The following is a 57,671-nucleotide window of genomic DNA, read 5'->3' on the forward strand; positions in this document are numbered from 1 at the left end:
CCGTTCACACTGGCGCAGCCGCTGGACATCTCCGGCGGGGGGCTGACGATCGACATCTCCAGTGGTTTCGGCACACAACCAATTCGCCCCACAGGCATTGCCGATCCATTTCGCTGGCTACAGTACAACGACTATGCGATTAACCCCGCTGCAATTAGCTACGAGGACATCTTTGCAAATCTAGCAATCTGGACAGCACCCAACATGGCACCCGCCACCTTCCAGCGGGACGAAGCGGACGAGATGTTTGTGTTGCCGGGAAATGAAGACACCCTCGGACTGGCCAGTCGCGACGCCGCATTTTCGGTGGAGGAGATGGCCGGGTTGCATAAGAGCGACAACGACCCAGATGCCAATTTGGTGAATTCACGATTAAAAGAATTGCTGCCGATTACACTAGGGGCAACGGTCAACGCCGACTTGCGTAAGCAATTTACCACGTCGAGCTGGGACATGCGCCGCTTCGGCCGGACGATCGGCGACCCAACGGCAGCACCGGCAGTGGCTCGGCCTTGGGAATTTAACGACGTCGACATGGTGAGCGCTTCGGATACGTTCCGTAAGTTCCCCCCAGCGTTCGGTCCGGCATTGACTCCGATTCTGCCGTCGCGGCATGAAGAGGGAACGGCCAGTGCATTGGATCCTTTCCGACCGGAAGTGCGGCGACTGCTGACGATCGAGATCCCTGATTCTGGAAACTTGAATGTCAGCTCCCGCGACGATTGGCGGCAAGGCCGGTTGAGCCTGAACCAAATCTTGGTTGGTTTTGACTTAGATGGCGCCCCCATTTATCGGGATTTGACGCCGCATCCAACCAACCCCACCGCGGGTGGCTCGCAGATTCAACCGATGGTGCACCAGAACTTAGCACCGATGACACAAAGTAATATCTCCAGCGGCGACTACAATCCAGCGCTGCCCTATCCGTATGGGACCTTCCCGGCAGACGGAGTGGCTCAGGAATGGTGGGCGCGTTACGACCGGCAGCGTCTTGCTCGGGATATTTATGTTTTGCTGTACACGTTGGGCGGCGGAACCGATTTCGATGTCACTGCTGGTCCCCCTCAGTATTCTGCCGAGCAGTTAGAAGAGATGGCGCAGTTTGCTGTGAATTACGTAGATGCCATGGATGCGGATAACGTGATCACGAGATTTGAATACGACGGCGATCTTTCCGATGGTTGGAGCCCAGGGGCCGGTCTGCAGGTCTATGGCGTCGAAGCCCAACAATTGACGTTTAGCGAAGTCTTGGGTATCCGGCAGCCACAGATTCTGTCCAACCATAACGCCACGCTGCATGACGAATTGAATAAGGATCACTACTCCCTGCATATCGAATTGCGAAATGCCAGCCAGTATCCGGTCGACTTGAACGACGGGACTTGGCGGATTCGCCGCAATGACGAAGGCAGTCTCGACAATGGCATCATCGATGTGGGAGCAACGAATGAAAACGCCTTGATTTTTGGGTCCGGTGCGGGAACCGTTTCGGCGGGTGGGCAGTATACGATCGCCATCAATGACGGCGATAACCCATTCCCCATTCCCAACCAACTCGATCAACACCCGGCCGATTTTCGCGTCGATTTCGATCAAGATGGTGATTACGATTTGATCTGCCCCAACGTTGCGGATCCTGGAATTGCCAATGCCACTTCCGTTGCCGACCCCACGATGTTTCCTGGACCGCTCTCCAATCTCGACACGTCACATAGCACACACGATGACGGCCGGTTTAGCTTGGCATGGGAGGCTCCCAACCCGGCGACACCGGATCCGAATTTCCGCGGCGATTTTCTCAACCCGCAGCAGACGGGTCTGGACACACTAAACATCAGCCAGTTTGAGTTGGTCTTGGAACGTCGCCAAAATTTGGATCCTCCCACCGGTTTGGCGGATACGGGACCGAATCCTAATCCGGACGATTCCCGAAACAAGTGGGTCGAAGTGGACCGCATCGTTGTTGAGTTCAAGCTATTTGGACTCGAACAAGGCGACACCGCACCACAGATCCCCGGTCGGTTGGAAACATTGAAGAGCAGCGAACGGGTCGAGCCTTTCGCTCAAGATAATCCGCTCCCCACCAACACAACCGTAGCGCCGTCGGCGAACAACCGCTACAACTCGGTTGGACTTGCCATGAATTCGGTCTCGCCCGCGAACTTCGAAATGTGGCAGCCGCATTTTGATCGCTATTATTCATCGGCCATGGAATTGCTGTCGGTGCCGTTGTACGGTCCGGACCAAGTGATTAAAAAACTCGCGCAGCCGATGACACTGCCATTGCGTCTGGGATTCAACCCCACCGGATTGGGCGACCCGGTCAATGCACGGCGACGTATTGCCCAAGAAAAATTCCTGTTCCCGGAATTGGACAACAATCCCAGCAACGCGCCGGTTGTCGGCGACAATCGTTGGTACCGGTTGTTTGAGTTTGTGGAAGTCCCCACGCGGATGCACGAGGTGCTCGGCGATCCGGGGCGCGTGCCTGGAAAAATCAACCTGAACACGATTCGGCACATGGGGCCACTGGGCGCCATGATCGACGGCCCGCGCGTGCATGGTCTTGATTTACTCTCATTAGATCCGACAGATAGCACGAGCACGGTTATTCCCGGACAACGCGATTGGTGGCGGGAGTTTCTCGCCGCTCGTGATGCCGTGCTGTTGCCCGATGGTACGCCTGTTGGTGCCGATGGACGCGACCCGGTTACGGGTAAGTACCTGCCGGGGCTGGCCGGATCGCGGCCGTTCCGTGATTTTGCACACTTAGGGGCTGGGGATGGCCTGGCAATCAATGACACATTATTGCGGTCGCTGCCTGGTGACGATTTTGGCGTCGATCAGACCGGCCGGCGTTTGTTCGAGGTGGGCTCAAAAGCTCAGCACGATGGCAGTGCCAGCCCGTCTACGGACTATTACATGCGACACCGTTTGCTGTCCAAGGTGGCCAACCATGCCACGACCCGCAGCCACGTGTATATCGTGTTTGTGGAGGTCGGTTTCTTCGAGGTCGTGGAACCGGTTGCTGGACAGCCTCAAATTAGCGGAACGACGACTTCTACCGGTCATCGCGGATTTTTTATTGTTGACGTTTCCGATCCGCTGGGAAATGACGCGTATTCACCGGGGACTTCAGGATCGCGTGGTCGGTTCGATTTCCGGAAATTCGTGAAATACCGCCGGACGATTGAGTAGCAGAATTGCAATTTTTTGGGAATTCCGTGTCTGGTATGACAATTGCATTGTGAATAACTGAAAAATTACGCGTTTTTAGACTATGACAGGCTACTGCATCATGGCAATAATGGAAGGGGCGTGCCTATTGTCGAGTTTCAACTGAGAATAGCAGCTCATCGCGGGGAAATTCCTCGACTACCGGCAGCTATTGTGTACCAATGTGCGGGACGATCCATTGCCGATTCCTAACCCCGCATGAATGTCCAAGTCCTTGACCTTTAAGGATGTTACGACAAACGCGACCAGGAAATCGCAATCGGTTCAAGACGTTAAACATCGAGTGATTCGAAACGGAAACGGCTTCGCTAGCGTATTTAGGCGGGCCAAACGGGATTCAGCTTCACACACCACCAGTTCATTCAAACGGAGAAGTTCACATGAAACGAAGTAGCCAACGTAATGTAGCAAAATGCCGCAAAGGTTTTACATTGATCGAATTACTTGTGGTAATTGCGATCATTGCCATGCTGGTCGCCTTGATCAGCCCGGCCGTTCAAAACGCTCGTGAAGCGGCCCGCCGCACACAATGCATCAACCGCCTGAAAAACTTGGGCTTGGCAATGCACAACTTTGCCAATGGCCGGAACGGAGCCTTCCCGGATCTGCACAGCACCTTGTCGTACAACGATGGTGGGGCTTCGGATGTGACCCGGGATGTCGCCTGGACGTATGCCCTGTTGGGTTATGTTGATCAACGCCCGATCGCGGACAACTTCCAAGGTTTCTATGACGGATCCAGTGGTGTGTTGACGGACCATCCGGGTAGGGCACAGTTGACCATTTTCACCTGCCCGGATGACTTGAACAATTCCAGCGCGCCGGGTGGTTTGTCCTATGTCGTGAACGGCGGAATTGGCTCGTTTCCTCTGGATGGAGTCAACCCTGGCTATCTAGAAGCCGGTGCGACGTACCCGAGTTCCGGTTCAGCGACCGGACTTGCCGATCCAAACATTCCTCTTGCTGGCCCAACGTACGGACATGATCCGGCTTCCTCGAATAACGTCGACTGGAACGGCGACGCCTCCTTCGACTCGCTTGATCAAACGATTGCCTTCAGAACAGGTGTCTTCTTTCGTCCGAACAATTTGGTCAAGATGACGGTCGACCGGATTTCGCGTGGTGACGGTCTGCAAAACACGATACTGATTACGGAAAACGTGAACGCCGGTGCTGATGGCGATTGGTCCAGCCCCCGCTTTGCCAACATGGCCTTCTCAGTCAACGCTAACGTGGATGGTAGCGGCGTTCCGCAGAACTTTGGTAACGCTGTTCCTCCTCGCGGACCGCTAGACATGTCGGATACTATCGCGGTGCCCTGGGATGGTTCGCAACTGAACGATGCGAATGAAGGAATCTTGCCGGGAGCCAGTTTCGCCCCGAGTTCAGGACACCCCGGTATCGTCGTGGTGTGTTGGGCGGATGGTCGTGTCAAAGCTCTGAACGATACCATCGACCAGCGCGTTTACGTTCGTCTTGTCACGCCGGACGGAACCCGTGGCGGTCAGTTGGTCCAAGACGACAGCGCCACGGAATAAGTAATAACTGTTCCCGTTTGAATGCGGGTGCTGTGAAAATCCGATCCCATGGTTTCCTTTGCCGGAAACCATGGGATTTTTTTGTTGGCTGACTCTGGATCTGACCTACGGCACCGAACGACCCGTTGGCCGATGGCCATATTTAACGCGCAATGCTTAAACCAGCGGGTGATGTTGGCCGCCAGCCAACCATGGAATTCGCGGTTTCCGATTCCAGGGGCGTTGCCCCTGGTTCAGGTGCCAACAGGCCTTCGGCCATGTATGTACACTACGCGCTCGGTCAGATGTCTACCGTGCTACGTGTGTCCCGCCGGTCGCTGCTGGAAGGTAAGTCCTCTGCCAGGCGCAATGCCGACTCGGCGATTAACAGCGGCGGTGACGTCCCCAACGATGGTGCGACCAAGTCCAGCGCCGGTGGCAGTGGTGATGGGGTTTTGGCGGCGGGTTCTCCGCTAGCCCGTCGATCACTTGATGGGTTTGACTCACCAGCGCTGCATGGTCCGCTTCGCTGATCTGTCCCCGTGCCTCGGCCCAATCCAAATGCCGAATGTATTTGGTCAGCAAGAACGTCACGGCTTTCGTATGGCCGCTGCCGTGCTCGGATAACCTCAAAGCCATATTCAGCGTGCAAGAGAGCCGGAACTGCAACCGGCGAGACAGGTTGAGTTGAGCTGTAGAATCCTTCAGATCCTGGATCGTTGGCGCGTCAGTATCCACATCAACCGTACGATCGAAGTCGGCAAAATGATCTCCGTTGGCAAGATGATTACCGGCGAGATCGGTCACACCACCGGCACCGGCTCCATCACCGTCGATGACCAAGCGGAAATTGTCGTTGTACAGCTGATCCAATGCATTCACAACGATTTGGTCCGTCTCGGCATTGTATTGTACGGAGGCGATGGCGACTTGGGTCTCATCCCCATCGTTGAATGGATCGCCGTCGCCGTTGGCATCGCCATTGGCCTGCAGGATTGTGTAATTGGCGACATTTTCGGCAGCGATCGCGTCGAGATCGTCGTCATTCATTTGTATGACAAACGAACGACCATCATCGCTGAGATCGACTGATTCAACCACCGGCGGATCGGTATCAATCTCGACCGGCACTTGTGAGTAGCTCAATTCCAGCGTCGTGCTTGTCGGGCCATCATTATTCACCAATGCAGATGGGGTCAAGGTAAAGCTAATCGTGCCATCGGTCGCCAATGTTTCCAAAAACGATTGGGGAAGAATGAGTGTTACGGTCGATTCAGCCTGATCGACACCTCCGACCAAAAACAATTGGTCGACATATTGACCGTCGGCGCGGAGGACAAGGTTTTCTAAAAAGAAGTTCAGGTCACCAGTAGCGCGAATCGTCAGGGTCGCATCGCTGTTGGGAGCCGGCAGGTCACTGAAATCAAACGTCAAAACATTGGGGAAAAAGAGGTTGTTTGTCTGAGTCTGACTGGCTGTGAACAGTTCCCCTTCACTGGCGTCCAGCGACCGCACCTCGACGTCGTCGACGAACCAATCATCGGTATCAATCGCCGTGCTTCCGCCGGTCATCATGAAGCGGAATTGGAAATTGGCATGTAATGCGTCGGTCGGCAACGCGACTGTCATGTGCCCGAATTCCTGCATATGGCTGCCGCTGCCGAGCTTGCGATCCATTTCGACCCAATCTCCGGCTGCATTGCGATATTGCAGCACGAGATCGTTACCCGCTTCAACAACGTTTCCTCCCCCACCGCGCTGAAAGCGATAGGTCAGCGTCACGTTTGATTCATTGGAGAGATCAAGGGCGACCGATTCCAGCACATCGCCCGTGCCGGCGGCGCCGTTGATGCGTGCGGCGTACGGGGCCGAGGGTTCGTCGCGACCGACATCGTCAATGGTCGCATTTTGAACCGCCGACCAGTTCGCCGCATCAAACTCGGTCGAATCAAACGTGTCGCTGAAGAGCGTCGCGGACATCACGACTCGTTCTTCGAGCGGTTCCAGCCCGAGCGAGTTCTTCGGCCGTTTGAGCTGCCTGGAAGGGGAGGGGGGACGGTTGGGAAATTGAAAACCATCAAGCAGTTTCGACCAAGGCGACATGACAAGCCCCGACGTGCGCAAGGCACGGTTGCCGCGCTACATGGTCCCTCGAACAGGTTTTCCAGCCGCTGATTGAAACCGAACCGAGGGTGCAACGCGTTGGATCAAATGACCATCCCTGACAATCCTCCACGAGCTCCATAGCGAGGGGCCTGACTGTTGACTTCAATTGTCAATTCAACCGTAGCTCACGGTATTCGGCGAAGCAAATCGTACTGCCGTTTATTTATTGTCGCAGTCCCAAATTCTTGTTGGGGGAGCGGTTCTTAGTCGTCCATATGTGAGACGCACGGAAGACGCGTGCGAAGGAGGTTACCCAAAGGCGTTGAACATCATAGCCCAGGGTCGCGAACGAAGAGAGCGCACCCTGGGTCGGCGATGGAACATTAATATGCAACCCTGAAGGGGTTGTTCACGCGTTGCTCACCGGCATCGTTGGGCCAACTATTGAAAAACCCTTTCAGGGGTTGTTTGACGTCGGCTTTCATTCCCAGGGTGGCGCGGCTTTGCCAATCGTTGTCGGTATGCCACCGGAAAGGCTTTGCCTTTCTGCTTTGCGTTATGGTACGATCTGGGGCTGAATGGTTGCACTTGCCACCCGGCGACGATGGTCCAAATGGCCGGCCGCTGCTGTTTCGATATTTCGTAGACAATGTCATTCTATTGATTGCCAAACGCTCATGACTCATTCTCGCCGAAGCTGTCTGCTGTTTTTGATGTTGGCGGCCCTGGGCTACGCGGGGTGCGGCTCTGCCAAGTATGAAGAACGCCTCGCGGCGACGTCGACGATGTTTCGGCACAAAGAAAAGCTGAATAAAAATCTACAGGGCATTTTCCACGACGAAGCGACAGGGATTCAGATCCGGCCGCTCGCCGGATTTGACCGCATCCCTGCCCCCGAAGCGACCGAGGGACCGGATGGAGAAATGATCGTCCCCGAGTTAGACGATCGCCAGCCGCCCTTTTTTCTTGAAGAACTCCCCGGCATGATTGCCGCTTGGAAGTCCCCAGTGACCGCAGTCGTGGGAGGCGATACCCAAAGCTCCACGGCCTATATGTACGTACTCAGTAGTCTGGGCCCCATGAATCCCGACGCCGATGATTCGGGTTTCCGCACTCTCGTACTGGATATACTGAATCGCGAACTGGACACCGACCTCAGTAGCGGGTCACTCCATGAATCGACTTATCCGCAAGACAGTCAGGAGGGGTTTGTTCCCAAAGTGGCCTACCTCGAACGGTCCGTGGTCCCCGAACGTTTGGTCGATGATTTGTCGATGGAGTTTTCCGTCTACTTCCATGAATCCGGTGCAGATATCGTCTGCGTGATGTTCATCTTTCCCAAGAACGTCTCCGGGCTGAACGATTATCTGAACAAGATCGAACTCAGCCTCCAGACGTTGGCGATCAAATCCCGCAAATCAAATTCGGAGAATTCGAGCGGAGACGGATCCAAACCGGCCCGCTCAGGCGGCATGTAAGACGGCGACGGCAATTGAGAAAAACAAGGCGTCTGCCGGTCAAGTCTTGTCGTTGCCCGCGTTTCCTTCGGCCAAGCGCTCGGCCAGTGCGGCGTTGTTTTCCTCGACGAACTGCGCGTAGATGCTCGTCACCATCGGATGCGCATGGCCCATTTGCCGTTGCAGAAACAATAGGTTTCCATCGGTTTTTAAGTAGCCCAGATAGCCGTACGTATGTCGCAGCACCTGCACGCTCGCTTTGGCCCCGAGTCCGGCCGCCGTCAGAATGCGTACCACACGGCGGTACAAGCCGGTCCGCTCATAAGGCCGTCCGCGTTCGTTAATGATCAGCGGTTGTGAGGCATCGTTGGAGGCGACTTCTCCTTTCAACAACGCCGGTCGGATTTCAGCGATGTATTCTTGAATCCGGCGACTGAGGAATTGCGGGATAAAGACCGTGCGGTCTTGCCGGGGCGTGCCAACGACCTCCAACACAGCTTCACCCGGTCCCAGTCGCGCGTCCCGGACGGTCAAGCGACAGAACTCGCTGTTGCGCAAACCGGAATAAAGCAGGCCCGTAATGATCACTCGATCCAGGACTGCCGTATTCAGCGCTTTGCCGGTCGCGTCGACGATTTGATCGTCGAGATAGCGATTCAACTGTTCAATCTCCGGCAGCGAAAAAAAATTCTCGCGTGTCAGTTCCCATGCCGCCCGTTTCATCCAGTCCCTCCTCTGCCCGGTTCGGGATGCCCCATCATGTCCGAGAAGAGCTTATCGCAACAATTCCGATACGTAAAGTCGCCCAGTTATAGTAAGCGGGGAATGGGTCGCCATTCCGCAACTCGGTGTATTTCCACAGTTTTAAGGCTGACAGGCAGGCCCAAACGTGATAATACCTGCTAAGACAACAAGTTATCCCAAAAACCGCCGGACCGGAATTCATGCTCTGCACCGTATCCGCCGAAAATATTCGATCATGCAAGGAGGCGTGAATGGGTGTTCCCATTTCACAGATGTGGACCGTGGCGTCCTACGTACTGGGTAAAAAACTACGTGGCGTGCAGCGATATCCCATTGTATTGATGCTGGAACCGCTCTTCCGCTGCAATCTCGCGTGCGCCGGCTGCGGGAAGATTCAATACCCCTCTGACATCCTCAAACAGAACATGCCGGTCGACAAAGCGCTGGCAGCTGTCGATGAATGCGGCGCGCCGATTGTCTCAATCCCCGGCGGCGAACCGTTGTTGCATCCGCAGATTCATGAAATCGTCGAAGGCATCGTCGCGCGCAAGAAATACGTCTACCTTTGCACGAATGCGATTTTGCTGGAAAAGCATCTGCACCGCTTCAAGCCGTCGAAATATCTCAGCTTCTCGGTGCATGTCGACGGTCTGCGCGAGGAGCATGACGAGGCGGTCTGTCGCGATGGAGTGTATGACGTGGCGATCGCTGGCGTCAAAGCGGCGATTGAACAAGGCTTTCGCGTCACGACCAACACCACGCTGTTTGATAATGCCGACCCGGTCCGCTACCGCGCGTTCTTCGATGCGATGACCGACTTGGGCGTCGAGGGGATGATGATTTCCCCCGGTTACAGTTATGAAAAAGCGCCGGACCAGGATCACTTTCTCAAACGGGAAACGACCAAGAATATCTTTCGCCGTTTGCTAGACAATCCCGATCGCCGCTGGCGGTTCAACCAATCGCCGTTGTTCTTGGAATTCCTCAAAGGGGATTGGGACCTCACCTGCACACCGTGGGGCAATCCGACGTATAACGTTTTCGGCTGGCAGAAACCGTGTTACCTGTTGCAGGAAGGTTATACCGAGACGTTTCAGGAATTGCTGGAGACCACGGAGTGGGATAACTACGGCATTCAAAGTGGCAATTCGAACTGCCAAGACTGCATGGTGCATTGCGGGCACGAACCGACAGCCGTCGATCAAACGTTCGGCAGCCTGCGGGGATTTGTGCGGACCGCGCAGCTGACCCTGTTCGGGGCTCCGCGGCGTAACGACCGCACACCCCCGCCGCCACCGGAGAAGACGATTCCGGCGCCGCATCGACAACCGCAAGAGTTGGTGCAACTAGAAGCCTCGTCTCGCTGATTGCCCTGGGGGTCGGACTGCGCCCGACCCCAGCCACCAGGGATTGGTCTTTTCCGACAACCCTTTACCGGCCGCGACCGGTGATGGGATAAGCGGAATCCTGAAATCCCTTGCCGGTATGGCAACCAGGGGGAACGATGCTGTCGATGAATGCTTCGTCCTCGTCGGTGATTTCCACCTCTAAGGATGCGAAATTGTCGGTGTACTGATCCATCGTTCGCGGGCCGATGATGATCGAAGTGAGAATCGGATTGGCCAAACACCAGCTGAGTGCGAATTGGCTGGGAGCGACGCCTTTACGTTCGCAATGGCCGGTGATTTCCTGCGCAGCGACGAAACTTTCCTCGCGTAGCTCCGCTTGTTGCATCCGTTTGTCGTTGCGCGAAGCCCGACTTCCCTCGGGAAACGGTTCACCGGGACGGTACTTGCCGGTCAGAATTCCGCGTGCCAACGGACTGTAACTGACAACGCCGATGCCGTGTGCTTCGCAGAGCGGAAATAGCTCGACTTCGATATCGCGATTCACGATGTTGTAGAGCGGTTGCACACAAACGAAACTGCTGAGGTTCAAAATATCGCTGGCCCAAAGCGCTTCACTCAGTTTCCAGGCACGGAAATTGGAACAGGCGATATGACGAACGCGACCGGAACGGACCATGTCGTCCAACGCGCGTAAGGTTTCTTCGATCGGTGTGTCATAATCGGGAACGTGCACATAATAAATATCGACGTGATCGACCGCCAAACGTTTTAAACTGGCATCCAGCGCGTTCATCAGGTGGTAGCGACTCGCCCCGCGATCATTGGGGCCGGTTCCCATCGGCTGGCCTCCCTTGGTCGCCAACACGACCTCATCGCGACGTCCGGCGATCGCTTTGCCGACGACCTCTTCGGACTTGCCGGCGCTGTACATGTCGGCGGTATCAAAAAAGTTGATGCCGTCGTCCAGCGCGCGGTGCATTATCTGGATCGACTCCGACTCATCGGTCGGCCCGCCGAACATCATGGTGCCCAAACAGAGCGGAGAGACTTTGACGCCACACGCGCCGAGATTACGATAATCCATGGTGTGATTGCTTTATAAAAATTGAAAACGGTTTGACAGATCCAACAATCCCGGATGGGCAGCACAGCAACAAAACCGGGGTCGGTTGACATTATTGGCGGATCGCCCGGAAAATGAAACCGGCTCGCACCATTGTCACGCAAAAACGATTCACATCGCCCTTTGATAAGGAACCTGATGAACCTGCGATATCTTAGGGCCGCGATTGCCGCATGTGCGGTCTTCTCGCTGGGAGCTTCGCTGAGCGCCGAGGAATTTCAGCTCGACGTACAGCAAATCACCCATGGCCCACAGCATCATTTTTTTGGCTATATCGGCCAAAGCCTGACGATTCCTTGGAATCAAAGCGGGCGGTACATCCTGGCGCTGCGGACTGATTTCCACTACCGTATGCCACAGCCCGACGATGCGGCTGAGATTGTGTTGATCGACACCCAGAACGATAACCGCGTGTTGCCCATTGAAACGACGCGGGCCTGGAACTTTCAGCAAGGGACGATGTTTTATTGGCATCCCCGGCACGCGGAGACGCAATTCTTTTTCAACGATCGCGATCCGCAAACCGGACGGGTTTTTACGGTTTTGCACGACATCGAAAAACGGGCCCGCATCCGCGAGTATCGGTTTGAGGGGACACCGGTTGCCAATGGCGCTGTGTCACCGAAGGGGGATTTCTTTTTGGCGATCAACTACGGACGCATGGCGCGGTTGCGGCCGGTGACCGGCTATCCCGACGCCGCTGATCCCACCGCTGCAGAATTGGCGCCGGCCAACGACGGGATTTTTCGCGTTGATATCGAAAGTGGTCAACGCAAATTGCTCGTATCATTCCAGCAACTGCGCGATCACCTGCGGGACGAAACGCCTCACTGCGACGAAGCGGCTTTTTATATCAACCATTCGTTGTCGAACCGAGAAGGCGAATTCGTCTATTTTTATGCCCGTGGCCGTGTGGGCCGGGAGTCGATGGCGGTCAATGTTCCCTGTTCGATTCGCACCGATGGGACACAACTGACTCGGCAACAGTTTATTGGCGGGCATCCGGAATGGGATACCGGCACGGTGGTGATCGGCGCCCTCGCCCCACGGCAAGTTCGCTATGACGTCACCCAACAGGCTATCATCGGGCAGATTGGGACCGATACTACCTTTCCCAAACCGGGAGGTGACGTTGCTTTGTCTCCCCATGCCGATTGGTTTGCCAACGGTTATGCGACCAGTGGCGGGAAGCAGAATCGTTATGTGTTGCTCCGCCGGTCGGATGGACTGACCTTGCGGTCGCCGGCGTTCTCGCGCGGGCCGTACACACGCAGCGCACTGCGGATCGACTCCGCTCCCCGTTGGAATCGCAGCGGCAACGCACTGCTGGTTCCGGGCATTACCGCTGATGGAACGCGGCAACTGCATGTTATTCGTATTCAAACGAAGTAAGTTGCCTGCTATACAACTTTTGACCCGACAGCCAAAACGAAATCGCTCCTCCATGGCTAAATCTGAAATCGCCATTCTTGTCATTCTGCGCATCATTGGCATCGGCGCGCTGTTCGCCTTGCCAGCCGTGTTTTTTCCATACGATTGGATGAACGCCATTCACGGCCAATTGGGGCTGGGGACGCTGCCCGACGCGCCGATTGTCAGTTATCTCACGCGTTCCCTGTCGGCACTCTATTTCACATTGGGCATCGTGACGCTATACGTTTCCCGCGACATCCGTCAGAACCGCGGGATGGTTTCGATGTGGGCCAAAATGGCTTGCGTTGTCGGCGTGCTGCTGACCGGGATTGCCATTGCTGCGGGAATGCCGAAGGGTTGGATTTTCAGCGAAGGTCCGCCAGCTGTCTTAATGGGAATTATTATTTTGTGGTTGCAACGCATCTCTTCGGAAGCGCCGCTGGAATAACCACCGCTCACGGCACCAGACGCAGGTTATCCAGAAAGAGCACGCGTGGCGTTTGTAAATCCACGGTATAAAATTGCATCCGTTTGATGCGACGCAAATCCAACGTCCGACCGTGCGGGGCGATGGCGACGTCCGACAACCGAATCCGCGGTGAATTCAGGCCCGGTTGAAGTAAGATCGCGCGGTGGAATCGATCGTTGGTTTCGCCGTTGTGGTCGACATCCACAATTTTGACGATCAACGGCAGTGGCTCCGCTCCGGTGAGCAAAATATCAAACGTTAGCGCCTGGTAAGGCGACCAATCCTCGATCGGCCAGTACAGGCTGAACGAGGGATACTTGGCCGGTTTAAATCGGATGGCCATGCTCATTTCGCCGTCGCTGGCCCAACGCTTGGCCTGTCCCAACTCACAATTCTCGCCCGACCATTGCCAGCGCGAGAATTCCAATCGACGTTCAAACGATCCCAGCATCGGTAAATTGCGATGTTGGGCAAGCGTGTCGGCCAATTCGATGGCCGGCGTACGCCAAGCAGCGACCAGGCAGGCCACCCCGATTGCGAACGCCGCGATCCGCAGCACGCGGTATTTCCAATTCCAGGAGATGGCCCAAATCAAAAACGCCGCCGATCCCAATAGATTGGCGGCCACATCTTGCCAACTGGGAAATCGTCCGAGAAACCCCTGCACATATTCCGCGGCGATGCCCAAAATGGCCACGGTGCCCCAAACCAGAATCGCCGCAAAGAGGTCGTTCCGCGGCAGCTTTTTTCGCCCCCACCAAAACAGCATGACCGACAACACGCCGAATAACGGCGCGTGTCCCAAGTCATACAAGGCATGCATCGCGCGGCTCGCGCGGGGCAACGGCAAGAGCAATACAACGGCCACCCCCACCAGCAATGCGGCGATGCGGCGATGGGCGGGCGTCATAGCGGTCCGCACTGTTTGAAACAAAACTCACCTCGTTGTCTGTTCATCACGAAGTTCGCCTTGGCCCAACGGCGTCTCCAACCAATTTTTTATCGTGCCGATTCAAATTCTTGAATCGCCGTGAATAATCCCGGCCACGAGTAATCACGCGCCTCGGCATGGATCGTCAATCCGGCCTCCTGCGCAGCCGCTGTTGTGACCGGGCTGATACTCGCCAATCGAATCGTCTTTCCAATATGGCCTAGAGCCTCGGGGCTGAGCAGTTGGCGGAGCTGACGAGCGATGGAGGGGCTACTTAAAGCGATCCAATCCACCTCGCCGCGATCAAGGACCTCGACAACCTGCGGATCGAAGTTATCCACATCCACATTTTGATAAGTCACGACCTCGTCCACCGTTGCCCCCGCACCCTGGAGCGTTTGCGGCAGTACATCACGGCCGCGACTTGCCCGCGCCCACAACAGCCGTTGCCCTTGGACGTGCGGTGCGAGCGTTGCGGCTAGTGACTCCGCGCGAAACTCCGGTGGCACCAGATCCGCTGTCAGGTGAAACGTTTCCAGCGCCGCTGCCGTAGCCGGTCCGATGGTTGCCAGCTTGAGTCCGCCCAAATCGCGCATGTCGCCGCCGGTTTCGCGCAGGCGACTTAAGAAATACTCGACGCCGTTCGCGCTGGTGAATATCAACCAGTCGTAGTCCGCCAATCGCGAAATAGCCTCATCGACCGCAGTCCAATCCTCAGGCGGCAGAATGTCGATCGTCGGCATCAGCAGGCAGTCGGCCCCCAGATCATTCGCCTGTTCAACCACCGGCAGCGCCTGTGCCAGGGGACGCGGAATCCCGATGCGGCGGCCCAATAGCGGGCGCTGTTCGAACCAGCGAATGGTTTCCCGCTGACGAACGCAGTCTCCCACGACGATCAATGAAGGCGCCCGCAGTTGCGCTTGGCGAACCGCTGCCGGCAAATCGCTGAGCGGCGCTGTTACACTCTGTTGGCGAGACGTCGTTCCCTGGCTGATGACGATCGCAGGTGTTGCGGGGGACTTGCCGAATTCGATCAGCCGGCGAGTGATCTCCTCCAGTCGGTGCAGGCCCATATAGAACACCAACGTTCCGGGAAAGGCGGCCAAGGCGGCGTAATCGAGTAGGGAATCGGTCTTGGCCGGATCTTCATGTCCGGTCACAAAGGCGACGGCGGAGGCCCATTTGCGGTGTGTCAGCGAGACCCCGGCATAGGCACTGGCGCCGGTAGCAGCGGTGACGCCCGGCACGATTTCGTAGTCAATTCCCGCTGTCCGGAGAGCTTCCGCCTCTTCCCCGCCACGGCCAAATATGAAGGGATCTCCTCCTTTGAGGCGGACGACGGTTTTTCCCGACCGCGCTTCATCAATCAGTCGTTGATTGATTTCCGTCTGGTTGAGCATGCGGCCGTGCGCGGTGTGCGAACGGCACGTGCGCTCGGTGTCAGCCGAGGTGTTGAGCAATAACAGGGGATTGACCAACCCATCGTACAGCACAAAATCAGCCTGAGACAGGCATTTTAACGCTTTGAGCGTGATTAGGCCGGGATCACCGGGGCCGGCGCCCACCAAAAATACTTTGCCGCTGTTGGCCATGAAAATTGCTCAATTCGGGCGTCCGCGCATTGTTATTCACCCCGCATTAGGCGGCGAATATTCGCACATTCTTAATCCACACTTTTCCTAGTGTATCACTCCTCGAATCGGGAGTGTTATTGAAACGCTGACCAGCTATAGTAGAATAGAGTAAGGGTTTTGCCTACCCACCTCATTTGTCACGTCGCACTGTTGTGAAGTCAATTTTCTTCGGGCGAAAACGATCGGGCGCTCGGATTCGACAGATCGGCCTTCGCGGGTGATTGTCCTGGCGGATCAATCTGTATTTAGTGAACAAACGCCGGTTGGGCAACACCTTGAATAAGAGTCTTATTGTTTCCTAATTGAGCAGATTCAGACACGACGCTGTTTGCCAAATTCGCCGCGCGATGCGAGGCTGGATTTGGCGATGGTGATTCCCGGCGGCACGTTGCGGATTTCATATTTTCGATAATCCGTGTATCGACGCAGCGGTCCGTTCGAAACTGATTCCGACGACAAATCGACACGTCTTATATTTTTTTATGCAGGTCATACCGGCCCGTCGAGAATCCTCTACGGAGCCCACTGCTCGATTTGTAGTTCGAATCATGCATCCCAACGATGAGGCTAAAAAATGGCAATGGACAAAAACAAGATTGCGGGTGACTGCTGGAAACGCGGTAGCGAGGCGCTTGGGAAAGCAAATTGGGACTATGCCATCGAGATGTTTCGCCAAGCGGTTCGGCTGGTGCCTGACAACAAACTGTATCGCGAAACTTTGCGGGGCGCCGCTGAAAAAAAATACAAAAACAACGGCACGGGCGCCCGGATGGCCAACGCAAAGTTGATGGGACTGCGGGGGAAGCTCAAAAAAGCCCGCATGATGAAAGACTGGGACTCCGTCGACAAGTTGGCCGAAGATGGCTTTGCGATCAATCCTTGGGACGGCCAATTGAACCAGGATCTGGGCGATGCCTGTGCGGCCCGCGCTGAAGCAGCTACCGATGCGGGCAACGAGAGTTTGGCTTCAGGTTTTCAGTCGATTGCCATTATCGCGTACCAGCGGGCGCTTGAGGCGACTCCAGGGAACAGAGCGCTACTGCGTTCATTGGCCCTACAATACGAGGCTCGGCAGAACTATCGCCAAGCGATCGAATGCTGGGAGAAAATCCGTCGGATAGACCCGCACGATGCGGAATCGCGTTCTAAGTGCAGTCAACTTGCCGCCCAATCAACGATTAATGAAGCCCATTTTGACGACGCACAAAGCACCAAAGACGTCATGGCGGATCACGAAGTCGCCGCCCGGATCAATAGTGGTCAGCAACAGGCTGATGGGCCGGGCATGTCTCTCGAAGCCGATTTGAAACGGGCGATCCGCAAAGAACCCGAAAACAAAGACAACTACCTCAAAATTGCGGACTACTACGAACGCGCCGGCAAACTGGCCGAAGCCGTAGAAATGCTCAATACCGCGTTGAAGTTATCGAACAACGATGCCAACATCCGCGAGAAACTCGAAGACATCGAGCTCTCACAAGCCAACAAAACCGTGGTCCAAGCCAAGGAACTTGCCAACAAGGAAGCTACGGAAGAGAACACCAAGCGCGCCAGAGAACTCGAAACCAATTTTGTGAAGCGCGAAGTCCAAATTCTCACCCAACGTGAGCAACGCTACCCGTCGGATATGCGGGTTAAATTGGAACTGGCGATCCGCTTGATGCGATTTGCCAAATGGCAAAAAGCGATCCCCTTGTTGCAAAAGGCGGCCACCGACACGCGGGTCCGCGGGGAAGCACTGGTTCGGCTGGGAATGTGCTTTAACAAAGACAACAAACCGCAACTGGCCCAACACCAACTGGAACAGGCGATCACCGAAGTCGACCACGAATCCAACCCCAAAATGTACAAGGAGATGCTGTACCTACTGGGGACCATTTGTGAGAAAAGTGACGAAGTTGACTCTGCGATCAAATCTTACAGCATGTTGCTGGCCGTTGATTATGGTTACCGGGATGCGGTCAAACGCCTGGAAGCCCTGCAATCTCGGCCCAAACGCTAGGTTCCTCAAAGACCGCAGTCACGGTCGAGAAGGACCGTTCTCGGCTGCTGAGGGTCGATTTGGCCCCGAAACAGCCCCGTAACGGCTCACCACACACCAAATTGCTGATTTTTCCATGTTGAGAGACCGGTCGTACGCTGGTGAAGCGTGTGAATTTTCGCTAAACTGTCCCACTTGAATTCAAAGTCGCCCTCTGGGAGCGACTGTTATATCAATGACTGCTGATGTATTGTTTCGAGGGAAACACGTAAGCTTATGCCCAATCTGAAGAGCCAAAAGAAACGACTGCGACAAGACGACAAGCGCCGTTCACGCAACCGCATAGCCCGGTCATCGCTCCGTTCGGTGATTAAGGGATTTCGCACCGCTGCTGTGGGTGACAATGCCGAGGAGAAGCAAGAGAAGTTTCGCCTGGCTGTCAAAAAGTTGGATCAAGCCGCTGCCAAAAACCTGATCCACAAAAACGCCGCCGCGCGGATGAAATCGCGATTGAGCAAACTGCTCTAACCCAGCAAAGCTCTATAGCAGCAAGACAGACAACGGCATCAAGCCGCCTCACAATTTGGGCGGCTTTTTGCATGCGCTGACATAGACGCCGTTCCACAACAGATTGGATTGCGTTCTCACCAAGCGCGGAATCTGAGAAGCATTCTCAATCCAGGAAATCTTCGTCGATGATATCGGGGAGACCTTGCTGTGGGTCATCCATGGGGTCATCGCTGAGGTCGTCGCCTCTGCGGTCATCGTCCTCGAGGTCGCTTTCACTGCGTCCATGGTCTTTGCGGCTACTTTCTGTGGGGCCATTCTCCGTGGTCGCTGCGTCTTCGATGTCGCCGAATATGTCCAGCCAATAATCCACTTCTTGATCGCTCAGATCGGGATTCTGTTTGGGAGAAGGGGAGGGGGGCGTCTCCTCTGGCGGCTGGCGGTGTTCCCAGCGGGTGTACCACGCTTCGCTGTCAATGAAACGTGATTTGCGCCGCGAGGCGGCTTGTTGCAAGCGGCGGTCGCCCGAGATGACAGTGACCTGTTTGGGGGCGGAATGTGCCGCGATCAATTGTTCGATCGCGGCGTCAGCTTCACCCGGCGCATCAGCGAATTGTACGGTCATGCCAGCGACGCTGTAGACCGAGAGTCGACCGGGCGGCGGTTCCCAGGCGTCGAAGACGATTGTGGTTCGACGGCGGGCCTCGGCCGAGAGCGCGGACTTGAGAAATCGCAACAGCCGGTTGCGGCACCGCTCTAAATCGCCCGGGCCATAGTTCGGGCGGGCCATGCCGGCCGCGTGCATCAAGTTATAGCCGTCGATGATCAGGAACTCTCGCGCCATGAGATGATTCCCTCCCCCGCGGCAATGACTAAAAGGATGCCCACGCGTGGCACCGCAACTGTAAGCAGTCACGTTACCTTACACGAATCCCGCAAGAAATCCTACAGGATTCGTGTCGACCACGCATCTCATCGAGCGAGGCAGCCTGCTATGGGGCGTTGGCGCGGGAGACTGTTTCGCGGCGTTTGGTGCCGGTGAATTGCTCCTGCGACGGAGTCGACAGCCAATCGCGATAGGTGTTGAGCGTCGCCACGTAGTTCAGGAATCGCGCATCGGCTTCGGGCAATGCGGCCACCAGCGACGTGCTGAGTAAGTCGGGGTGGCTGGTCTCGTGCAGACTTTGGAGGTAGTCCAACAACACTTGTTTGCCGTCGGGAGTGCTGTGCAACATGAAGTGCACCCAAGCCCACGATTCGCGGTAGTCGGCGCGATGCATTTGTTCAACTTTTTCCAGCCGTTCCAGCCGGCGGATATCGGGGCGCCAACCACTCTGAACGGCTCGCGCCAAACGGACGGCGTACTCGTTGTTCACGGTGCCCGGTTCGACTCCGGGAACTTCAAAGTATTCAGCAAGCCCTTCGTCTAACCACAGCGGCACGGTCTGCAGCGAAGCATGCAACAATCCATGTGTGAATTCATGCCGTAAATCCTCGCGGATTTTGTCGCCCCAAAACGTATAGACGGCCAGTTTGTCCGGTGTCCCAATGAAATAGGCGCGACGGAACGGCAGTCCGGGATAGGTCTCTTCGATGTACTTGCGGTATTCCATTTCGTTGGAAAACAAGTAGACGGTGACCTTTTCGCCCGTTTCGTCCTCGGGGAGTTGCAGTTTTTCGTGAACCTGCTCGCGGAGTACTTTCAATTCTTCCACAAGCGGATGCTTGGCCCCCAATTTGAGATCGCTCATCACGACCAATTGTTCAGCGGCGACGGAATGACGTTGCGGCAGTCCGCCATCGCTCTCCCGCTTTCCCATCAATTTAGAGATCCCGTTGCCGCTGCCAGCCGAGTGGCAACCGGCGAGCAAAATCAACGTCAAACCACACAACCAGACCATTGGCAATTGCCGCAGGCCGTGTTGGAAGCGGCAGGTCGTTGTTGTGGGCCGCATTGGGGATACGGGCCGGTGATCTTGCGGTGAACTCAAGTGAGCATCCTTGCCAGGTGTAGAAACAACGCATCGTCGGCATCCGCGCCGAATCAACTTAACGGTCTTCCGTTTGTACGGTTCTTATCAATTTTTCGTCCAGTTCGAGCCTCAATCTTTTGCCAAGTCGATTTCCATTCAAGGAAATACCGCGAACCAAGATAATTACGTAGGAATCTCAATCGGTCACTCAATTGAATTTCCGACAAAAACGTCGACGAAACATTCAGCCGTGTCAGGTTTTGCAGCATTCGGTCCCGTGGAACGCGGGGCCAACGGCGGATTGCCTCAAGATCGAGCAGCCAAGTGCGATCATCGTTGTCGTTTTGAGAGACAAGAATGTTTTTGGATTTGAGATCACGATGTTCAAAGCCGCATGTGTGTAGCCATCGCAATTGGCCAGCCAATGCGACAGTCAGGCGGCGAACGATCTCTCGTCGTTGCCGCTGTGGAAGCCGCACTAAGTGATCGTGATGCCAGTCGAACAGCGTGGCGGAGTCGGGAATCGATTCGGTGAGCAGGTATTGCCGCACATCGAAACCCTGCGCCGACTCCACAAACAACAGTGGCTTGGGGGTCGCAATATCGCGCCGCAACAACGCGTGTCCGTTTTCCCATGCGCGGCGCACACTCGATCGTCCGAGCCATTGCGACAACAGCGGCAGGATCCCGCGGAGCTTCAGGCTTTTCCAGAATAGTCGTGGGTATTGAGGAATCGTAGGAACGGCAACAGCGGCAACGCGGCGCTTCGTTGATTGTTTGTACCAAGCAGTGGCTGCGGCAAAAATGTGCTCCGGTTGTGCGCAGATATCGCGCACGACGTCGCGTCCCAAGACCGTCAGACCGCGCCCCCGCTGGGAACCGACGCGGAGTTTGACCAGATGCCTTGTCCCTTGCCGCCATTTGCGATCCTTGCGTCGCCAATGCCGCTGCGCACGGCGCGAACAACAGGCTTGCACGTCACGTGCCATTGAATTCACCGAACCGGAAAGTCCCCGCTGTGCGCAATAAGCACGAAAGAACCGATATCGATCCGCGCGCGTGGAGCGGGTGGCGAAGAATTGGTGCAGCATCGCCAGGTTTTGTTGCGCGGCTTCCAGTCCCAACGATTTTTGAATGTGCGCGCAATGCAGGTCGATGAGCCACAGTTGCACCGGCGCTGCTGGTTGATCGCGAATCAGAATATTTCCCGCGTGAAAATCTCGGTGGACAATACCCGCGTCATGGAGTTTTCCAGTGAATCGTCCCAGCTCGACAGCCAGTCTACGGCGAAACAAGGACGCATCAGCTGTTGGCATTGCGGCAAATTGCGTGCGTAGGAACCCATCGAGCGGCTGCGTGCCGGGGATTTCTCGCGTGACGAGGTAATTGTCCCACACAAAACCGCCGCTGCGCGTTTCCGCCCAAGCGACCGTCTCGAACGTTGGAATGCCAAGCGCACGGACCCGCGCCGCCATGCGTTGTTCCAACACCGCCTTGGCAGGGCGGATCACGTTTTGCAAAAACGGTTTGATGCCGGCGACTTTGTAATGTTTGATGTAAAACCGTCCCGCCGCGGTGTCGAGGCGAATCACTTCGCGATGGGCGCCGGTCTTGATCACTTCCACCCGCTGCTGTTGTTCCCATTCGCGCCGCCGCAACCCGTGGGCATCCAACAACTCCTGCTGCAGATCGCTACGAATCTGCCAATGCGTGTCACCGCATCGCACAGTCGCGAATGTCGTTTCGCGCGGCGCTGCGGACATGCGGAGCCGGGGCGAAGATCTGAGGGAGGTTTTTAGGGAGGTCACGAAGAGACGGTTTTTCTTGCGCGGATGGGGAGAGGACGGATGAGGTTGGGAAATCGGTTTTTTAGTGAGTATGCAACTGGACGATTATTCTGGTTTGGAATTCCACCAACGCTGAGTCGCTTCGGATGCGTCTTGTTGAAATGGGGAAATGATGTCGTTGATCAGTCCACTGGCGATCGATCCACCCACCAAATCCCCATGACCGGCGGCGATCATATTCTCAGCCAAAGTCGTATGTTCGTTCCACTGGGAAGCCGGCCAATCGCGGATGTCGACATAGGCGTCGGTCAATCCCGCCTGCTTTTTGGGAACCAAATGATACGTCTCATCGGTGCGGACGAGATGATATTCAAAAGCGGCAAAGACCAAGCCTCCGCCGAGCATGGCTCCAAATACTACGGCGATTAATCGGCGCATAGTTTATGTCCGTTTGATGCAATGAGCGAATCGTTGAAAACAGTGATGTTCCGACGGGTCTAAGCGTTCTAGACGCCGATCCCGGTCCGGCAAACGGGGCGGATTCTCTCAAAATCGGGCAACTGCGGCAAGACGGGATTCGGGACCGCGCGTTATCTCAAAACCGGGCATTTTTCGATAGCCGTATCACAGCAAACAGGTCATTCGAGGGAAATATCTTGAATGACCTCGGTCTCACCGTTGGGGTTCTTGTAGACGACTGTGATCACATCGGGGTGGGAACCGTCGGTGTAGACAATGAGCTCTTTTTTCGCCGGATAGCGGTCATCAGGCAGTCGCAATTCTCCCGTGACCTCGACGACCTTATTCTTATACGTGGCGTCAAAATCCAAGACCTGCAATGAGTCGCCGGATAACCATTCGACCGTGACCGGAATCCGAATGATATTCCTGTCGACGGTTCCATCATGAAATTTCACGATGGCCGTTTCCTGCACGTCAGTCCACGTGAGGTGTTGTTGGCCGAAGTGAACACACCCGGTCAGCAATACAATCAATGACGCCAGCACGATGAGGTTTTTGACATTCATCCTGAACACCCTTGGCAACGAGCCCAACCGATCAAAAAGCGGCTGTTCGTTTAGGGGAATTCGGAGATTTTGTCAATCCGAAGGGCGGTGCGCAGCGGGATACGTTCTTCTGATCGGGCGTCTAGCCGGGGGCGGAAACGCCCTCTTCGCCGGGATGATCAGGCTGCTTCGGATTCACGTGCGCTCTCGTCGGTTGTCACCGGTTCTTCGAGCAGTGTCGTGGTCGCTTCAGCTTCGGCCTCGTCGCTTTCAGCGTCATTCTCAGCGACAATTTCGTCAGCGGTAGTCTCATCGACCGTGTCGGCCCCCGTATCACGTAGGCGGATGAGGCCTTGACGGCCCAGCGAGGTCAACTGGTAAAACACGCCTTCGTGGCGATCTGCGAGCTCGAAATCCAGAAATCCGAATGCGATCAGTTTTCCATGAATTCGCGGCAAATGCTCTTCGGCAATCCCCTCGATGTCGTGGACGCGGGTCAAGCGGCCCTGTTCGTCCGGTGTCGATTCGGAGTAGGCGCGTAGCACGTCGAGCCACTCGGGATTATCTTGCAACTGACTAAGCTCATAATTGATCATGCGCAAAATATCGGACAGCCGGACAGTGGATATCACACGAATGGACACACCCCATATAACCGGCACGATCGAACCCGGCTGCCAGTTTTGAGATAGCACGGCCGCGAGTCCCCGAGTGGCGTCACATATTGGTGAGCGCGTCGCCGGCATCGCCGAGTACGGTATTCAGAGCGGCCTCGACAGCGGCGTGGTGCCGACGATCATTGGCGTAGATACGGCACACCGCTGAACTGAGCGGGACTTCGGCAAATAATTGCGAGTCGGCCAATGCACGCGATTCGCCCGTTGCGGGATTGAAGAGATAATTTTGTCCACCGGTGGGCAAGCGAGTGCTCGGCCGATGGTAGTGACGAGCGACGTCGATTTTCAGGTTGGCGTCGCGCGACTCGGGCGGCATTTTTTCACGCACACGGCGCAACAACACCTCCGGTTCGGAAAAAATCGTCATCCGTTCCGACAGCCCCGCGTGAAAATAACGAATTCGTTCCGCTGCAACCTTCCAAGCCACATCTCGCCGGAAGAGCAGCCGCCAACTTTCCCCCAACCGCCGCAGGTCCACATCCGCGGCGTCTCCCCAACGTTCGACATCGACCATCAGTGAAAACTCCGTAAACCGCCGGTAGCGGTCCAGATCATCCAGCGGATTGGCCGGGAAGAGTTGCTGCATACTTTCCGTAAAGATCTCTTCCAGCGCGACGTCGAGTCCGCGGACTGCACGATGAAAATAGATCGTGCGAAACAGATTCGCGCGGACTTCGATAAAATTGATCAACGTCGGCAATCCCCGCGGATGGATGGTCAGGCCGGCGGGAGTGAAAAAGCTGTAGTGAATCAATCGCGAGATATCAAAGGCCCGCGTGTTGTAGCCGGACATGTAACTGTCGCGGAGCACAAAATCCATGTTGTCGACCGTGTAAATGCCGCTGAACAGACTTCGTAAATGTCGCAACCACAAAGGGCGGTCGGTGTCTTGCGGGTGATCGGGGCGGGGGCGGCGAATGAGCCAGGCAACGTGCGCCGGATCGAGTTGTTCATCATCGCCCAATGCACCGAACGGGCTGCGGCGGATCTTTTTGAGCAATTCGGCGAATTCCTGTTCAATCACCGCCACACCCAAATCTTCGTGGGTCAGCGAAAACTGTGACAGAAAATGGTCGTCGAAGAAATGCCCGAACGGCCCATGTCCCACATCGTGCAACAGAGCCGCCATACGGACCAAACTGTGAACATATCCGGCCGAAGGCGTTTCCGGGCAAGATTCGAGTAACGAAACATACCAGCGCTCCATTGTTTGCGATGCGAGGTGCATGGCTCCCAAGGAGTGCGGGAATCGGGTGTGTTCGGCGGAGGGAAACACCCAACGCGCGGTCTGCAATTGATGAATCTGTCGCAACCGCTGCACCCACGGGTGGTCGATGATCTCTTGCTCGGCGACTTCGCCGGTCGGCAAACCGGATTTGGCGATGAAGGGAATGTACCCGTGCAGAGGGTCGTGGGAGAGGCTTTCGCTGGTAAAATCGCGTATCACTGGTGTACAAACTCCGTTAAACTGGGCGGGCCGTATCATAGTCGCGCCTTGCCGCGCGGACTAGGCTTTGACAAAAAAGGGGGTTGGTGTTGGCCTCCTCTTCCAACCGCGCCTACTTGATTTCCCAACCAGGAATGCCCCCTACGAAATGTCTACGGAAATCCCTCCTCCAAACATCCCCCTGGCCGTCGCTCGTCAACGCATCCGTCGCTCCTCACGCGTGCTGGCTGCCGAACGCGTGATGCAGGTTGTGGGGGTTGTCTCCATCGTATTGCACCGCAGTTCACGCCAGTGGGAATCGATGACCGATCTTCCGCTGGGAATTGCGACGTTGGTGATCATGTCGGTTTTTGCAGTCGGTTTGGGTTTGCGGTACTACTGGGCCGTGAGCCATAAGTCCTTCGTTGCAGAAAACCGCGTGTCACTCGGCGTCGTTGGATTGTGGTTGTTGGGTGTTCTCATCACATTGGTTTTCGGTGGTGGCAGTGAGGGACGCTTTGGCACGATCAACAATATCAGCGAAGCGGCAATTTTTCTGAGGACGGGCGTCGGTTTTGTGATCCTGGTCCGTTGGATCTCTTCAGGCGGACGTAACCCCGCATTTATTTTGGTCGCCTCGTTTCTCGTGCTCGTGGCAGTGGGGACGATCCTATTGATGCTACCCCGCGCTCGCGCTGAGGTCGGACAGGGGGGCGCGCCGTTTCATGTGGCGTTGTTCACAGCGACCAGCGCCAGTTGCGTGACCGGTTTAATTCTTGTCGACACCGGCACCTATTGGAGCGCGACCGGTCAAACCATCATTCTCTGTTTGTTCCAAATCGGCGGGCTGGGGATCATGACTTGCGGGTCGCTGTTCGCGCTGGTTTCGGCGCGGCGCATGCAAGTCCGTGAAACCGCTTTTTTGGCTGATATGCTGGAAACGGAAAACACCGGCGCGCTGCGCAAGTTGATGACTTCCATTGTGCTGTTTACCGCGACAGCGGAATTGATTGGAGCGGCCTCCTTGTGGGGACTTTGGCCCGAACTGCCTTGGTATGAACGGGCGTTCCACTCGCTGTTTCATTCCGTCAGCGCCTTTTGTAATGCTGGCTTTGCCTTGATGCCGGATAGTTTTTCCAGCATGCAAACCCGTTGGCAGATCTGGGCCGCGGTTCCGGCATTGATCATCGTGGGGGGCCTGGGTTTTGCAGCGATGGCCGATTTGGGACGCGTCTTTCGTTGGCGAATAACGAACCGGACCCGCGCCGGCAGCGTGAATGTGCCGCACGGGCGGATGCGATTGGGGAATACTTCTTGGTTAGTGGGCGTAACAACCTTGGGGTTATTGGCCTGGGGAACGTGCGGGTTTTATCTGTTAGAATCCGGCGCTTTGATGCAGGATTTGACCGTGGGCGAACAGGCTTCCGCTTCCTGGTTTCAATCTGTCACCTTCCGCACGGCTGGATTCAATACGGTCGACCTGGCTGATCTGCAACCGGGAACCAAATTCTTTGGGATCATGATGATGTTCGTGGGAGCATCCCCCGGTTCCACTGGTGGCGGAATCAAAACGGTTTCGTTCGCGCTCAGTATCTTAGCGGTGATTGCGCTGCTGCGTGGTCGCGAACAAATTGAATTGCGGGGACGTACCATTCCGCAGTCGATCGTGAAACGCTCATTGATGATCGTGGCGATGGGAATTTTTTGCGTGCTGACAACCACGCTGTTGATTGTGGTGATCGAAAACCAGCCGGAGTATTTTTTGGATCATCTCTTCGAAGCGACCAGCGCCTTTGCCACGGTCGGGGTCTCGACCATCGACACCTCGTCGCTACGAATCCCCTCGCAATTCGTGATCATTTTAACGATGTTCGTGGGGCGAGTCGGGCCGTTGACGTTGATCGTGGGACTGGCCGGTAGTGGAGACAATGGCCGATACTCCTATCCCGAAGAGCGGGTCTTGCTCGGTTGATGTACGCCATCGGCAAGATCGTCAGCGCTGAATCCGCAAGCGCGGCAGCGCCGCCTGCAGTGCTTTTTCTGCCGTCGGGGTGATAGCGGTCTGCGACAAATTCAAATTTTCCAATCGTCGACAAGCATGCAGGTGTCGCACGCCTGCGTCGCTGATTTGAGTGTCGGCCAATTCCAATTCGTCCAACACAGGAAATCCGTGCAACGCAACCAATCCGGCATCGGTGACAGCGGTCCCGGACAATTCCAGTTCCTCTAGATTTTTCAAATCGCGGATTTCGGTGATCCCCGCATCCCCCACCAGCGTGCCATTGAGATCCAGATCCTTGAGCTGTGGGAGTTGGGTCAAATGCTGTAGACCGCGATCGGTGATCGCCGTGTCGTTCAATTCCAAATCAATCAGCTTGCTCATCAACTTGAGGTGCACCAAACTAGAATCAGTAATCGCCGTCCGCGATAGATCCAGGTCGCGCAAATGGATCAGCCCAGCCAATTCCGAAACGCCCGTATCGGTGATGCGTGTGCCAATCAAATACAGACTTTTGAGTTGAGTCATCCGCCCCAGGTCGGCGGCGCCGGCATCTGTGATTGCAGTGTCGTCGAGACGCAAAATATACAACCGCCGACAGGGGGTGAGGTGCCGCAGTGCGACGTCGGTGATCTGCGTTTCATTGAGTTCTAATTCTTCCAAGTCCGCAATGTCGGCGATCCGTTGCACCAGTCGATCATCAGCAGCAGTACGATTGAGCTGCACCTGTACGGCCGGTCCCAGATGCCAAGGCCACATTCGGCCCCGCGCCACGACGTCGATCACCCCACCACTATCGCGGATCTCGGCAAACAACGCTGCGTGTTGGCGAGATATCCACCACATCTTGCCCGCCGAATAGGCAACCTGAGCGCACAGCAAACAGGCCAGACAGGCGATCCATTTATGATGACGTTTCAATTTCATTCGCAATGGCTGGTTGATTGGGGAAATACCTCGGCAAACGACCGGGATGCTAGCGGATTTTTGCAATTGCAGCGAGAGCGACTCAATTTGTTTCTGAGGCCATTTTGCTATAGTGCAATGTAGCTATCTGTTGAATTTGGGTGCAGTTGCACTATTCACCAGGCAGCTCGTTGGTAGGCAGGACAGGACCTTCTTGGCTTGAGAGACGTTTTTTATGGAATTTCGCGAAACAGCACTATCCGGTATGTATTTGATTCTCCCCCGGGTCTTTGAAGATCCACGCGGGTTTTTCATGGAAACCTACCATCAAGCAAAATTTGCCGCCGCGGGGATTCCAGCAGATTTTGTGCAGGACAATCATTCCCGCTCGGGCCGGGGTACTTTGCGTGGTCTGCATTATCAAATTCAACATGCCCAGGGAAAATTGGTCCGCTGCGTTCGCGGCGAAATCTATGACGTCGGCGTCGACCTCCGCCGCGATTCGCCAACGTTTGGACAATCGGTGGGCGAAATCCTCAGCGAAGAGAATAAACGACAACTGTACGTCCCTCCCGGATTTGCCCACGGATTTTGTGTCGTCAGCGAGATCGCCGAAGTCACCTACAAATGCACCGATCTGTATCATCCAGAATACGAACGCAGCCTGCTGTGGAACGACCCACAACTTGGCCTCGAATGGCCAATCAAGGACCCCACCCTCTCCCCCAAAGACGAAGCCGGCATTCTCTTAGCCGATGCGGAATGTTACGAGTCGAGCAGTGATCTGTGATCCCTCTTATTCTGGCCACCGACCACTAGCCACCGGCCACTCTCTCTAGCCACCGGCCACTCCCTATTGGGCACGAGAAACCATGAAATACGGCGCCCACGTCTTCCTCTGGCAAGACCGATACGATGACAGCGCGTTATTGCGCATGCTCGATGATGCGGAAGCGTGGGGACTCTCTTTTCTCGAGGTCGCCATCGGTGATGACATTCACTTTAACGCCAGCAAGCTTGGTGACGAAGCGGATATGCGAGGGTTGGAATTGGTGTTCAGCCCGGGTGGGGCGTGGCCGATGGAGTGCGACATCTCCTTGGCAAATGCCAGTGATCCGCACCCGGCTGTGCAATGGCATCGACGCGCCATCGAGCAAGCGGGGCGTGCCGGAGCAGTTGCTTATACTGGCGCCATCTATGGTCATCCTGGTGCCGTCCGAAAGCAGCGTCCTGATGAGGATGAACCCAAACGGATAGCCGAGTCCCTCAACATACTCGCTGAAGATGCCGCTGATGCCGGCGTGCAGCTTGTCTTAGAGCCGATGAGCCACTTCCGCACTCACGTGGCCAATACGCCGCAACAGGTCAATCTTTTGATCTCACTGGCGGACCATGAAAACCTCTTCAGCCTGTTCGACACGTACCATCTGGTCACCGAAGTGACCGACTTTGCCGCCGCATTCGAGGAAATGCGTCCGCACCTGTGGGGACTGCATGCTTGCGAAAACAATCGCGGCGCCCCGGGAACCGGTTTGCTTCCTTGGCAATCGTTATTTTCCGCGATGAATGCCGCCAACTGGCAAGGCTACATCGGGTTTGAAAGCTACAACTCGACTTGGCGCGACGGCGACTTCGCTTTGGAGCGGGGGATGTTTCACAACGTCTGCCCTGATGCGGAATCGTTCATTCGGCACTCGAAGTCGTTTGTCGAAGCGGGATTGTCTGGCGTAGATTAGCAGTGCAGGGGAGGCATGCTGGTTGCGGAACTCCAGCCTCGCAGCGTGCTGATTTCCAGCAGTCCGGGAGGGCGAAGCTCCTGCTGAGCCGCATCGGTAGACTGGGCGTGATCTGCGAAACTGTTGTTCGAATTACACGAATTGGTGGTGCGCGGCTCGGCGAGAGCCTCGCCCTCCCGTTGCGTCCTGTGAGGTGGATTCGCTAAACGTTCAGCATACGCTTAGCGCAATTCAAACATGGATTGCGTTTTAACGACGCCGTAATTGTCGGGGAAGGTGTGAAAAGCGTGGACGATCAAATGGTCGGCGGTTGCTTCGGTTTCCATGAAACTCAGCGGCGTCGGCGCTAAGCGGCCGGCCGCGTCGAAACGGTGGGCCAAATCGGCCTTTGAGCAATCCGCTAGCAGTTCCTCGTGAAAATGCAGGAAGACGTCCGGCTCCAATTTCTCCAACTGGAAACTGACGTGATAGTTCACGCCATCGGCGAGCTGCAGGCTTTCGCAGCGATGCCCTTGCACTCCATGCGACAGAATCCGTCGCCGTTTGGGCAGCGGGTGCTCCCGACCGGTCATCACCTCACAGAGCATCTGTCCGTTGCGGCAAAATGTGATCACGTGGCCAGCGTCGCAGATCTGCAATTTCGCTTCGTAGTCGTTGCTTTTGATCGCTGCCGAGGCATAGACATTGATCAACTCGGGATGGAGTTCGCGGCTGAATAGCCGAAACACCAACCGTGCCACATCGGGCCGAGCAAAATCAACGTCCATCGCTCCACGCTTTCACTGAAAATCACAACCGCTATGGGGTGTGGTTGCATGCGAGGCTGCACAACCGGTTATCAAGACTTGATTATAAATCGAATAGGCGGGAACCAACAGAGGATTTTTGTGGGAAAATTGGCCAAAGCAAATGAATCAATCGATTCGCAAAAAAGGGGCTTGACAGCGAGGCGATCGACAGTTGTTGACGGGCTCCGCCATGAAACAGAGAGCCGCTGACAGCAACGCTCAAGGGCTCGTTTTTTCGGCGTATTCAATCTTGCAACCGCGTTGTAATGTCTCACCAGACGCAGGACGCTTTCCCGACAGCAGTGCGCGGATGGCATCGCGGAGTGACTGTTTCGTCACCTTGTCGGGATCGTCGTGATTGTCCAACGCCCCCATATAGGCGACTTGGCGTTTGCGGTCGAGGACGAAGAATTGCGGCGTTCGCACGGCTCCGTAGTTGCGTCCGACTTGTTGGGTCGGGTCGCTGAGATAATCAAACGGCCATTTGTGTTTCGCCGCATGCGTGCGCATCGACTCCAACGAATCGTCAGAGACATTGATGGCGACCAGCGCGACTGGATCGTCTGCGAATTCCTTGAGCAGTGCCGTCAGTCGCGGGGCGTAGAGCCGTGAGGCGGGGCAATGATTGTCTGTAAAAAAGAGCACGAGGATATCGTGCTCTTTGTAATCGGCCAGTTTGTGCGTCTTGCCATCGGTCCCCCGCAGGTCCGAAAAATCGGGTGCGGGGGCATCGACGTCGAGAACCTTATTAAATTTACCTGCCAACGCAGCCTCCACACTGATCGTGACCACGACCAGTGCCATCCAGGTCAGGATGCAAGCGCGGCGGTTTCTCGAAGGTTTAGGCACGGCAGGTTCCGTCTACGGTTTTTGCAGCTTCGCGACAACTTCCATCACCGTCTTGCTGTCTTTGGGTGCTTTGACGGAGGTGTCTTTGTGCACGATTTTTCCATCCTGATCGATCACGAACGTCCAGCGACTGGCAGTCACGCCGCGCGTCAGGACTTGCTCTTTGCCTTCAAATTCAAACTTGAAGTCGCCCCCTTTTCTGAGCGGGACACCGAAGGCCTTTGCCACCTCGCCTTTTTCATCGGCCAGAAGCGTGAAATTTAACATGTGCACTTTTTTGAAGAGTTGGTGGTTCTCCGCAGAGTCGCCACTCACGCCGACGACTTCAACGTCTTTGCTATTCAACTTCTCCATGTCATCGCGGAATCCACAGGCCTGTTTCGTGCAACCGCCGGTGAGATCGGCTGGGTAAAAATAGACGACCAGAATTTTTTTGCCAACATGATCGGTCGATTTCCACTCTTTGCCTTTGTCATCCACACTGGTGAATTCGGGCGCTTTGTCACCGACTTTCAATTTCACAGGCTTTTCTTTGTCTTTAGCGGCATGTGCCGCTCCCGCCACCACACAGCAGGCCGCTACCGCGCATGCAATCACCGAAAGCCGTTTGCAGAAGTTCGACATGTTTCCGTCCTCACTTGGGGGAATGGTTGGTGTGTTCATCTTCGGTCGCATTTGAACACCCGGCAATTCCGCGCCGGAAGTACGCGCCAGCAGATGATTTCAGGGGTGGGGGAATTCGCGGAGCAGTTGAGCTCTGTTTGTTCCTCACACGAAAAAAACGAGGGGACTCGCTCCCCAGTCCGTCGAGCATCGAGCCGACTCTCAGTCTGTATTGTCCTAGGCAAGTTGTCAACTCGGCAGGCCGCCCGGTGGGTGACTCTTCTCCGCAGTCCTCAAGGCCCTAAAAAGGGCCGATTTGCAACCGCGCGACCTGGCCTGCCAATCCAGAACGCCAAAATGCTCCCTGGTCGTCAGACATCCACCCGGCACAATCGGAATACGCTGTGCATTATCGGGTTGTGTACTATGCCCTACAGGGCGGTGGGGGAATTCCCCGCTTGACACAGGCTGTTTGAGTGGGACAATTGTATGTATTGTCCCTATCCTGAGTTGCGCCTTCTGCACCGAGTTCACCATGCAGGCTAAGTTGATCCCTAAACCGAGCGGGGATCCCATTATCATCGCCGACGACTTAACGCTTGTGGGGCGGCACCGCGAGTATTGCGATGTCGTGATCGACAGCGGCAGCATCTCAAAACTCCATTGCGTGATCGTCAAAACCGACGGATTGTTGTTTGTTCGCGATCTGGGAAGCACCAACGGCACCAAGGTGAACGGTCAACGCATTACCCGTGGCGCTCTGCTACCGGGGGACGAACTGGCCTTCGCCAAGGAAAAATTCGAGGTCTTTTTAGGCCCCGATGTCGAGGAAGCGAGCAATCCCGACGAGACGGAAGTGGTGACGGAATTCAGCATTCCCGCCGTCATGCGTCCCAAACGGGGCGACGACGAGATCGAATTCCTCCCCGACGATTCTGCTCAGTAAGCTTGGCAGATGCGCGTTATCCCGCGTGTGGCCAGCTTACATCTTGCAGCGTCAACACAGTTCCAGACGCCTCCATTCTCAATTCGCTCCCATCTTCCAGCGCTCATTCCACCTGCCGTACGTGCAGCCAGTGGCACACAAACTCCGGGTTCTGTCACGCCCCATGCTCACGGACTGCTTGCGGTTGTTGAATTGGAAAGCTAGTAAACCCGAACGATTGAAGTGATTCTGCCGGAAATGCCGATAACGGAGTTAGGGAGTTTCCACATCCGTTTCTGAGCAGGTATCTCACAACATGCGTTGTTTGCTGGCATTGACCGTCTGCCTGCTGTTTTCCGGTTGCATTGTGCTGCAACCGCGCGCCGAAAACCCCTTTCCCAACATGAACACCATTGCCGTGGTGCCGTTTTTCAATCAATCGGCAATGCCGGGGGAAATCAACGATTTGGGCCGGACGTTCGGTCTGGCGTATGCGTCGGAACTGCAAAAAATCCATGGCTACGACGTGCTGCCGTTGGGAACGGTGGAAACGGCGATCCTGGAAAACCGTCTTCAATTCCGCAACGAAAATGATGTCTTGGAACTGGCGAAGCTGCTGGAAGTCGATGCGGTCGTCATTGGCACAATCACCGCCTTCGATCCTTGGTACCCGCCCAAAATCGGTTTGAAGGTCAATTGGTACTCGACCAAAAACTGGACGATGTTCCCTGACGGAGAACCGTGCGGACCGTGTGAGGATGACGAACTGGACGAGAACGGAGATTGCCCCTGCCATTACAATTTCCCGAAACTTCGCACTAAAGACAACAACAGCATTATCCGCGGCCAAAACGCAGCGCCTTTGCTTGCCGACAGCAACCAAGCCGTGCCGTTGTTTGGATACGAAACCAATTACCCCGCAACGAGAGCGTTGGGAACATCGCGCGCCAATCGCCCGCTGACTGCATCGCCGACACCGGTCCCATCCGGCCAGTTTCCACCGGTGGCGAGACGTCGTTTTCCTGCTCCCAACTTAGAATTGCTCTCAACTGCGCCGCCGGTTTCATCGTCGCCGATTCAATTGCTCCACCCGGTTGCGCAAATCCCGTTGGGTGAAGACCCGGCACAGTACGGACCGATTGTGCGGCAGACTCCGCAAGTCGTCGCACTCGCCAATCAGGCGCCGTTGGCAGCCACGCCGGTCCTGCAGGCGAAAGGCGATTTTGCGGTCACACCGCCTCCGCAACTGCCCACACCGATGCTGGAAAAACAGCAACTACCGCGACTGACTGCTCCTCCGCCGGCGACAGAAGAAATTATCTTAGAGCCGGTCCCGCTGCCGCCGGAATTATTACCGACGCCCGGGATGTTCGTTGAAGTTGAGCAAGACCACACGAAACCGGTGATGTCCTATACCAGAATGTTCGATGGTAAGGATGAGGCTGTTGTGGCGCTCTTACGGGATTACGTAGAGATCACCGGCGACAAACGTAGTGGCGGTTGGGAAGGCTATATGCAACGTACCGATGATTACATCACCTTTTGTTGCCACATCATGATTATCGATACGTTGACACTGCACGGCGGCGGCTTGCCGACGAAAGTTTGGCTGAAGATCCGAAAAGACCGATAAGCCCGCATTGAGATACCGATAAAGAGAGTGGCCGGTGTTCAGTGGCCAGTGGCCGGATTGAAGGCTGGTTAGATGGGGGACGGTTATTTCCGTCGCGACGACCCCCTCAGCCTGAATTGGCCAACTCGACAGTCTACAGCCTAAGGACGACAGCCTAGAAACAAGGTGCAATGATGCAACGTGGCGTGAATGTCTTGGCGTTGGTGAAGGATTCCGAACGGTACGTCTTTCTGTACGACGAAGAAAGTGCCGCGACGTTATTGCGGACGTTGGGCAAATATGCCAGCGACCGCGAGTTGAGCTTCTCCTGGTACGACGCCGCCGTCCTCAGCCAAAAAATCCGCCGCCTGGCCCGCGAAAACCAGGAACAAGCCGGAGCACTGGGCGAAATGGATCGCTGATTTTAGGCGTTAGGCTTTAGTCCTTAGGCTTTAGGGTTTGTGGGATTAAAGCTTGAGTGTTTGGATGAATCTCGCGCTCCCCGGTAACGACGGCATACAACCGCCAATTCTACAGTCTAAGGACTACAGCCTACGGCCTCCCACCCCATGCACACCGCCATCGCTGACTTCCTGCGTTATCTTCGTATCGAGCGTAATGCTTCGGAGCTGACGATCAAATCTTATAAGGAAGATCTCGATAGTCTGCTTGAGGCGCTTGATGAACGACTGGGTGGGGTTCCTGAGGCGGTCGATCAAATCAATATCAGTACGCTGCGGGCTTACATCGCTTATCTGCATGATTGCGAATATGCCCGCACGACGATTGCCCGGCGGTTGGCTTGTTTGCGAAGTTTTTTCCGCTACTGCCATCGCGAAAAACTGGTCGAGTCCAACCCTGCCAAAGCGCTACGCACACCGCGAGCAGGAAAACGGCTGCCGCACTTCCTGTCGACCGAGCAATTGGCGACGCTGCTGGAAACCCCGTTGGCCAACACGTGGGACGGACTTCGCGATCGGGCGATTCTAGAAACGCTCTACTCTGCCGGCTTGCGGGTCGCCGAATTGGTGGCGGTCGACATTGAGGATTGGGATCGCGACGCGGATGTGCTGCGTGTGATCGGCAAAGGTCGCAAGGAACGCTATGCCCCGATTGGGTCGTATGCCGCTGAGGCTTTGATCCGTTGGTTGGAGTGCCGGGCGACGCGTCCGAATATCAAACCAGAAGCCCGTTTTGCTGTGTTTCTCAACAAAAACGGCGGGCGGCTCACGACGCGGAGCATCGGCCGCATGCTCGACAAACATCTCAAGACCGCCGGCTTGGACCGCATCACCAGTCCGCACACCCTGCGGCACAGCTTTGCCACACATCTATTGGATGGCGGGGCCGATTTGCGGAGCGTCCAAGAACTGTTGGGCCATAAGAGCTTGACCACCACCCAGATCTATACGCACGTCAGCACCAAACGGCTGCGTGAAGCGTATCAACTGGCGCATCCTCATGCGGCTAAGAAGGCTTGAGGCTTGAGGGGACAGGCTTGAGGGTGAGGGCTGTCAAATCGCTTGAGCGACTCTTTGTATCGCAGCCCGCCTGAAAAAGGTTGCCAGTGGCACCCCAGATTGGGACGGTTTGAGCGACTTCTTGTATCAAAGATAACGACGGGGTCGGCCGCGCCGGGTGGGGGATGGGGGGGGCAGATTGCCCGGGAAGCGGCCAACGCTCCGTCGCGATGAAAGGCTCAATTTTCGATGGTCCGTTGCTTGCTGATGGTGACGACATTGCCCGGGGATTGATATTCCACCGAATCTAGAAAGGCCTTCATCATGTAGATGCCGCGACCGTCAAGCCGTGTGAGGTTTTCCGGCAGCGTGGGATCGGGGACGTTCTCGACATCGAAACCGGCGCCTTCGTCCTCAATCTGAAACCAGCATTTGTTATCGCAGATCGTGGCTGTCACGTACACTTTTTTCGTCGGGCACATCGAGTTGCCATGTTCAAACGCATTGAACACGGTTTCCTGCAGTCCCATTTGTACGGCATATTGATCGCGTGGATAATAGTTCAGTTTTTCCATCGCCGAAGCAACGACATCCTGAACACCGGCTAGTTGATTCGGGTCGCTGAGTTCCCACGATAGCCGCACTGCCTGATTCAACACCGGTCGTGCGTATTGCTGGGCGTCGTTGTTTGCGAGTGTGTTTGTAGAAACCATGAAAAGGTTCCCCCGTAATAGACAAAAAAAGACAGAGAATCGAAACGGAAAAAGATGAATCGGTGGGGCTGCAGCAGCATTCATCGAGCGGTTTAGCTGCTCAACCAAGTTTGATGAATCGCGCGAATGTGGGCGATCGCGAAAGCGAATCCATAAAAATCATGAACGACGACCCCGGCCGAACCGGTGGTCGCCCCAGAATCGGAGGGGACCGGTTTCTCGTTGCCATCGGCTACGTTGAGGAGAGGCTCGCCAATGAACAACCGATCCTGCTCCGAGAGGGGCTGTCGGCACCTGGGACAATGTGCGTGCGTTTCGGATGTGGAAAGGACTAAATTGCATTGACATTGATGAACCGCCATGATTGCCCTCCCTGTTCGAATGGGGGACGATGAATCGTCCCCGGTTGCACGGTATAAATGAGTGAAAATCGATACACCCATAACGCGGTTAAATCGCATCAAACCGGCAAATTCGGGACAGGGATCAGGCAAGAATCCACGGATTGCTTCGCTTTTACAGCGGATTTGTGCGTACGTTGCGTGTAGAATAACCGGCGATGGTTGTCCGGTCGTTTACCGGAGGAACGATGTCGATTTTAAAGATGTCGATTGGGGTATTGCTGCTATGAATTCGCGATCAGACCAGACAACAGAGCTCCTGCAAATGGCGGCCGCCGGCGATGAAAACGCGGCGGACCAACTGATGCCGCTGGTCTACGACGACTTCCGGCGTCTGGCCAACAGCTATTTGCAACAAGAGTCGCCGGGGCATACCTTGCGGCCAACGGCACTGGTGAATGAGGCCTATTTGAAATTGGTCAACCAGACCAAAGTCGATTGGAAAAGCCGCACGCATTTCTTTGCCGTTGGCGCTCAAGCCATGCGACGCATTCTGGTGGATCATGCACGGAGCAAGAAACGCGTCAAACGGGGGGGCGGTGCACGACGCATCTCTTTGGATGAGGAACTGACGGTTTCGCCGCAGCGCAATGAAGATGTGTTGGACTTGGATGAGGCTCTGAAGAAAATGGCGGAGGAGCATCCGCGGGCAGCTGAGATCGTTGAGTTGCGGTTCTTCGGCGGCCTGAGCGTGGGTGAAGCGGCCGAAGTCGTCGGCGTCTCCGAACGGACGGCGAGAAACGATTGGACGTTTGCCCGCGCCTGGTTGCGACGCGAACTGGCCTTGTAGAATCTCACTTTCTCATTGCAGAACATGACCCCCACTTCACATTTCCGAGATATCGGTCACCGCACCCAATCGTTTTAAAGTGGGCAGACCGCGATTCGTCAAAACCCCTCTCCCTGCCAAAGGCGTTGATTTGTGATTCCGGACCGTAACAGCCGCATTCGAGACATTTTCGTGCAGGCGATCGATTTGGACAAAAAATCGCGCGCGAAGTTTCTCGATCAGGAATGCGGCGACGAACCGGAGATTCGCGCAGAGGTCGAATCGCTGCTATCGCATCATGCTCCCGATACGATTCTTCCGGAGGGACTGCCGGACAATCCCATCGCAGCGGCGGCAAGCGGTGTGAATCAACGACCATTCCGTCGCATCTTCGCCACGACGATTCGTGAAATCATCGAGCGAGGCTTTCGTCATCGTTTTTGGCGCAACATGATCCTCTTTGTGCTGGGAATCCTGCTGAGCGGCGTCGGGATTTGGATGTATTGGGGCATGGAAGAATCGTTGCGAAAGATTCTGGCCACCAAGTTGGAATCGTTGCTGGATGCTGACATCGCTGCGTTGGAAATCTGGATGGAAGATAAGAAATCGTCAGCAGAGGTCTGGGCGCAGCAACGCAACGTTCTCGCTGCCACGAAAGAACTGGTGGCGCTGGCGCAGTTGGAATCCACGACCCGCGAGGACTTGCTGAACTCCCCCGCACTGGCGCGCATACGGGAGGAGTTGCACGTGTTTCATCACCGCGAGGGCAACTCCGGTTTTGCCGTAATTGACCGCACCGGGCGCGTTTTAGCGTCTGAGCGGGACGACGACATTGGAGTCCGCTTAGAAGCAGGGGGAATGGCCGAATTGGCCAAGGTGCTCGCAAACAAAACAACGATCACCAAACCATTTCCACAAGGCGCCTTTGCACCGGATCAAACCATTCGCCGCGATGTACCGGTCGTGTGGGCCAATGCTCCGGTACATAACGCCCAGAACGAAATCATCGCGGTGCTGGGATTCGGCTGGTTGGCCGATCATCAATTCACCCGCGTTCTCTCGGTCGGGCGCATGGGACGTTCGGGAGAAACTTATGCGTTTGATTCGCAGGGACTTTTGTTATCGGAAAGCCGTTTCGACCCGGAACTTCGCCGCATTGGCTTAATTCCGGATACGCCCGACTCCCGTTCGATTTTCACCGTGCATGTTCGCGATCCGGGGGGAAATCTTCTGACCGGTTATCGACCGAAGACTGCGCTACGCAACCGCCCCCTGACAAAAATCGCCGCTGAAGCAGTCGCCAGCAGAACATTGCATGACCCCAAGCTTCGCCGCGGCGTGATCCTTGACCCTTATCGGGACTATCGCGGTGTGCAGGTGATCGGTGCGTGGCAGTGGTTATCGCAATACAACATGGGAGTTGTGTGTGAAGTCGATAGCGAGGAAGCGTATGAGTTGTTGCGGTATCCGATTGTAGCATTTTGGATTCGTACCGGATGTTTGGCGCTGGCCATCGGCGGATTGCTCATTGCTGCCGCGCGGATTGCGATTCTCAAAAAAAAAGTAGGAACATTTCAGCGGCTCGGTCAATACTCGCTGCTACGCAAAATCGGTGAGGGGGGAATGGGCGAGGTCTATCTCGCCCGCCATGCGCTGCTGCGTCGCCCCACAGCGGTCAAGCTTCTAAAAGGAAACCGGCAGCGGCGCGATGATGTCCGCCGGTTCGAACGCGAAGTGCAGTTGGCCAGTCAGTTGGAACATCCCAATACGATTGAAATCTATGACTACGGCCGCACGTCCGATCAGGTATTTTTTTACGCGATGGAGTATTTGCCGGGGATCTCGTTAGCCGAACTGGTCGCGCTGAGCGGTCCGCTCCCCGCAGCGCGAGTCATCTTCCTGTTGCGACAAATCTGTGGGTCACTTCGCGAGGCACACAGCATTGGGTTGATCCATCGCGATGTAAAACCGCAGAACATTATGCTGTGCGACCTGGGGGGCGAAGCCGATTTTGTGAAGGTTTTGGATTTTGGCTTGGTCAAAAGCGTCAGCGACACTGGTGGAACGAAAATCACATCGCCGGCAATGATCGTGGGGACGCCGATGTATATGTCGCCGGAGCGGTTGCAAACACCGGACGACGTCGATGACCGTTCTGACATTTATTCCGTCGGGGCCGTGGCCTATTTTCTGCTGACAGGTCAGCAACTATTCGACGGCATGAGTCAGATGGAGATCGTCTACCACGCTGTGAACGAGATGCCCGTCCCGCCGTCGGAAATCGCAAAAACGGCGGTGCCACCGGCGCTGGATCGGTTGGTGATGGACTGTTTGGCCAAGTCACCCGCATCGCGTCCGCGCAATATTCCGGCAGTATTGGCGATTCTGGAACAACTGGCCGAACACGAGGTTTGGACGACGCACGATGCACGCAAATGGTGGGATGCCAACGTGGCCAAACTGCGAACCACAACCGCCATCGCTACGTTGTTGGAGACTCTACCGGGAGCGGCGGAGACAGTCGCCCAGACGTTTGCCGCCAGTTCACCGACGAAACAGTGATCGGCCGGGCCACCGCAAATCGAAGTGAATTCGAAAAACGGGCGTCGTGTGGTATAACTCGGCCAAACACTATCGCGCCGCACGCGCTGTCGCGGCGCAATCGATAAATTCGATTCATCATTGATAAAGGAAAAACTGGTGGGAAAACTGGGACTGGCATTTAAGTCGTTTTTTCGAGTGTTCGGAAATGAAGAGTTCGCCAAATCGGTGGAGCAACTGTTGAGTGGCAAACAACTGACCGCAGAGACCCCCGCGACGCCACCTCCGCCCCCCAAACCACCGGCGCCCAAAAAACCGGCACGCAGCGATGCGGTGAGCCTGTTGTCCGCCCTGCAGCGCGAAGCGCGACTGTTGGATTTCCTGCAAGAGTCGATCGCTGAATATGAAGACGCGCAAATCGGCGCCGCGGTCCGCGATATCCACCGGGATAGCGCCGCCGTGATTCAACGGATGTTTGCCCCGGCCGCTGTGGTTACCGACGATGAAGGTGCGTCGCTGGAAATCCCCGCCGGCTATGATCCAGCTGAGTTCCGGCTCACTGGAAACGTAGCGGGCGATCCGCCGCATCAAGGGACGCTACAACATCACGGCTGGAAAGCAACACGGTGCGACCTGCCGCAATGGACTGGCGGCGATGCAGCCGCAAACGTCATCGCCCCGGCGGAAGTCGATGTGACGTAAGGCGTGAGACGTGAGACGTGACGGGACAGGCTTGAGGAAGGGTGTGCCGTTTTGTCTTTCCTCACGCCTGTGACCTCAAGCCTCAAGCCTCCCCCCTCCAATCCTTTTAGAATCTTTTTAAGATCGTTTGGACTCCTCCCCAGTTGTGACCTATGTTTGATTTGTCAGGCAAACGTTGTCAGGCCGCTGCGACCTGTTTGTACGAAACGGGAGCGGGGCGGACCTTCAGTTTGCCGGGTATACACGCCGTAAGTAACATCTCCTTCAAGAGATGCTGATCTTTGAGGCGTGGCAAGGAGAGCTGGGAGCTTCGAGGGGACCTTGCCACGCCTTTTTTCTATGCGCTGTTACCCCTTGCCACCCCTCTCCGCACCAGGTGGCAAGATATTCCGGTTGGTCGAATCAGGGCGAATAACTGAATTTTGCCGATTCTGGCCGAAGCCGTTTCCCCTGTGTCGCCGATATCTAGACCGTAGCACCTCTGAGGTTTCCTTCAGCAACCTCATCTTAAATTTACGGTCCAGCAATTCAAATATCGGGCGGTCATTGCCGTGCGGAAGATTCCCTCTCATTCATTGGAGCGTGTCGACGCATTCTTTGCTGCGCAACAACCGGGCAAACGCATCTCGCGAGTGTTGTTGTGGAGCGGATTGATTGTCGGTGGCTTGCTGTGGCTCCCCACGGTTTTGCCTGACCAACCGACGGTCGACGACACGCCGTTGACGGTCGTCGATCCCTTTGTCAACGTGCCGTCGATTGGCGAATCCACGAACACCGTTCATTTTGAACAGCGCAACTAATGCCGAATCAGGTTGGCAGGATGAGTACCTCTCCATTGTCACGCATACAACCCTCACTCTTTGTAGCTCTCATGATCGCCGGCATGCTGGTGAATATTACGGGCTGCGCTGGCCCGGGCATGCGCCTGTCCATGGCACCACGCTCGGCCGAAAGGCTGGGAGTGGAGAATGCAGCCGCCCTGGAACAGATCAATCAACGCTATCAAGCGGGCGATTTGCATGGTGCGTATGATGCCGTCAAGAAACACCGTCGCAAGCACCCCTACTCCTGGGAAGCGCGCATCACCGAAGCCTGTATCGCTGCCGATTTGGGACGCACCGCGGAGAGTATCCAAGCCTGGCAAGCGGTCGTAACCGCGAAGCCCCAGTCGGCCAAAGTACTCCATGAAGCGGGCATGCATTTGGTGCAATTGGGAGCGATCCCGGCTGGTTTGCCTGCCCTTCAATCAGCGGTTGAACGTGATCCCAGTAATGTGAATTACCGTTTGGATCTTTCGGCAGCGTATTTAGCGTCGGGGAATTCGCATACTGCGCAAGAGGTCTTGATGCAGGCTCATCGCCAACTCCCCCAAGAAACAGCTGTGCCGGTCGCGATTGCACGCCTCTTTGAAAGCCAAAACGTTCATAACCGCGCCGCCCACTATTATGGTGTGGCGTTAAAACAATCGCCGGACGATCCCACACTGCTCCGCCAACGGGGACGGATGTGGTATCAACTGGGGAATTATGAGTTGGCGAAAATTGATCTGGCCGCTTGCGAGACCGCCATGATTGCCGGTGAACATTGGCCGGCCCTGTTAGAGTATGGCAAAGTCTGCCTGAAAATGGGCGACGCTCAATCTGCCCGGCGCGTCGCAACGACATTGGGCGAAAAACCGTCCGCTCTGACGTCGGAATTTCAGCTGTTCAGCGTCGCCGTTGCAGCTATGCCGGTGCCCAAGCCGGCGCTCGTGCCGCAACCCGAACCCTTCACTCCCTTCGAGACACCTCCGGTTTTGCTAGCTGCGACTCCGGTGCCGACCTTCGTTGCTCAACGGCCACAGAGAATCCAACAAGCGTCTGGAGTGATCGTCGTCAATCATCCGCCGCCAGCGAAATTAACGTCGGATACAAAATCAACAACGGACACACAATCGACCAGGGACATTCAGCCACTCGTAGAATTACAACCGGAAGAAGTCCCTGCAGCCATCACTCCTGTGGACGTTTCGATTCCGCTCCTGCTGCCGCCCCCCGCCGTTGTGATCCCGGTCGCCTTGTCACCGATTACGGACCCTTTGTTTTCAGCGTTTGCGACGGAAGCGACACTGACGAAAACGACAGCAATCAAAAAGACACCGGTTCCAACTACGCCAATCAAAGCTGCACCAAAAGCAGCGACGCCGATTGTCACGGGACCGATTCTCCTACCACCAGATGCAACACCGACAGCCTCAACACCGCCAGTCGCCGAACCCTTAGCTGCTGCTGCGACGCCCGCCGAAACTGGTTGGCGGACCACACAGAAAAAGAGCAAGCCCTCCAAGCCAGCTCAAAAAACGTCTCCTAAAACACGCAAATCGGCGGCGACGAAAACCAACACATGGAAGCCGCATGTGAGTGAAAAACGTGTGCAGAGTTATCGCAAAACCGGGGATGCGCGAACGCTTGTTAAGAAGAAATTGGCCACGGATTAACACGGATGTGACACGGACATCGTGTCCTTTATTTAATCTCTGGCTATACGTGATTAGTAAAATCGGGGCAATCAGAGATGGTGAAAGGAACTGCTCGTGGGACCGACTACGACCATTTTTTTGCCGAAACCCGTCTCTGAGCAATTGCTGGTAACCCTCGACTCCGAATTGCGGAGTGCCGCTGCTAGAATCGAAGCTTCGCGCAAAGGGTGTAATTGGGATATCTGGATGACGTCTGAGTCGACTGGTTTCACGCATCCATTTCAAGTTCACGTTTGGGAAACATCCAAGCGATTAGAGGATTGCGGTGTAGACCTTAAAGAATTGGCTTTGGACTCTTCTGTCTTCCAGGCGTTTGTCACCGTTTCAGCGGGCTGCAACGAATCCGAGGATTGGAATTTGACCAAATTCCTTGCAAAAAAGATCGCTGATCGTTTTGACGGCATTGCTACAAAACTGGGAAAGTAGCAAAAGGTTTGCATTGTTTCTGTCGTTGCAGGGTGCATTGCGACGCACCATTCATTGTGGGACAACGGAAGAACAATTGCAAAACGATCCGGCAGGAACTCCCCCTCACTGCGTGTTATGGGGCACCAAACTTTGGCTTTTCTATTGCTGGATGGGATGCCGCTCGCAAAAGCCGAAAACCCTCACCCCGGCCCTCTCCCAGAGGGAGAGGGGGAAATGTAGATGCACTTGGGTTCTCTCGACGATTACTCTTGTGTTGCTGCGGGGCGTGGTTTTAGGTGGCTGACTGTTTGTAGGGTCATTCGCTGGCGAAAGAGTACCTCGTTGGTTTTGGCGTCGGTGACGGTGTCCTCAAACTGCAGTACACCAAACGGGACGCGGTCGGATAACCAGAGGGTGCGGCGATAGACCGTCATGCGGTCGGTGTCGCCAGGGGTGTATTTGACTTGCGAGACCGCTTCACGGCATTCGATCGCATCGGTTTCCAGCGGCGTGAATAGGTAGCGGATGTTGCGGTAGAAATATTCCCGCGTGCGGGGCATGCCTTGCAGAAAGATTTCCGCGATCCGTTTTTCTCGCGCTGATGTCGCACCGGGCCTGAGCAGGCATTCATCGGGCGCTGCGCCGGCGGCAATCGCTTGTTCGTTGAGGTACAAGTTGATTTGCTCGCCATCACTTGCCGATGTTCCGTAACCGGTTCCACGCTCGACACGCACGTGCCGCGCCGCTTGGCCGTCGATTTCAAGTTCCCCTTGGCTGGTCAGCCGCAGACGCGTCGTTTGGCCCAGATGGTTGATGCCTTGGAATTCGGCGAAGGGCAATGGGGAGTCGGTCTGTAGGGGGAGCGATGGAATCCAACATTGTAGCGGCGTCTCTGGCTCCGGTGTTTTTGTGGAGTAGTCGGCCAGTCCCCAATAGCGCATGACATTCATCACCCAAGGATTGGACCAGGGGTTCGAACGCGAAAAGGAAGCTGAGAAGGCCGATACCGACAGCAGCAGGCAAGCGACGATGCGAAAGGACCGCTTGTGGCCCCATTCATCCAGCACCGGCAGCATGGTGAGCAGCCAAAACGGAATCAGCCAGAAAACCCAACGCAGCCCGCTGGTGTTCCCGCCATAGTTGTCGGTCTTGTACATGACGAACAGCAGCATCCACAACGTCAGCCCCAATCCCAGGCGGTTGAATAACCGCAACGGAAACTCGCGCCAGCGGCGGCCATAAATCCAGCCGATGACCGTCAGTAAAAATATCGGTGACAGCGAAAGAATGCCGTGATGCCCGATCAGGCAGTTCAAGAAATAAGCGAAGCGGGACTCATTACCGGCATCAATGCCTTGAGGCTGCATCCAATAGCTGGGAACTCCCTGATGCACATATTCATACACATTGGTGCCGAAATACGCATAAAACGGAACCAAGCCGCCGCTGGCAAGATATGTGGTATAGAAAAAACCACCCAGGGGAATCAGTGCGGCCGGTATGAACCAGACGCACGTCAGTCGCCAGGATTGGCGGAGCAGGATCACAAACATCGCCGCCCCAAACACGAACGCCGGGAGTTCGTTGGTGACGGTAAACGCCGCGAAAAATCCGCACAGGGCGAAGAGTCCGCCGCTACGCCGCCCCTCAGCGATGATTCTTGTCGCCGGGTAGAGCGCGAAGACCGTACTCCAAGTGGCGACGGAATGGTTGTTGAAGGTGATTAGAAATGTCGAAAGGAATGTGGCAAACGAACCAGCCGCGACGACAAAGACTGCGCTCATCCCGGTACGCGCATAGCGGTTGGCCATCACAGCGATCAATATCAGCGCGATCATCCACGGCAGCCAGTTAACGATGATCAGTAGTAGATGCGCGACATCGTACGTTTGGCGATCCAAGGTCCAGCCGGTCGATTCTTTGATCGTCCAATACAAACCGGCGACGAGCGTGGGGAGTAGCGCCGGTTTGGAGGAATAGAAATGTCCTTTCCAACGGACTTTGTCGATCGTATCCCAACCGGGTCGCTGAATGATCTCGTCGATCTGATACGTGCCGCGTTCGACGAGTGACCAGACGGTGCACCAACGTGAACGATCATTGGCGCTGAAGGCGGGCGTTTTTGGCGGGCGGGCTGTGGGCCAGCGTCGCGGTCCGAATCGCAGTTCGGCGTTGAGGATGTCAGCCAGCGAGACAGCGGCGGTCAGGACGATCAGTACCGCGCACGCAAATTGGGTCAAGCGCCGCGCCGATCCGTCATTCTTAAAATCGTCCGATGTCGTCATAGCAACCCGTTGCAAAAGGGTGCCACTGGCGGCTTGTCCGCCAGTGCAAACGTTGTGACAGGTAAAAACACAGCTGGACAAGCCAGCAGTGGCACCCGACTCTCGAATGTTCTTGGTTTTTCAACGGGCCGATCAGGCCGTTGCGGATGAGGGAAGGGGCGCCGGTGGATGTATGGAAGTGCCGTTCATCTTAGCTACGAATGTGCATGGATGAAACGCGCAGTAAAAAATGCCTTGGTCCCCAAAGTGAGGCATGGGAACCAAGGCAGATTAAAACAGGGTGCGTGTGCAGCCGGCTATCAGTCACGACCGGGGTGGGCGACTTTTTTCCAGTATTCGGCAAAGTCGAATTTGGGGCTGTTGTCGAGGTCGTGGCATTGATTGCAGAGTTGCTTCTCGGCAATCCCCTGATCGAGATGCATGTTTTTCCGCCAACTGATCAATTCCTCATCTTGCGGCGGTAAATCGCCGGCGACCCGTTGGTTTTCGAGGTCAGCGTGGATGCTGCCGGGACCGTGGCAGTTCTCACATTGTTGGCCTTTTAATTGCGGCGTCGAGTCGGCATCCACGAAACCACTTTCATAAGGAAAGACCTGTTGTGGATTCCAACCGGTGACGTGGCAGGCCAAGCATTCGGGATCATGCACGCGGGAGATCCAACCCTCCTCTTGTCCTTCACGCCCCTTGCTGAGCGAATCGTAGGCATGCGAATGGCGGGTGGTGCTCCATTTGGCAAAGGCTTTGGTGTGGCAGTCTTTGCACTGATCGACGCCAACAAAACGTGCTCCCGACTCATGCGCGACCGGCTTTAAGTTCTGGACGATTTGCTCGTCGTGCAATCGCTCTTGATAGCGACGCATCACATCGGTCATTGCGGGAGTTTCGTGAAAACGCTGGTTGTCGAGTTCGATCAATTCAAATTTTAGCTTCTGCTCCGCTTCGGGATAATACCCGATGACACCGATATGTTTGCCTTTGTGGCCTACGGTGATGAACATCGTTTTCGACTCGCCGATTTGTTCGGCTTTGTTATCGGGATCTTCATAACCACCGGCCGAAACAACGACGTCGAACTGGGGAAAGGCCTCGGCAAATGCTCTCGATTCATCCAGGGGGGCGTGCGAGAGCAGCACGAGCAAATCGGGTTTTGCTGCGTTTTCATCGGTCAGTGCGGCCAATTGTTTGGTGACGGCAGCATGGGCATTGGTGATGTCGACATCAGGCGCTACGCCGTCGTTTGCGGGAGGCACGATCTCGTTGCGGTAGGCATCTCCCACGATTGAAATCACGCCGATGGTTTTGTCAGCAACTTTGGTCGTGAAATGCCGTTTGGGCATCGTCAGTTCTTCGGATCCAAACAGGACGACATTTGCGCCGAGCAATGGCAATTGATCCTCGGTATCTAACGAGAGCAAATACCCGGGATCGAGTCGGAGTTCCTCGGGCCCCAAGCCCATGGCGGCATAGCCCATTTGCTGCATCGCATCGAGCAAGATTTCGAACTTGATTTGGCTTTGTCGCCGGGTCCGTTTGAGCGAACCGCCTAAGTCGAGTTCGGCGCGGGGCCATTCTTTTTCGTCAATTTGGCGAAAAAGATCCGCTCGCCGTGACAGGCCGCCGGACTGTGTTTCGGAACAGCCGCACGGTTCTAGATAGCCGTGGGTTTCGCCCGTCACGCACAACACGAACTCCGGCTTTTCCCAGCCTTCAAAGATCGGTGCAGGCGGGGGGTAGCTGGGCTTGTTGTCTTTTTTGGGTGTCGTAGAGGTCGTATCGACCTGGGACGGGTCATCGTCTGAGCCGCACGAAGAGAGACAGGCGGCACAAGCCGCACTGGCAACGATCAACAACGGCATCACCTGCCAACGTTTCCAAGTCATCCCTCACCCTCCACTGGTTTCCGACGGCTTTCAACACGACAAGCCTGACTGTTTCTATCGCAAGCCGTCAATAAATCCAAGGGCTGTTTTCTATGGTGTGGCGTTCTCGGCAAATGCCGTCGGCTCAATAAGCCTGGTATTTCGTACGAAACTGGATGGACTTAATGTCAGGGTGACTGGTTTCCACAATGAATTCGGCACGTCCTTTGTTATCGGGAATCTCGACCGTATCGGGGGGAATCTCGAATTTCAGCACGTATCGTTGAAGTGCTTGTCCCTTAAAATTCGTATCGCGCTTGATACTCATCTGCACATATTCGTTGGTGGAATCGACGACATTGAAGTCATAAGTCTCGGCATCATCGGGAACGCTGACAAACATGCTCAATTCGGCAGTCACCCCATCGGTGATATCGAACCCCTTGAAATCAAGCGTCATGGTGTGGGCATCAAAACTCTTTCCGACAATTTTAATCGGGCCGGTCCGCGTGGTGACAACCGACAGTTCTTCCACATATTCCTTGCCGTCCGGGGCTCTCATGGTGACTTTGATCGGTGCCTTAAATTTGCCGACAGGAATGTCCGGTTGAATCAGCGCGTCGATGCGGTACCCACATTTTCCATTGACCCCTTCGGCGCGTTCATCCTTAAATTCGAGTTTCTCGTAAGTGACCTCTACGAATTCCGAGTCGGACACAGCGGAGACCAGTTCGATGTCCTCCAGCAATCGCGACCCGATAATGCCCGAGGTACGGACCGGTTCGTCTCCGACGACATCAGGCGCGATGAACGTCCGTGCCGGGTAGACAAACATCGTATAGGCGACTTTTCCGACGATTGTGAGGGCCAGGTATTTGTTGTCGGGATCGTTCGTATTCAAAGGCGCCACAGACTTAAACTGTTCCTGTGCGGTGTCCTTGACCTTCCAGGCAACGGTGACGTCCATTGATTCGCCGGGTTGCAGTTCGACCCGCTCGAGATCTTTGTCATCTTTGAGCATGAATTTTGTACAGGTGCAGGTGGCTTTGCCCTTGATGATGCGCAAGACCCCTTCGCCGTCGTTTCGCACCTGAAAGACATGCTCATCTTCCGAACCACGCTCCATGACGTCGAAATCGTACGTGGTATCATCGACCACGGCTTTGGGAGGCGGGCCGACAGTTTTTAAATAGGAATCGATACCAGAGTCTTCGGAAGTCGTTTCCGAGTCTTTCTCGGCCATCCAATTGCTGGCATTGCTCACGACTACAGCGGCGCCAAGTGCGACTCCGCCCAGTATCATCGCGATGACAATATCTTTTGCCTTCATGAATTCAGTCTCTTGCGATTACGGAAATGAACATACGCACTAGAAAAGTGTAATGACCCGTTTATTGTAAGTTGATCCCCCACACGGTCAATCAGATTCAGAAGGGGGGACCGGCGCGTCTGCCTGATTCGCCATTTTTCTTAACAATTCCAGCGTTTTTTCGGGTAATACACGGTCAACATGCCCTGCCTGCTGCGTGGTTTCGTTCAACTGTAGCGCGAATCGAGCTTCACGCTGTGCATCCGCCACCCGTCCATCCCGGAACAAGGCCTCGGCCAATCGTCCTCGGATTTCGGCAGAGTTGGGATATAGCTCAACTGCACTCGAAAATGCCGCCACGGCCTCGCCTGCCAACTCGGGAGACTGCAGCCGCAGGTTGGCTTGAAGGTAATACTCTCCCAAAATACGAAAATTGTTCCAAGATCGTGGGTTTTTCTCCAGCGATTTTCGCAACATTTCCGTAGCTTTTCGCACCGTTTCCCGAGTCTCCTCGGATTTCGCCAACCCACCCCCCAACTCCAATTCCGCCAGTTTTCGCCAAGATTCGCCCGCATAGGGGTCGGCCACAGTCGCCGCTAGATACGCCTGCCGAGCCCGGACCGGATTGCCCCGCTCCCACAATTGGTAGTCCCCCTCAGCAAGCAGCTGACTCGCCCGAGAAACCGGTGCTGTGGCAAATTGCCAACAGGCGAGGCTGATTCCCAGTGACAAGACCAAAGCGGCGATCCCGGCCCAGTGTGGTAGTGAGCGGGCTGACGCGGGGGGGGCAGCAGGCGGCAGTATCATCGCCACGCACAGCAACAGCATTTGGCAGAGCGCCGGCATGGCAATTCCGCCCGCTCCCGATAGATGGACCATCAGCGTCGCAGCGGCGATGAGAAAAACGGCCGGCCGTGGAGAATTTAGCTCAATCGCCCTACCGGCCAGTGGCATTGCTACGCACCAAACGGCCAGTAGGCACCAAGTCACCGCGGAAAACTCGGTCGCACCAACCACACAAAACGCTAAAAATGCCCCCCAGGTACTCGCCTGGGGAATAGGAATCATGATCTGACCAGCGGGACGTTGCGACTGGGGTTTTCGGTTCTGTTTTGCAGGCTCAAGTGAAGAATCTGAGAGTTGGACGGGGAGCCGGCCGCTGGATCGCCGGATGGTGGCGATGCACAGGACCGCCATCGCAGCGAGACCGACTACGGATATCAGGCCGCCGTTGACCCATACATCCAACAGTGCATTGTGCGGATCGGAGATTTCCTCGCTCGATTCAGGGCGTTTGTATTGCAAATAATGGTTGCGGAAATTCCCGGGACCGATGCCGACGAGCGGGTGCGTGCGGATTACGTCCCAGGTTCCTTGCCAGTATTCCAGGCGATACCCCAAGGATTTGCGCGTCTCGGCAACGACCCAGCGATCCAATCCGCCGCTCATGACCATCGCCGTCACCAATCCGGCAATCACCAGCACCGCCGCAATCACGATTCGCCATGTATGTCGCGGGAGTGTCGTTCGCGCGGTGATCATGGATAGAAAGATTGCCACTCCTCCGACCATCGTGCCGACGTAGGCCGTGCGGCTCTTCGTGAGCAGTAGACACGCGGCGATCAACAGCGCCAATCCGATGCCACACACCCAATGAGCCATGGGCACCGGTTGCGAAGCGGAGTTCGCAAATCGCTGTGCCAACACCGCCAGTAAAACAATCAACCAGACGGCCAGCAGGCCGGCGAAGGTGTTGGCCAAGGCGAATCGCCCTAACGGCTCGGTGCTCGATAACAAACGGGCTTCGTAGCCCATGCGTCCTGAGCCTTCCAGCGAACCGGTCGGGACGCCCATTTCGATCAATTGCCGCTTCAACCGCGAGGAAGCAGCTACGTTGCTCCCGGTGGTGGGCTGCTGCGACAATTCGTCGAGCTTGCCACGGATCTCTTTATATTGGGCTGCTGTTTGGGGATACCAGACATAATGTTGCCACAATCCATAGCCAGCCAGCGCTGCCGAACTGGCCAGGAGGATGACCACGATTTGCCGGCGGATATCCCAAGTTGTGAACGTCTGCCGCATCAAGAAATAAGTCGCGCCCAAACCGGCCCATTCGGCCAGCATGTTGATCGTCGCGCGTTGATTGGCGTCGCCGGTGAGCGCCAATAATCCAGAAATCAGATGCCCGGCGACGAACAGTGCGACAGCAATATCAACTTTGTGAAACTGAAAGCCGCGAACCTTTCCTCGCCAGTATCCAACCGACCACAACACCAGCGCGGCAAAACTGAATTGCGCCATCCACAATCCCAAACCGAGTGTCGCGCCTTCGGTGGGAGACAACAGTCGCCACACCAGCAACATCGCGACAGCCGCGATGAGCAGCGTCTCGATGATGGTCGGCGCCTCGCCGGGCGGTGATTCGGTTTGTGGAGGGGCACTGCGCCCGGATTTGCTCATAAAGTTCTTACCGCGATGGTCCACCTGACCGGCCGCACGACCGAGTCGCTGGTGCAGCGCGTCTTATTGTTTTTTCTGATGGCGGCGAGCGGCTGTTTCGAGGATTGCGATCACAGCCAGGACACAGAGGATCAATGCCACCACGATCAACGCGCCCGCCCAGTTGGAGACCTGATAGAGTAGCAGCCCCCCCAGTCCCGTCGTCAATGTCGCCAGATGAATGGTGAGCACGGCATCGCGGCGGCTGAGGCCTAATTCGACCAAGCGATGCGAGAAATGACATTTGTCAGCATGAAACGGACTGCGCCCCTCGGACAGTCGGATGATCATCACCGAGCAAAAATCGTACAGTGGAATGGCCAATACGCACAGCGGCGCTAACATCACATAGGGGGGCGTTTTTTCGTATTCGTAAAATGTACCGACAACGGTCATGCTGGCGATCGACAGGCCGACGAAATAACTCCCGGCATCTCCCATGAAAATTTTTGCCGGTGGAAAGTTATGGCATAAAAACCCGCCGAGCGATCCCGCTAAAATCAGTAAAAATGCGGCGACGAACCAGCGCGGTTCGGAGGTACTGGTGAGCATGATCAGCGCAAAAATCACCGACGTGATCAAACCGATGCCGGACGTCAGCCCGTCCATGTTGTCCAAAAAGTTGAAGGAGTTGGTCAGCACCAAAATCCACAACACGGTTACGATCGCGCCGATCCAAGCCGCATCGGCGAACAACGTGGCGCGGACACCCATCGAAACCAAACCGATGGCAGCGATCAGTTGTACGGCCAGCCGCGGTGCCCAGGGGAGGTTTTTAAGGTCGTCAATCAACCCCATCACGGCCAACAAGGTTCCCCAAGCGATGATGGCCCACAGTTGGCCGCTCCGTGCGCCGATCCCGGCGACATGCGCAGCCAATTCTTCCGGGAGTAACTGTGTGATGGTTGAGGACGACAAAAATAGCTGCGCACCGGCCAACGGCAAGACCGTCCCCAGCCAAATCCCAATCCCTCCGCCGAGGGCGGTCGGCGTTTCATGGACCTTCCGCGCCGCTGGTTGATCGACCAATCCCCACTTCGGCGCCATCGCCCGCACCACAGCCGTTACAACCGCGGAAATGAAAAACCCCGAGGCTGCACAGGCAATAATCAACAAAACCATAGAATATCTCGCACCATGTTTCCCCGCCCTCTCAGAGAGGGGCTGAGGTTTCACAATTCTTTCTCCCTCTCCCTCTGGGAGAGGGTCGGGGTGAGGGTTTCCCACACCAGAAGGACCCACAGCCACCAGTTTCCCAAAACCGACCGCCGACAACAGGGAAATCCCCCCTCGACGGTCACCTGAGCCAAAATCCGCCCATCGTTTTCCCGCGTAACCGTTACAGACGACGCGATTGCGATGGACAGGGCGTTTTGGTTGCGTTGCGGGGCCATGTTTGTGTCCCCTTTTCCCCCCCTTACGTTGCGAAGCCTGAAAAATGATGAATACCGTTTTTCGAAATCCGTAATCCGCAAGCATCGAAAGTTTGCGGTGGATGTGATGACACCGGTTTCCCGGCGGGATTGACCGGTCACCATTTCCGCCCGATAATGAATTACGACCCGTCTCCTAGCGTATTTCCCGTCCGGCGACTGACTTTCGACCGGCTGTTGCCGATATTTCTGTTCATCTCGATGCGACTCGAGCAACCACATGCCTAAATGGCTCACCAAGGCCAAAGCCGCCTTCAAAACGCCCGAACCGGTGCCGCCCGAGCCGTTCCGCTTGGTCTGCGTTTGCGGAGGTGTTATCAATGGCGTCCGCCAGGAGCGTGAGCAACGTATCCGCTGCGGTGACTGCAACCATGAGATGTTCGTCTTCCCCGAAAGCGTCTATCCGCCGCCGGAGGTCCCTTATCGGGGTGTGACCGACGAGTCCGACGATGAGGTAGAGATTATCGAGGAGCCGTCCGCCTCAAGTGACAACCTCCCCCCCGGTCCGGCGGATGCAATCACAATTGCTCCCGAGAAGTTGATCAAAAAGCCGCCCAGCCCAAAGAAACCCAAAGGGCGGTCGAACCCGAAGGCAAAACGGTCACCGAAAAAGGTAGGTCCCACCCAAGCAGTGCAAGTCGACCATGTGCATGGTATTCGTGACTTGCGTCAGCGGCGATTCAAAATCATCACGCCGTTTCGCGCCATCGCCGCGGGGATCTTAGTGGTGTTGCTGCTGACTGGTTATGCCGTCTTACATTCGCGGAGCGTCGCCAATGCTGAAGTCGTACGCACGCGGGCTGGCAAACTGGGGCAGCAGGCGCTCGACGCAGGCGATTTAGCGGCAGCGGATCAGGAATTCACAAAAGTTGACGAGGCGTTGCAGATACTCGGTAGTGACGACCCGCAATCGCGGCTTTTGCATCAATTATTTCTGGAAGTCCGGGCGGCCGTGGAGTTGCTGCCGACTTCGGTGCCCGACATGCTCGCATCGGCGGTCGAAGCCAGTAGCGAAACAGCGCTCACCTCCTGGGAGAGCCTGTTTGACCTGACATACCGTGACCAGTGGGTGGTGGTCGATACAACGGTCAGCCACGACGATCCAGATGCGGAGGTCCGCATCGCGGTACCGTTGATGTTGGAAAACAATTCGGCGTTTTTCGTGATCGACGGCGAATCGTTTGCCGAGCACGTCGTCGGAGATGGGGCACAGCGTGTGATTTTTGCGGGCCGCGTGCAGTCTTGTCAGGCGAGCGGCACGAAACACAAGACCTGGGATATCCGCATTGCTGATGACTCGTTTTTCTTCTGGACTGATCCGCGGACTTATGAACTGCTCGGCTTTGCCTTGGATGAGGAGTCGACCGAAACCTTGCGACAACAAGCCGAGATGCTGGGAGTGGCGAAATGAACATCCGCCAAGTCATTACAACCGCTGCCATTTTTTGTTGCCTGCTGGTTGGAACAACGAACATCGCAACAGCGGCGCCGCTCCGATCATTCACAGTGCAGCAATTCAACAAGGTGTTCGAGAAGTTCGTGGGGCTCGACGTGCGCGTGATCGGCCGCAAGTCTTTGGCCAGCACCCGGGAAATAGGTCTGCTGCACTGCGAGGTGCGGTTCAAGTCGCGACGGCTGATGGAAAAACTGTCCCGCGATGTGGCGAAAGTACAGATCGACGGTCGTGTCGTCCGAGAGGGGAATCGGTATGTGGTCTATATCAGTGCGGTGAAAACCCTGCCAAGCGACGAGGAAGAATTTCAATTGCGGAAACGCCGCCTTAACGAGAAATCGCTGGAAGGCTGGTACGAACTGGGCGAATGGGCAACCGGGCAGGGAACATTTTATCAGGATGACAAGATGTCCATGCTGGGGCGCGAAGCCCATGCACAGGGGATAGCGATTGAGCGGGCCGCTGCACGCGGCAAGGATGCCGTTCGCCTCAAGAAGTTGGCAGCCAAAGCTGAGACGTATGGTCTCTTGCCAGCGCTGCAAGAGAATTTGTTGTTTGAAGCGTTTGTGTTGATGCGGGATCAGGCGAAGTCGGTGGCCGATTTGGGAGTCGCCATCTCAGAGGCAGCCACTGAATTGCCCGGCAGTGAAATCCCCTTACCCCAGCCGCAACCGAAATTACGAAAACAGTACAAAGCCGATCCGCAAACGAGCTACGAAGGAGCCTCAGCGACTCAGCGCACGCTGCTGCATCGTATCTTGATGTCGGATTTAATTTTGGCGCGTTTGCAGGATCAACTGGATAAGAATTTCGAGAACGGTTTTCAAATTGCTGATCTGATCGATCGCGAGATCCCTGAGTTTCGTGACCTAGCCCAGGAGTACCGCGATCAATCTTTGAAAGCTCGTACGGAACAGGTTGCCACGCTGTCGCGCGCGGACATTCTGGACCTGCAGAAGCATTACGACGACCAACAACAACCGGATAAAGGGCGAGAAGTCGTCGAGGCGTGGTTGGAACATCGCCGGAATCGACTGGACGAACAGGACACCGAGGGGTTACTGAATTTGTCTGAGGAATATGTAACGATGCTCAATCGTCCCGAACGGGCGACTGATTTGTTACTGACCGCTGCCGAACGCAATCCCGGAAACGAACGAATCGAAGCCAAACTGGGCCGCTTGGGCTATCAACTGCAAAACGGAAAGTGGCGTGCCCCGCGAGGCGGGGATGAGCAGGACGAATCCGACATCGAGCGGGCGATGCGCGAAGGACGTCCGGTCCTCAAAATGACTGCAACACAACTCCGCAAGGCCATGGCCAGCGAGCCGGCTAAAATCTTGCGAATCGCCAGTCAGGGACAAGTGGATGAATTTTGGTTATACGGAGATTCAACCGGTTCGCAATTAGCGGTACGATTGTCCCGTCGCGATGGAAGCCCAGAAGCGAAGGTCACTGCGATAGGGCAAGTCAAATTGACCCCATGATCCGCCTCCCGAATTTTAATCCGAACAGGAGTGAACGGTGCCGATAGAGGTCGAGTGCGAATGTGGACATCAGATCCGCATTCCCGAGGGGTGGCAGACGGCGTCGACAACCTGCCCGAGTTGTGGAGGCACAGTCGCATTTGCCAATGATGACGCCGCAGGCGATTCGTCTCCGGTTGCCTCTGCGCGGGTTTGTCCGGTCTGTGGAACCAAGTTCCTGCCACGCGAGCATTGGTGCACGCATTGCAAGGCCGAACTGGACGACCTCGCACTATGGCGACGCGATCCGCAACAGGCGGTTGCTGCGGGGAAATGTCCGGCTTGTTGCGGAAACATGCTGCCGCGTGAGACGGCCTGTCCCCGCTGCCAAGTTGTGGTCAAGGACTACCTGGACGGGATCAACAGCGAGTCGGAGCATTCTTCAGGACGCGCTTGCCGAATTTGCGGCAAACGATTACTGCCAAACGAAACCGCTTGTCCGCAATGCAAGACGCCGGTGGAAGTGGTGTAATGGCCTGATGCTGTTACGGCATCACAAATTCGTGTTCACCGGGACGGACTGTCAGGACAGGGCAGGGGGCCTTGCGGACGACTCGTTCGGCAACGCTGCCCAACAGCACATGTGCCAAGCCGCCGCGGCCGTGCGTTCCCAGGACGATCAGGTCTATCTCCAGCTCTTTGGCATAGCGAACGATTTCTAAGAATGGCGGGCCTTGTCGTGTGGCGCGGACGACAGTGTGTTTGGCTGCCCATTCGGGAGCGGGCATCTGCAGCAAAGCCTTTTCGGCGCTGGTCTGCAATTCGCCCATGTAATCACCCGGCGGCGGAAATGCGACCCCCGGATCAGGCACGACCCCCACCAAATCCTGCAGGACGTGTACCACATGTAACTCAGCTTCAAATTGCTCGGCGAATGCGCAAGCGTATGTCATGGCCTCTTCGGAATAGGCGCTGAAATCGGTTGGTACCAAAATGCGTTGTAACTTGATCATAGCTGGCTCCTCGTGATACGGCTGAATCTCACTGCATCCTACCGACCATCGACGGTTGAATTCAACAGCTAGCGAATTCGGTAGCA

Annotated in this window: 47 protein-coding genes (1 of these 47 only partly in view); 24 read left to right on the forward strand and 23 right to left on the reverse strand. The window is 55.8% G+C overall.

The features are described from left to right. Positions 1-3,198 carry the 3' portion of a hypothetical protein gene (locus Mal52_RS23495; RefSeq protein WP_145378954.1) on the forward strand. The gene continues 1,587 nt to the left of window position 1, outside the view, so the window shows 3,198 of its 4,785 coding nt (coding positions 1,588-4,785); the start codon falls outside the window, past its left edge; the stop codon is at positions 3,196-3,198. A gap of 419 nt (positions 3,199-3,617) precedes the next feature. After that, positions 3,618-4,775, forward strand: coding sequence for a DUF1559 family PulG-like putative transporter (locus tag Mal52_RS23500; RefSeq protein WP_145380762.1), 1,158 nt, complete (start codon positions 3,618-3,620; stop codon positions 4,773-4,775). A 363-nt stretch (positions 4,776-5,138) separates the two neighbouring features. Here the strand turns inward: Mal52_RS23500 and Mal52_RS23505 are convergent, their stop codons facing one another. Further along, complete coding sequence (locus tag Mal52_RS23505) at positions 5,139-6,857, reverse strand: hypothetical protein (RefSeq protein WP_145378955.1); 1,719 nt, start codon at positions 6,855-6,857, stop codon at positions 5,139-5,141. A 680-nt stretch (positions 6,858-7,537) separates the two neighbouring features. Between Mal52_RS23505 and Mal52_RS23510 the strand changes: the two genes are divergently transcribed. Then, the gene (locus tag Mal52_RS23510) at positions 7,538-8,338 is read left to right on the forward strand and encodes a hypothetical protein (protein WP_145378956.1); all 801 of its coding nucleotides are present in this window, start codon (positions 7,538-7,540) and stop codon (positions 8,336-8,338) included. 39 nt (positions 8,339-8,377) lie between these two features. Here the strand turns inward: Mal52_RS23510 and Mal52_RS23515 are convergent, their stop codons facing one another. Further along, positions 8,378-9,040: a tyrosine-type recombinase/integrase gene (locus Mal52_RS23515; RefSeq protein WP_145378957.1), complete on the reverse strand. Its 663-nt coding sequence runs from the start codon at positions 9,038-9,040 to the stop codon at positions 8,378-8,380. A 272-nt stretch (positions 9,041-9,312) separates the two neighbouring features. Here Mal52_RS23515 and hpnH point away from each other — a divergent pair, with 272 nt between their 5' ends. Then, positions 9,313-10,428, forward strand: a complete 1,116-nt coding sequence (gene hpnH / locus Mal52_RS23520) for an adenosyl-hopene transferase HpnH (RefSeq protein ID WP_145378958.1) — start codon at positions 9,313-9,315, stop codon at positions 10,426-10,428. Between the two features lie 64 nt (positions 10,429-10,492). Here hpnH and Mal52_RS23525 read toward each other — a convergent pair whose 3' ends face one another. Next, positions 10,493-11,494, reverse strand: a complete 1,002-nt coding sequence (locus Mal52_RS23525) for an aldo/keto reductase (RefSeq protein ID WP_145378959.1) — start codon at positions 11,492-11,494, stop codon at positions 10,493-10,495. Positions 11,495-11,671: 177 nt separating this feature from the next. Between Mal52_RS23525 and Mal52_RS23530 the strand changes: the two genes are divergently transcribed. Together Mal52_RS23530 and Mal52_RS23535 are read left to right on the forward strand one after the other, a co-directional pair. Next, positions 11,672-12,925 (forward strand): hypothetical protein, encoded by a 1,254-nt coding sequence (locus tag Mal52_RS23530; RefSeq protein ID WP_145378960.1) that lies wholly within the window; start codon positions 11,672-11,674, stop codon positions 12,923-12,925. 52 nt (positions 12,926-12,977) lie between these two features. Further along, positions 12,978-13,394 carry a hypothetical protein gene (locus tag Mal52_RS23535; RefSeq protein ID WP_145378961.1) on the forward strand — a complete coding sequence of 139 codons (417 nt, stop codon included), beginning with the start codon at positions 12,978-12,980 and terminating at the stop codon, positions 13,392-13,394. Between the two features lie 7 nt (positions 13,395-13,401). On the opposite strand, the gene Mal52_RS23540 is transcribed toward Mal52_RS23535, so the two are convergent. After that, positions 13,402-14,349, reverse strand: a complete 948-nt coding sequence (locus Mal52_RS23540) for a VanZ family protein (protein ID WP_145378962.1) — start codon at positions 14,347-14,349, stop codon at positions 13,402-13,404. A 65-nt stretch (positions 14,350-14,414) separates the two neighbouring features. Further along, positions 14,415-15,938: a uroporphyrinogen-III C-methyltransferase gene (gene cobA / locus Mal52_RS23545; protein ID WP_145378963.1), complete on the reverse strand. Its 1,524-nt coding sequence runs from the start codon at positions 15,936-15,938 to the stop codon at positions 14,415-14,417. A 616-nt stretch (positions 15,939-16,554) separates the two neighbouring features. Between cobA and Mal52_RS23550 the strand changes: the two genes are divergently transcribed. Together Mal52_RS23550 and rpsT are read left to right on the forward strand one after the other, a co-directional pair. Beyond that, positions 16,555-17,982, forward strand: coding sequence for a tetratricopeptide repeat protein (locus Mal52_RS23550; RefSeq protein WP_145378964.1), 1,428 nt, complete (start codon positions 16,555-16,557; stop codon positions 17,980-17,982). 255 nt (positions 17,983-18,237) lie between these two features. Beyond that, a complete protein-coding gene (rpsT, locus tag Mal52_RS23555) occupies positions 18,238-18,489 on the forward strand; it encodes a 30S ribosomal protein S20 (RefSeq protein ID WP_145378965.1) in 252 nt (83 codons plus the stop codon). Positions 18,490-18,634: 145 nt separating this feature from the next. Here the strand turns inward: rpsT and Mal52_RS23560 are convergent, their stop codons facing one another. The 7 genes from Mal52_RS23560 to Mal52_RS23590 form a co-directional block, all read right to left on the reverse strand. After that, positions 18,635-19,312, reverse strand: coding sequence for an NYN domain-containing protein (locus Mal52_RS23560; protein WP_145378966.1), 678 nt, complete (start codon positions 19,310-19,312; stop codon positions 18,635-18,637). Positions 19,313-19,460: 148 nt separating this feature from the next. Next, entirely contained in the window at positions 19,461-20,459 is a 999-nt protein-coding gene (locus tag Mal52_RS23565) for a DUF1570 domain-containing protein (protein WP_231962427.1), read from the reverse strand. Positions 20,460-20,512: 53 nt separating this feature from the next. After that, entirely contained in the window at positions 20,513-22,204 is a 1,692-nt protein-coding gene (locus Mal52_RS23570) for a lipopolysaccharide kinase InaA family protein (RefSeq protein ID WP_145378967.1), read from the reverse strand. Between the two features lie 129 nt (positions 22,205-22,333). Beyond that, entirely contained in the window at positions 22,334-22,666 is a 333-nt protein-coding gene (locus Mal52_RS23575) for a hypothetical protein (RefSeq protein WP_145378968.1), read from the reverse strand. Positions 22,667-22,866: 200 nt separating this feature from the next. Then, on the reverse strand, positions 22,867-23,256 hold the full coding sequence (locus Mal52_RS23580) for a hypothetical protein (RefSeq protein WP_145378969.1): 390 nt from the start codon (positions 23,254-23,256) through the stop codon (positions 22,867-22,869). 158 nt (positions 23,257-23,414) lie between these two features. After that, entirely contained in the window at positions 23,415-23,831 is a 417-nt protein-coding gene (locus tag Mal52_RS23585) for a hypothetical protein (protein ID WP_145378970.1), read from the reverse strand. Between the two features lie 121 nt (positions 23,832-23,952). Further along, positions 23,953-25,359 (reverse strand): HD domain-containing protein, encoded by a 1,407-nt coding sequence (locus Mal52_RS23590; protein WP_145378971.1) that lies wholly within the window; start codon positions 25,357-25,359, stop codon positions 23,953-23,955. 148 nt (positions 25,360-25,507) lie between these two features. On the opposite strand from Mal52_RS23590, the gene Mal52_RS23595 reads away from it, so the two are divergent. Then, positions 25,508-27,310: a TrkH family potassium uptake protein gene (locus tag Mal52_RS23595; RefSeq protein WP_145378972.1), complete on the forward strand. Its 1,803-nt coding sequence runs from the start codon at positions 25,508-25,510 to the stop codon at positions 27,308-27,310. 21 nt (positions 27,311-27,331) lie between these two features. Here the strand turns inward: Mal52_RS23595 and Mal52_RS23600 are convergent, their stop codons facing one another. Continuing rightward, positions 27,332-28,264, reverse strand: coding sequence for a leucine-rich repeat domain-containing protein (locus Mal52_RS23600; protein ID WP_145378973.1), 933 nt, complete (start codon positions 28,262-28,264; stop codon positions 27,332-27,334). Positions 28,265-28,478: 214 nt separating this feature from the next. Here Mal52_RS23600 and rfbC point away from each other — a divergent pair, with 214 nt between their 5' ends. Continuing rightward, the gene (gene rfbC / locus Mal52_RS23605) at positions 28,479-29,033 is read left to right on the forward strand and encodes a dTDP-4-dehydrorhamnose 3,5-epimerase (protein WP_145378974.1); all 555 of its coding nucleotides are present in this window, start codon (positions 28,479-28,481) and stop codon (positions 29,031-29,033) included. A gap of 82 nt (positions 29,034-29,115) precedes the next feature. Then, positions 29,116-29,979: a sugar phosphate isomerase/epimerase family protein gene (locus Mal52_RS23610; protein WP_145378975.1), complete on the forward strand. Its 864-nt coding sequence runs from the start codon at positions 29,116-29,118 to the stop codon at positions 29,977-29,979. 221 nt (positions 29,980-30,200) lie between these two features. On the opposite strand, the gene Mal52_RS23615 is transcribed toward Mal52_RS23610, so the two are convergent. From Mal52_RS23615 to Mal52_RS23625, 3 genes are all read right to left on the reverse strand, one after another. Continuing rightward, positions 30,201-30,746, reverse strand: a complete 546-nt coding sequence (locus Mal52_RS23615; protein WP_145378976.1) for a DUF2617 family protein — start codon at positions 30,744-30,746, stop codon at positions 30,201-30,203. 240 nt (positions 30,747-30,986) lie between these two features. Beyond that, a complete protein-coding gene (locus Mal52_RS23620; protein ID WP_145378977.1) occupies positions 30,987-31,616 on the reverse strand; it encodes a thioredoxin family protein in 630 nt (209 codons plus the stop codon). Between the two features lie 12 nt (positions 31,617-31,628). Beyond that, positions 31,629-32,240, reverse strand: coding sequence for a peroxiredoxin (locus tag Mal52_RS23625; RefSeq protein WP_145378978.1), 612 nt, complete (start codon positions 32,238-32,240; stop codon positions 31,629-31,631). A 514-nt stretch (positions 32,241-32,754) separates the two neighbouring features. Between Mal52_RS23625 and Mal52_RS23630 the strand changes: the two genes are divergently transcribed. The 4 genes from Mal52_RS23630 (at position 32,755) to xerC (ending at position 36,237) form a co-directional block, all read left to right on the forward strand. After that, complete coding sequence (locus tag Mal52_RS23630) at positions 32,755-33,165, forward strand: FHA domain-containing protein (RefSeq protein ID WP_145378979.1); 411 nt, start codon at positions 32,755-32,757, stop codon at positions 33,163-33,165. A gap of 295 nt (positions 33,166-33,460) precedes the next feature. Beyond that, the gene (locus tag Mal52_RS23635; protein WP_145378980.1) at positions 33,461-34,777 is read left to right on the forward strand and encodes a YML083C domain-containing protein; all 1,317 of its coding nucleotides are present in this window, start codon (positions 33,461-33,463) and stop codon (positions 34,775-34,777) included. A gap of 170 nt (positions 34,778-34,947) precedes the next feature. Further along, positions 34,948-35,178 (forward strand): hypothetical protein, encoded by a 231-nt coding sequence (locus Mal52_RS23640; protein WP_145378981.1) that lies wholly within the window; start codon positions 34,948-34,950, stop codon positions 35,176-35,178. A 147-nt stretch (positions 35,179-35,325) separates the two neighbouring features. Further along, positions 35,326-36,237: a tyrosine recombinase XerC gene (xerC, locus tag Mal52_RS23645; protein ID WP_145378982.1), complete on the forward strand. Its 912-nt coding sequence runs from the start codon at positions 35,326-35,328 to the stop codon at positions 36,235-36,237. 218 nt (positions 36,238-36,455) lie between these two features. Here the strand turns inward: xerC and Mal52_RS23650 are convergent, their stop codons facing one another. Then, positions 36,456-36,929 carry an ATP-binding protein gene (locus Mal52_RS23650; protein WP_197534419.1) on the reverse strand — a complete coding sequence of 158 codons (474 nt, stop codon included), beginning with the start codon at positions 36,927-36,929 and terminating at the stop codon, positions 36,456-36,458. Positions 36,930-37,556: 627 nt separating this feature from the next. On the opposite strand from Mal52_RS23650, the gene Mal52_RS23655 reads away from it, so the two are divergent. From Mal52_RS23655 to Mal52_RS30620, 6 genes are all read left to right on the forward strand, one after another. Continuing rightward, positions 37,557-38,120 carry a sigma-70 family RNA polymerase sigma factor gene (locus tag Mal52_RS23655; RefSeq protein ID WP_145378984.1) on the forward strand — a complete coding sequence of 188 codons (564 nt, stop codon included), beginning with the start codon at positions 37,557-37,559 and terminating at the stop codon, positions 38,118-38,120. Positions 38,121-38,252: 132 nt separating this feature from the next. Further along, positions 38,253-40,661 carry a serine/threonine protein kinase gene (locus Mal52_RS23660; protein WP_145378985.1) on the forward strand — a complete coding sequence of 803 codons (2,409 nt, stop codon included), beginning with the start codon at positions 38,253-38,255 and terminating at the stop codon, positions 40,659-40,661. 138 nt (positions 40,662-40,799) lie between these two features. Further along, positions 40,800-41,342, forward strand: coding sequence for a DUF2760 domain-containing protein (locus tag Mal52_RS23665; RefSeq protein ID WP_197534420.1), 543 nt, complete (start codon positions 40,800-40,802; stop codon positions 41,340-41,342). Positions 41,343-41,893: 551 nt separating this feature from the next. Then, positions 41,894-42,142 carry a hypothetical protein gene (locus Mal52_RS23670; protein ID WP_145378987.1) on the forward strand — a complete coding sequence of 83 codons (249 nt, stop codon included), beginning with the start codon at positions 41,894-41,896 and terminating at the stop codon, positions 42,140-42,142. A gap of 131 nt (positions 42,143-42,273) precedes the next feature. Beyond that, positions 42,274-43,818, forward strand: a complete 1,545-nt coding sequence (locus tag Mal52_RS23675; protein WP_145378988.1) for a tetratricopeptide repeat protein — start codon at positions 42,274-42,276, stop codon at positions 43,816-43,818. 96 nt (positions 43,819-43,914) lie between these two features. After that, positions 43,915-44,286, forward strand: coding sequence for a DUF6368 family protein (locus Mal52_RS30620; protein ID WP_420824938.1), 372 nt, complete (start codon positions 43,915-43,917; stop codon positions 44,284-44,286). Between the two features lie 245 nt (positions 44,287-44,531). Here Mal52_RS30620 and Mal52_RS23680 read toward each other — a convergent pair whose 3' ends face one another. The 5 genes from Mal52_RS23680 to Mal52_RS23700 form a co-directional block, all read right to left on the reverse strand. Next, positions 44,532-46,553, reverse strand: a complete 2,022-nt coding sequence (locus Mal52_RS23680; protein WP_145378989.1) for a DUF2339 domain-containing protein — start codon at positions 46,551-46,553, stop codon at positions 44,532-44,534. Between the two features lie 299 nt (positions 46,554-46,852). Beyond that, entirely contained in the window at positions 46,853-48,433 is a 1,581-nt protein-coding gene (locus tag Mal52_RS23685; protein WP_145378990.1) for a multiheme c-type cytochrome, read from the reverse strand. A gap of 124 nt (positions 48,434-48,557) precedes the next feature. After that, the gene (locus Mal52_RS23690) at positions 48,558-49,742 is read right to left on the reverse strand and encodes a DUF1573 domain-containing protein (RefSeq protein ID WP_145378991.1); all 1,185 of its coding nucleotides are present in this window, start codon (positions 49,740-49,742) and stop codon (positions 48,558-48,560) included. 87 nt (positions 49,743-49,829) lie between these two features. Beyond that, complete coding sequence (locus tag Mal52_RS23695; protein ID WP_145378992.1) at positions 49,830-52,181, reverse strand: O-antigen ligase family protein; 2,352 nt, start codon at positions 52,179-52,181, stop codon at positions 49,830-49,832. A gap of 63 nt (positions 52,182-52,244) precedes the next feature. Beyond that, positions 52,245-53,342 (reverse strand): MraY family glycosyltransferase, encoded by a 1,098-nt coding sequence (locus Mal52_RS23700; protein WP_145378993.1) that lies wholly within the window; start codon positions 53,340-53,342, stop codon positions 52,245-52,247. 531 nt (positions 53,343-53,873) lie between these two features. Here Mal52_RS23700 and Mal52_RS23705 point away from each other — a divergent pair. The 3 genes from Mal52_RS23705 to Mal52_RS23715 are packed head-to-tail and all read left to right on the forward strand — an operon-like array spanning position 53,874 to position 57,104. Then, entirely contained in the window at positions 53,874-55,064 is a 1,191-nt protein-coding gene (locus Mal52_RS23705) for a hypothetical protein (protein ID WP_145378994.1), read from the forward strand. Continuing rightward, positions 55,061-56,593, forward strand: a complete 1,533-nt coding sequence (locus tag Mal52_RS23710) for a hypothetical protein (protein WP_145378995.1) — start codon at positions 55,061-55,063, stop codon at positions 56,591-56,593. The genes Mal52_RS23705 and Mal52_RS23710 overlap by 4 nt, the downstream gene beginning before the upstream one ends. A gap of 37 nt (positions 56,594-56,630) precedes the next feature. Then, the gene (locus tag Mal52_RS23715) at positions 56,631-57,104 is read left to right on the forward strand and encodes a hypothetical protein (protein ID WP_145378996.1); all 474 of its coding nucleotides are present in this window, start codon (positions 56,631-56,633) and stop codon (positions 57,102-57,104) included. Positions 57,105-57,117: 13 nt separating this feature from the next. Here Mal52_RS23715 and Mal52_RS23720 read toward each other — a convergent pair whose 3' ends face one another. After that, positions 57,118-57,585 (reverse strand): universal stress protein, encoded by a 468-nt coding sequence (locus Mal52_RS23720; RefSeq protein ID WP_145378997.1) that lies wholly within the window; start codon positions 57,583-57,585, stop codon positions 57,118-57,120. Between the last annotated feature and the right edge of the window lie 86 nt (positions 57,586-57,671).

Origin of the sequence: Symmachiella dynata (assembly GCF_007747995.1) — a bacterium.
Taxonomy (GTDB): Bacteria; Planctomycetota; Planctomycetia; order Planctomycetales; family Planctomycetaceae; genus Symmachiella; species Symmachiella dynata.

Excerpts from the sequence above, each read along its gene's own strand:
- Mal52_RS23635 (WP_145378980.1), top strand. The coding sequence starts at position 33,461 with ATGCGTTGTTTGCTGGCATTGACCGTCTGCCTGCTGTTTTCCGGTTGC.
- Mal52_RS23500 (WP_145380762.1), top strand. The coding sequence starts at position 3,618 with ATGAAACGAAGTAGCCAACGTAATGTAGCAAAATGCCGCAAAGGTTTT.
- Mal52_RS23650 (WP_197534419.1), bottom strand. The coding sequence starts at position 36,929 with ATGGTTTCTACAAACACACTCGCAAACAACGACGCCCAGCAATACGCA.
- hpnH (WP_145378958.1), top strand. The coding sequence starts at position 9,313 with ATGGGTGTTCCCATTTCACAGATGTGGACCGTGGCGTCCTACGTACTG.
- Mal52_RS23510 (WP_145378956.1), top strand. The coding sequence starts at position 7,538 with ATGACTCATTCTCGCCGAAGCTGTCTGCTGTTTTTGATGTTGGCGGCC.
- Mal52_RS23535 (WP_145378961.1), top strand. The coding sequence starts at position 12,978 with ATGGCTAAATCTGAAATCGCCATTCTTGTCATTCTGCGCATCATTGGC.
- Mal52_RS23570 (WP_145378967.1), bottom strand. The coding sequence starts at position 22,204 with ATGTCCGCAGCGCCGCGCGAAACGACATTCGCGACTGTGCGATGCGGT.
- rfbC (WP_145378974.1), top strand. The coding sequence starts at position 28,479 with ATGGAATTTCGCGAAACAGCACTATCCGGTATGTATTTGATTCTCCCC.
- Mal52_RS23640 (WP_145378981.1), top strand. The coding sequence starts at position 34,948 with ATGATGCAACGTGGCGTGAATGTCTTGGCGTTGGTGAAGGATTCCGAA.
- Mal52_RS23600 (WP_145378973.1), bottom strand. The coding sequence starts at position 28,264 with ATGAAATTGAAACGTCATCATAAATGGATCGCCTGTCTGGCCTGTTTG.
- Mal52_RS23700 (WP_145378993.1), bottom strand. The coding sequence starts at position 53,342 with ATGGTTTTGTTGATTATTGCCTGTGCAGCCTCGGGGTTTTTCATTTCC.
- Mal52_RS23515 (WP_145378957.1), bottom strand. The coding sequence starts at position 9,040 with ATGAAACGGGCGGCATGGGAACTGACACGCGAGAATTTTTTTTCGCTG.
- Mal52_RS23560 (WP_145378966.1), bottom strand. The coding sequence starts at position 19,312 with ATGGCGCGAGAGTTCCTGATCATCGACGGCTATAACTTGATGCACGCG.
- Mal52_RS23550 (WP_145378964.1), top strand. The coding sequence starts at position 16,555 with ATGGCAATGGACAAAAACAAGATTGCGGGTGACTGCTGGAAACGCGGT.
- Mal52_RS23505 (WP_145378955.1), bottom strand. The coding sequence starts at position 6,857 with ATGTCGCCTTGGTCGAAACTGCTTGATGGTTTTCAATTTCCCAACCGT.
- Mal52_RS23675 (WP_145378988.1), top strand. The coding sequence starts at position 42,274 with ATGGCACCACGCTCGGCCGAAAGGCTGGGAGTGGAGAATGCAGCCGCC.
- Mal52_RS23710 (WP_145378995.1), top strand. The coding sequence starts at position 55,061 with ATGAACATCCGCCAAGTCATTACAACCGCTGCCATTTTTTGTTGCCTG.
- Mal52_RS23720 (WP_145378997.1), bottom strand. The coding sequence starts at position 57,585 with ATGATCAAGTTACAACGCATTTTGGTACCAACCGATTTCAGCGCCTAT.
- Mal52_RS23625 (WP_145378978.1), bottom strand. The coding sequence starts at position 32,240 with ATGTCGAACTTCTGCAAACGGCTTTCGGTGATTGCATGCGCGGTAGCG.
- Mal52_RS23630 (WP_145378979.1), top strand. The coding sequence starts at position 32,755 with ATGCAGGCTAAGTTGATCCCTAAACCGAGCGGGGATCCCATTATCATC.
- Mal52_RS23525 (WP_145378959.1), bottom strand. The coding sequence starts at position 11,494 with ATGGATTATCGTAATCTCGGCGCGTGTGGCGTCAAAGTCTCTCCGCTC.
- Mal52_RS23680 (WP_145378989.1), bottom strand. The coding sequence starts at position 46,553 with ATGACGACATCGGACGATTTTAAGAATGACGGATCGGCGCGGCGCTTG.
- xerC (WP_145378982.1), top strand. The coding sequence starts at position 35,326 with ATGCACACCGCCATCGCTGACTTCCTGCGTTATCTTCGTATCGAGCGT.
- rpsT (WP_145378965.1), top strand. The coding sequence starts at position 18,238 with ATGCCCAATCTGAAGAGCCAAAAGAAACGACTGCGACAAGACGACAAG.
- Mal52_RS23610 (WP_145378975.1), top strand. The coding sequence starts at position 29,116 with ATGAAATACGGCGCCCACGTCTTCCTCTGGCAAGACCGATACGATGAC.
- Mal52_RS23595 (WP_145378972.1), top strand. The coding sequence starts at position 25,508 with ATGTCTACGGAAATCCCTCCTCCAAACATCCCCCTGGCCGTCGCTCGT.
- Mal52_RS23685 (WP_145378990.1), bottom strand. The coding sequence starts at position 48,433 with ATGACTTGGAAACGTTGGCAGGTGATGCCGTTGTTGATCGTTGCCAGT.
- Mal52_RS23690 (WP_145378991.1), bottom strand. The coding sequence starts at position 49,742 with ATGAAGGCAAAAGATATTGTCATCGCGATGATACTGGGCGGAGTCGCA.
- cobA (WP_145378963.1), bottom strand. The coding sequence starts at position 15,938 with ATGGCCAACAGCGGCAAAGTATTTTTGGTGGGCGCCGGCCCCGGTGAT.
- Mal52_RS23615 (WP_145378976.1), bottom strand. The coding sequence starts at position 30,746 with ATGGACGTTGATTTTGCTCGGCCCGATGTGGCACGGTTGGTGTTTCGG.
- Mal52_RS23585 (WP_145378970.1), bottom strand. The coding sequence starts at position 23,831 with ATGATCAATTATGAGCTTAGTCAGTTGCAAGATAATCCCGAGTGGCTC.
- Mal52_RS23655 (WP_145378984.1), top strand. The coding sequence starts at position 37,557 with ATGAATTCGCGATCAGACCAGACAACAGAGCTCCTGCAAATGGCGGCC.
- Mal52_RS23705 (WP_145378994.1), top strand. The coding sequence starts at position 53,874 with ATGCCTAAATGGCTCACCAAGGCCAAAGCCGCCTTCAAAACGCCCGAA.
- Mal52_RS23575 (WP_145378968.1), bottom strand. The coding sequence starts at position 22,666 with ATGCGCCGATTAATCGCCGTAGTATTTGGAGCCATGCTCGGCGGAGGC.
- Mal52_RS23530 (WP_145378960.1), top strand. The coding sequence starts at position 11,672 with ATGAACCTGCGATATCTTAGGGCCGCGATTGCCGCATGTGCGGTCTTC.
- Mal52_RS23580 (WP_145378969.1), bottom strand. The coding sequence starts at position 23,256 with ATGAATGTCAAAAACCTCATCGTGCTGGCGTCATTGATTGTATTGCTG.
- Mal52_RS23695 (WP_145378992.1), bottom strand. The coding sequence starts at position 52,181 with ATGAGCAAATCCGGGCGCAGTGCCCCTCCACAAACCGAATCACCGCCC.